Below are 57,671 nucleotides of genomic sequence, written 5' to 3'. Positions count from 1 at the left end.
CGGTATGGTGAACGCGGCTATCGCTATCTGCATCTGGATGCGGGACATGTCTGTCAGAATCTGTACCTGGCGGCAGGGACTTTGCACTGCGGCGTCTGCGCGATTGCCGCGTTTGACGATGAAAAAATCAATGCTTGCTTAGGACTGGACGGGGAACGGCAATTTGTCATCTATGCCGCGACAGTCGGGAAATAACAGATATAGTAAAGGTTGCGGGGGAACGGTGTTTAACCGCAAAGTACTCGAAGGACGCAAAGGGGACGCGAAGGGGTATAGGGAACGGATGAACCACAGAGGGCACGGAGTACACGGAGGGTTGCGGGGGAACGGTGTTTAACCGCAAAGTACTCGAAGGACGCAAAGGGGACGCCAAGGAGTTGGAAGGGAACGGATTGAACCACAGCGGGCACGGAGTACACGGAGGGGTGACGTGCTTTGCACCGTTCTCTGGTTCCCTCTGTGTACGCTGTGGTTCGTTCATTATTTTCACCCCGGCAGGCAGGAGTAATTTTTACCGGTATGGAACTAAAGGTCAGAAAGAATAATTCGATGGAGTAGTTTTCATGGCAAAGAAAAGCAATCGAGGTCGTTGGTTAGTCCTGGCTTTCGTTTTTCTGGCGCTGGCACTTTACGGCTATATGGAGAACCAGTCAACGCCGAAGCAAGAGGACGGTCAATCGCGCTATGAGACCGAAAAATCAGGGGCAGGCGCCGCTGCTGATTTTTCGCAGACAGCGCGCGCGATTCATGGCGCTGTTGACAGTGCGCTGTCTGCACAGGGGATTGGCGCCAGGATAGCCCGGTCTACAGACCGGGAAGTTCCCCGCCAGGAGATTGAAGGAACCATTCGCTGGCATTTCCGGGAAATAGTCGGACAGAGTTCCGGGGACGCGGCTGCGCTTGAGCGGGCGCTGGCGTCTGCGGCCGCTCCGGCCGGCGGGGCGCTGTTAACCGTTCAGCCTGATACTTATCAGGGCCAGCCGGTGCTCAGAATAGATGTTGGGATAAGAGATGAGCTGGGCGGTGAGCCGCTGACCATTGTCACCGACAGGCTGTATATTGCCGACAGGCAAAAAGCTGCGGACCAGGCGCCGGTGAACGTGCGGGGAGAATTAGCGCTGGTTATTGATGATTTTGGTTACAGCAGGGAACCGATAACCGCTTTTGCGGCGATTGACAAGCCGTTAACTTTTGCGGTACTGCCTTACCGTACTTACAGCAATGAAGCAGCAGCACGCGGTCTCAGCGCCGGTCATCAGATCATTCTGCACTTGCCGCTTGAGCCGCTTGCCGCAGCTGAGCAGTCGGAAAAAACAACGATTATGGTTGAGATGAGCGATGACGATATTCAGGCGGCCACTGTCCGGGCAGTGCAGGCGGTTCCCGGCATTATCGGCGTTAATAATCATCAGGGTTCCCGCAGTACGGCGGATCAGCGGGTAATGCGCAATGTGCTTGCCGTGCTGAAGGACAGACATTTATTTTTCATTGACAGCCGGACGAATAGTCAGTCGGTGGCTTATGCCACGGCGCAGGAGCTGGGAGTGCGGTCCGGAGAAAATAATATATTTGTGGACAATGAGGATGATGTCGCGGCAATTAAGCGGCAATTGCGCAGCGCCGGACAGATTGCGATCCGCAACGGTCGCGCGATTGCCATCGGCCATGCCCGGATGAATACGGCAGCTGCTGTGCGGCAAATGCTGCCGGAGTTTGAGGCGGCTGGGATTAAACTGGTATTTGCATCACAATTATTGAAATAGGGGGAGTTAGTTTGGGCAAATTTAACGTAGTAATGACCAGGGCGCTGCTGCCGGCCGCGCAGGAAAAGCTGGCCGAAAGCTGCATTATCCGGGTGCTGGGTCAGGAGGAACAGCCGGATTCGTCAAACTTTCGGGAATGGCTCAAAACTGCCGACGGGCTGGTGGTCAACAGCAGTATGCCTATTGATGAACGTTTGCTGGCTGCCGCCCCCAATTTGCGGGTGATTGTTCAGCCGGCAGTCGGTTACGACAACATTGATGTTGAGGCCTGCACCCGCCGGAGCATTCCGGTGGGAAACACACCGGGCGTACTGGTGGAAGCAACGGCCGATTTAACTTTCGGGTTGTTGCTGTGCGCAGCCCGGCGTATTCATGAAGGCTGGGATTTCGTTCTTAAGGGCAAATGGAGTGACGGCGGCAATCTGTCGTTTGGTTTTGATTTGGCGGGCAAGACCCTGGGCATTGTCGGCCTGGGGCGTATTGGCCTGGCGGTCGCCAGGCGGGCGCAGGTATTTGGCATGAAGGTCATCTATCATAATCGCCGCCGGCGTCCTGATGAGCAGGCGCTCGGCGTTGCCTACGCCGCCTTTGACGAGCTTCTGGTCCAGGCCGACTGCATTATTGTGCTCAGTCCGCTTTCGGCGCAAACCAAGGGGATGTTCAGCCGGGAGCAGTTTGCCAAAATGAAACCATCCGCTTATTTTGTCAATGCGGCCAGAGGCCCGATTGTTGATACCGACGCGCTGGTGGAAGCGCTGACGGCAGAGACCATTGCCTTTGCCGCAATGGATGTCACTGATCCGGAGCCCTTGCCGGCGGATCATCCGTTGCTCAAACTGCCGAATGTACTGATTACCCCCCATATCGGCAGCGCCACAACTGAAACCAGAACCGCCATGGCGCTGCTGACGGCGGATAATTTACTGGCCGGCCTGAACAAACAGCCTTTACCGGCTTGCGTAAATAACGAGGTCAACTACAAGTAAAAAAACAGGAACGGCGTTAACCGCAAAGGACGCAAAGTAGCGAAGGGACATGAGGGATATATATTGGGGAACGGCTTTGACCACAGAGGGCACGGAGTACGCAGAGGGTTACGGGGGAACGGTGTTTAACCGCAAAGTACTCGAAGGACGCGAAGGATTTTTAAATTGGGGTTTTTGTTTGAAATTCCGGTGCAATGATTTGCACCGTTCGGTTCCCTCTGTGACCTCTGTGTACTCTGTGGTTCCATATACGGGTTTGCGAGAAACGGTGCGAACCGCAAAGTACGCAAAGTACGCGAAGGGGACGCGAGGGATTATATTGGGGAACGGATTTGAACCACAGAGGGCACGGAGTACACGGAGGGTTTACGGGAGTGGGGGTTTTTGTCTGAAATTCCGGTGCAATGATTTGCCCCGTTCGGTTCCCTCTGCGACCTCTGTGTACTCTGTGGTTCCATATACGGGTTTGCGGGAGGTTTACGGGTAAAATGGTGTTAACCGCAAAGGACGCAAAGTACGCGAAGGGGACGCGAAAAATAGGCGCGAAATAATCGCGCCCTTTGTTTTTTTATTATGGCTTTATATGCCGGGAACGTTGCAAGCTGGTGTGTCCGGCTTTCTCCCGACGGCGCTGCCACCGGCTGTGATTTGCAAATCCCGCCGACCGCCGTCAATCAACATCATTGTTAACACCATTAATTCTATTTAATCGCGTCCCCTTTGCGTCCTTCGAGTACTTTGCGGTTAACATCGTCTTGCCCTTGTCCCTTTCCGGACCCTCTGTGGTTAGCCCGTTCTCCCTCCGGCCCAAACTCAGTCATGCAGGTCCAATAGCGTTTGGGCATCTGGCTCATCCGGCATTGGGGATTGTACCGCGCCTGGATCGCAATCGTATCATAAAACAGCTGCCACAGTTTACGGAAAGTCCGTTCCTCCTCATCCACTTCCGGCAGTTCCAGACTGCCGACTGGAATGACTGCCGACTGGTAGGGCTGATAAACCAGCCCCATGCCATGAGTTTTATCATGAATAAAAAAGCGTTCTTCCGGATAACGCTCACAAAAATGCCCGGCCAGCAGCGGCAGTACGAAATTTTTCGGTTCTATTTCACCGACAAGAACGTCATTGATAATGGAAAAACGTAGAAACCCTTTCAATAAATGGCTTTCTCTTTCCAGATGCTTAACCGCCTTAACTAGGGTATGAACCACCTCGTTTGTCAGCATATTTATTACCGGCGGGCCGTAACGGTAGCCCAGCCGCAGGAAGAGCAGGATGGTTATCTCTTTCCGGGCAAGGCTGGTTAAAAAGGCCCGCCGGACAAAGTTCAGCGCTGGATTCCCCATTTTTGCCGGAATTGAAGCCAGCACCCGGTTGGCTTTTCGGGCGTCGGTCACAATCGTCTTGCCTGAAAAGAGCAGCGGCTGGCAGGCAGCGGGCGAAAGGATGTCCAGCGGAATTTCTTTTTGCTCGTAACTTTCAAACACACAGCACAATAGTCCGTCGAAACTTCCGTCATAACAGTAAATTAGGTCTGGCTGGCAATGCATTTTCGCAGTTCCTCCTGTAGCGGAGGATAGTGCTGGGGCTGGGTAAAAAGAGAAAGCTGTTCTGCGGGCGAGGGAAAATTGGCCTGAAGCAGTTTGTGCGTTTTTTCCGACAGTAAAGAAGTTAGAGCGGCATTTGGCGCGATTTTTATATTGTTTGCTGTTTTTCCGCCGCAGGTGATAAAATACTGGGCCCGTTTAAGGACGACGCCCAGCTTTTTCAGTCCGTCGAAGTGGAGCGCCGTAGTACGGCGGGCAGCTATGATGCGTTTGGCGCTGGTTACGCCGATGCCTGGTACGCGCAGCAAATCACGGTAGGCAGCGCGGTTGACATCAACAGGGAAAAATTCCATATGATTAAGCGCCCAGTTGCATTTTGGATCGAGATAGGGGTTGAAGCTCTGGTGCTGCTGATCGAGAAGTTCGCTGGCCCTAAAACCGTAAAACCGCAGCAGCCAGTCGGCCTGATACAGGCGGTGTTCACGCCAGAGCGGCGGAGCCGTATCCAGAGCCGGCAGGAGGCTGCTGTCTGCTACCGGCAGGTAAGCGGAGAAAAAGACCCGTTTCAGTTTATATTTTTTGTAAAGGCCTTCGGTTAAGTTTAAAATTTGAAAATCGGTCTCCGGTGTAGCTCCAATGATCATTTGCGTACTCTGACCGGCGGGAGCAAACTTCGGGGCGCGGCGATATTTTACCAGGTCCCGCGAGTTCTCCTGAATACGGCTTTGAATATAGCCCATGGGGGTAAAAATGGAATGCTTGGTTTTATCCGGCGCTAAGAGCTGCAAACTGTCCTGCGAGGGAAATTCGATATTCACGCTCATCCGGTCGGCCAGCAGTCCCAGGCGGGTCAGCAAGGCACTGTCGGAGCCAGGGATGGCCTTGGCATGGATATAGCCGGAGAACCGGTATTCCTCGCGCAGAATGCGCAGCGTTTCAATCATTTGTTCACAGGTATAGTCGGGATTTTTCAGCACGCCGGAGCTTAGAAAAAGGCCTTCAATATAATTGCGCCGGTAAAAATGAATGGTCAGATCAGCCAGTTCCCGCGGGGTAAAGGCGGCGCGCGGCGTATCGTTGGAGGTACGGTTGACGCAGTATTGGCAATCATAGGCGCAGACATTGGTCATAAGTACTTTTAGCAGGGAAATGCACCGCCCGTCCGCGGAAAAGCTGTGACAAATGCCACAAGCGGCCGCGCTGCCAATGCCGCCGGACGCAGCTTTTTTATTTACCCCGCTGGAGGTGCAGGCCACATCATATTTTGCTGCGGCGGTTAAAATTTTCAGTTTCGCAAAAACATCCACCTGGATCAGCTCCTTGCTTGAGATAAAGCTTGGCTATGTTTTCTTTACCGCTGCGTATGCAGGCGGTTGATTATCTTTATTATATTATACGAACATATGTTTTGCAAACGTTTGTACTGTTAAAAAAGCAATGTTAGGTAAAAAATATTTACTGACACCACTACGCCGGACGCGAAAAATGTCGTATAATAGATGTTGGCAAAAAAGAGTACTAGCACACTTTGGAGGTAAATGGATGAAGTTTTCTAAACCTATTTATATTATTGGACATCGCAATCCGGATACTGATTCAATCTGTTCGGCCATTGGTTACGCTAATTTAAAAAGAGCGCTAGGAGAAAATGTTGTTCCGGCCAGAGCCGGTAAGATAAATGCCGAAACCAAATTTGTTCTGGAAAAATTCGGGGTGGCAGCGCCCAAGCTGATTACCGACTTACATCCGCGGGTCAGGGATGTCATGCTGGACAGCGCGATTGTGGTACAGCCGGACGATACCCTCCGCGAACTGGGCAAAGTGATGCGCCGGCATGAAGTAAAATCGGTGCCGGTCATTGATGAAAATACCGTCTTAGCGGGGATCGTTTCGGTTACTGATCTGGCTAAACGGTATTTTGACGAACTGGAAATGCAGGATTTATCCGAGGCGGGCGTTGAGCTGACCGCTCTCGTCCGGGTGCTGGACGGCACGGTGGTGCAAGGCGGCAGCCTGAACCGGAAGGTTACCGGCAAAGTAAGAATTGCCGCAGGCAGTACAAGCACAATCCAGCAGGTTATCGAGCCCGGTGATGTGGTGCTGGTTGGCGACCGGGGCAGCACTTTACTGGAATGCATTGCTCAAAATATCGCTTGCCTGGTAGTCACCGGCGCGGCTCAGGTTGGACCGGAAATTTTAGCTGAGGCGGCAAGCAGGGGGATTGCCGTAATCAGTGCGCCGCATGATACCTACACCTGCGCCCGGTTGATCAATCAGTGCATTCCGGTAAGCATGATTATGCAAAAAAAGGTCATTACATTTAAGCCTTCCGATTTGGTCAATGACACCAGAGAGATTATCGCCGACAACCATCACCGTACTTTTCCGGTAGTGGAAAATGGCAAACTGGTCGGTCTGATTGCCCGTGATCAGCTGATTGTCACGAACCGGGAAAAAATCATTCTGGTTGATCATAACGAACGGTCTCAGGCCGTTGAGGGCATTGAAGAAGCGCAAATTATAGAAATTATTGATCATCACCGCTTAGGGGGCCTGCAAACCGGCGAACCGATTTTTATCCGTCATGAGCCGGTAGGGTCGACCGGCACAATTGTTGCCAACATGCACTGGCATCGCGGGGTGGAGCTGCCGGCTGACATTGCCGGCTTACTGCTGGCGGCGATTGTATCTGACACCGTTCTATTTAAATCGCCTACGGCAACTGCTTATGACCGGGAGACCGCGGAGAAACTGGCGGCGATTGCCGGACTGGATATGCAGGAGTTCGGCCTGGCGCTGCTCAAGGCTGGCTCGGGCATTGGCGATATGCAGGCCGGAGAGATTGTACACAATGATTTAAAAGAGTTTCAGATTGGTGAATACCGGATGGCGATTGCCCAGATATCCGTGATGGATACCGCAGAGGTGCTGGCGGTTAAAGCCGATCTACTGACCGCAATGGACGCTATGCTGCTTAAGGAAAACTATGATATGGCCCTGCTGATGATTACCGATATCATTCAGGAAGGCACGCAGCTGATTTACGCCGGGCAGCCTACGGCATTAATCGCCGAAGCCTTTGGCGGCAGAGGGCAAGACAGCATGGTTTATCTGCCCGGCGTGATGTCCCGGAAAAAACAAGTAATTCCGCCAATGGTGGAAGCCGCCCGCAATTTTTAGACCTGCCCGATAGCCTGTTAACCACAGGCTATCATTTTTTTACGTCCCCGCTTTATGTCCTTCGCGTACATTGCGGCTAACCACCGTTCCCCCGTAAACCTCTTGCAAACCCGTCCCTGGAACCACAGAGGACACAGAGGTCACTGAGGGAACCAGAGAACGGCGCAAATCATTGCACCGGAAATTCATATAAAAACCTCTACTCCCGTTAATCCTCCGTGTACTCCGTGCCCTCTGTGGTTCAAATCCGTTCCCACTATAACCCCTCGCGTCCCCTCTTTATGTCCTTCGAGTACTTTGCGGTTAAACACCGTTTCCCCGTATTCTCTTATGCTTTTCTGGCCGGAGGAAAGGAAAATAGTACTTGTTGCCGAAAATATACATGTTATACTACTTTAAAACAGCGATATTGATGGAATTTCCATGAATATCTTACGGAGGCATTATGCAGAACATATTTGACGGATTAAATCCGGCGCAGGCTGAAGCTGCGGCGCATATTGACGGCCCTTTGCTGATTATGGCCGGAGCGGGTTCGGGCAAAACCAAAGTATTAACCTGCCGAATTGCCTATTTACTGGAGCAGGGTGTAGCGCCGTACAATATATTGGCCATTACGTTTACCAACAAGGCTGCGGCTGAAATGCGGGAGCGGGTTGAACGGATGGTGGGACTCCGGTCCAAGGATATCTGGCTGAGTACCTTCCATGCTTTTTGCGCCAAGTTTTTGCGGCTGGAAATCGACGCTGTCCCCGGTTACCAGCGTAATTTTGTCATTTATGATGCCGGTGACTGCCAGGCGGTAGTCAAAGCCTGCCTGAAAGAGCTGAATCTGGATGACAAGCAATTTGCGCCCAACAGCATTCAGTCGATGATTTCCAATGCCAAAAACGCCTTAACCGATGAATGGGAATTTGCCCGGACCGCCGATACGTTTTTTGCCGGGAAGGTCGCGGAGATTTACAAGCTGTATCAGGCTAAACTGCGTAATCATAATGCGCTGGATTTTGATGATTTACTGCTGTATACCGTGCGGCTGCTGGAAACCAATCCCGAGGTGTGCGAAAAGTATCAGAATAAATTTAAATATATTCTGATTGATGAATACCAGGATACCAACCATGCCCAGTATCTGCTGGCGCATTTGCTGGCGGCGAAGCACCGGAATCTTTGTGTGGTGGGCGACGCCGACCAAAGTATTTACGGCTGGCGCGGCGCTGATATCCGCAATATCATGGATTTTGAAAAAGATTACCCGGAAGCGAAAGTCGTTAAGCTGGAGCAAAACTACCGTTCAACCAAGACTATTTTAGCGGCGGCCAATGCCGTCATTGAACATAATGCCGACCGGAAGCCCAAAGAGCTGTGGACGGAGAATACGGCCGGCGAGCCAATCAGCTATTATCTGGCCAATGACGAGCGTGATGAAGCGCAGTATATCGCCAGCAATATCATTAAGCTCAATACCGTCTACAATACCGGTTACGGCGATATGGCCGTCCTGTACCGTACCAATGTGCAGTCCCGGGTCATTGAGGAAGCCTTTATGAAAAATGGCATTCCTTACACGATGGTGGGCGGACTGAGATTTTATGACCGCAAAGAAATTAAGGATATCCTGGCTTACCTGAGGGTCATCTTTAATCCGGCCGATACCGTCAGCCTGCTGCGCATCATTAATGTTCCGCGCCGGGGCATTGGCGATACCACCATCGGCCGGCTGAACGACTATGCGGGCGGCAACGGGCTGACGCTGTTTGACGTGGTGTCAAATCCGGAGCTGGTGCCCGGGTTGACGGCCCGGGCCAAACGGCCGCTGGAAGACCTGGCGGAGTTCATTTTTACGCTGATGAGCGAGCAGAATTCGCTGGCGGTCGCCGACCTGATCGACAAAGTAATGACCGCTTCGGGTTATCTGGCCGAACTGGAAAAGGAACAAACCCCGCAGAGTGAGGTACGGATTGAAAACTTGCGGGAATTATTAAGCGTGGCCAAAGAATTTGCCAATGGGGAACTGGAACATAATCTGGAGAATTTTTTAAGCCATGTGGCGTTGGTTTCCGATCTTGATACCGCTGAGACCAATGGCGAAAAGGTGACATTGATGACGCTGCATTCGGCCAAAGGACTGGAGTTTCCGGTGGCTTTTATGGCTGGGCTGGAAGAAGGGCTGTTTCCGCACGCCCGGACACTGATGAATGAATGCGAAATTGAAGAAGAACGCAGAATATGTTATGTGGGCATTACCAGGGCCCGGCGAAAATTATATCTCACCAATGCCCGGATGAGAACCATTTACGGCAAGACCATCATGTATCCGGCATCGCGGTTTTTAAGCGAAATTCCGCCGTCCGTTCTGGAACGGGTGGAAATGCGGCCCAGCCGTCCGGCTGCCTGGAGTTCCGGGTTTGGCGGCGGGACAGGGGCTGGGCGGCAAATGCCGGCGGCGGCCGGCCCGGCTGCTCCGGCGGCAAGAGCGGCGGTGCGTCCGACCGGGCAGCCTGTCGCCTGGAAGGTTGGCGATAAAGCCCAGCACAGCAAATGGGGCGTTGGTACAGTGGTTGATGTGCGGGGCCAGGGCGAGGATCAGGCGCTGAAAGTCGCCTTTCCCGGTCAGGGAATTAAAGAGCTGATGCTTAAATATGCCCCAATCGCCAAAGTTGAAGTATAAGCTTAAGGAGTGAATACTGTGTCCGGAGACATTCCTCAGACCATGCAAGCGGCAGCGGAAGCTGCGGAAGAGTTAAGGCGGAAACTTAACCATCACAATTATCAGTACTACGTTTTAGATCAGCCGGAGCTGGCCGATGATGAATACGACCGGCTGATGCAGCAATTAATCGCCATTGAAGCCGCCTTTCCCGCGTTGATTACCCCGCATTCCCCCACCCGGCGGGTGGGCGGCGCACCGGCGGAGGGGTTTGGGAGGATAGCTCATCTTACGCCGATGCTAAGTTTGGGAAATGCCTTTTCGCCAGACGGTTTGCTGGCTTTTCATCAGCGGGTGGTGAATGTTTTAGGCGCAACTGAGCCGGTGGAGTATGTTGTCGAACATAAAATTGACGGTTTGGCCATTAATCTGGTGTATGAGCAGGGGCTACTGGTTCGCGCCGCTACGCGGGGCGATGGGATTGAAGGCGAGGATGTAACGGCCAATATCAGAACCATCAAATCCATTCCTTTGCGCTTGCAGGGAGAGGCTGCCGCTGCTGCGGGGCTGCTGGAAGTGCGCGGTGAGGTTTATATGGCCAGAACGGAATTTGAACGCTTAAACAAACTGCGCGAACAGAATGGAGAGCCGCTGCTGGCCAATCCGCGCAATGCGGCCGCCGGTTCTTTGCGCCAGCTAGATCCGCAGGTTACCGCCGAACGGACTCTGGCGGTATTTATCTACGGAATGGGCGTGCATGAAGGGGTGGAACTTGCCACCCATGCGCAAACCTTAGCCTATTTACAAACCCTGGGGTTTAAAGTCAACCAGTGTTACCGGGTCTTTTCCGATATTGAGGAAATTGCCGGCTACTGCCAAAGCTGGGCGGCCAAGCGTTCAGACCTGCCTTATGAAATTGACGGTTTGGTGATCAAGGTCAATGATCTGGCCAGTCAGAAGCTGCTGGGCGCAACCGCGAAAGATCCCCGCTGGGCAATTGCTTTTAAATTTCCGGCTGAACAAAGCACCACGGTGATCAGGGACATTATGATCAGCGTTGGCCGGACCGGCGCGCTGACGCCCACTGCTCTTTTGGAGCCGGTCAGGCTGGCCGGCTCGACAGTGAGCCGGGCTACTTTGCATAATGAAGATTATATTCAACAAAAAGATATCCGGATCGGTGATACGGTAGTCATTCATAAAGCGGGTGATGTTATCCCGGAGGTGGTGGCTGTTGTGACGGCCAACCGGACCGGGGCGGAGCAGCCCTTTGTTATGCCGGCTTATTGTCCGGAATGCGGCAGTCCGGCAGTGAGGCTGGAAGAAGAGTCGGCCCGGAAATGCATTAATCCGGACTGTCCGGCCTTGTTGCGCGAGGGGCTGATTCATTTTGTATCCCGGGACGCAATGAATATCGACGGCTTGGGGCCGGCGCTGCTGACCAGTTTGCTGGCGGCCGGCTTAATTAAAGATGCCGCTGATCTATATCAGCTTACGGCTGATAAAATTCTGCAGATCGAACGAACCGGGGAAAAATCAGCCGCTAATCTGCTGAACTCAATTGAAAACAGCAAAACAGCAGGGCTGGCGAGGCTGTTGTTTGGTTTAGGCATTCGATATGTCGGAGTTAAGGCGGCTGCGGTGCTGGCCCGCCATTTTGGCGATATTCATGCTTTGGCCAGGGCGCAGGTGGAGGATTTACTCAGGTTAGAGGAGATCGGGGCCAAAATTGCTGAAAGTGTAGTGCGCTATTTTGCCGTTCCGGCCAATCTTGCACTGATTAAAAAGCTGCAGGCTCTCGGCGTTAAGACAACCCAGGATCGTGCGGCGTCTGATATTCCGCAGCCTCTGGCCGGATTGACCTTTGTGCTGACCGGAACGCTGACGGGAATGACCCGCAATGAGGCGGCGGCTAAAATTGAAGCGCTCGGCGGGAAAGTGGCCGGCTCGGTCAGCAAGAAAACCAGTTATGTGGTGGCCGGGGCTGAGGCGGGCAGTAAATTGGCCAAAGCCGGCCAGTTGGGCGTAAAGATTATTGACGAGGCGGAATTTAGCTTGCTGGTTAGTCCTGAGCTGTAGATTACCGGTTTCAGGACTGGACAAGCGTGGTATAATATGATTTATATGGGAATTGCAAGAATAGACTACAGGCCTATGACGATAGGCAAATGATTATCGTATGGATGGTGAAATCATGAAAATAACCCGTAAAGATGTAGAAAATGTTGCTTTACTGTCACGGCTGGAGTTTTCGGAAGCCGAGCTGGTAAAGTCTACTGAGCAGCTCAACGCCTTTCTAGACTATGCGGATGTTTTAACGCAGGTCAATGTTGAAGGAGTTGAACCGACCGCTCATGTATTGCCGCTTAGAAATGTCCTGCGGCCTGATGAAGTAAAACCGTCCCTGGCGCGTGAACTGGCGCTGACGAATGCGCCCTCGCAGGAAAACGGCTATTTTAAAGTGCCTAAGATTATGGAAGGCTAGGAGGAAAAACTATGGAGTTGTTTAAACAAACGGTCCATCAATTGCATTGCTTGCTGCAGGCCAAAGAAGTTTCGGCTGCTGAAATCACCAGTTCAGTCCTGGAACGGATGAATGCGGTTGAAGGCGATGTTCAGGCCTATATTACAAAAATGCAGGACACTGCACTCCAGCGCGCCAAAGCAGTTGACGCAAAAATCCAGCGCGGCGAGCCGGTATCGCCATTAGCCGGTATTCCCGGCGCGATTAAGGATAATATTTGTACGTCAGGGGTGAAAACCACCTGCGCCTCGAAGATACTGGCCGGCTTTACGCCGCCTTATAATGCCACAGTCATGGAAAAATTAGGTGAAGATGCGGTGATTGTCGGTAAAGCCAATCTTGATGAATTTGCCATGGGCGGTTCGACCGAGAATTCCGCTTTCCAGTCAACCCGCAATCCCTGGGATTTAACGGCGGTTCCCGGAGGTTCAAGCGGCGGTTCGGCCGCTGCGGTTGCCGCCGGTGAAGCGATCTGGGCGCTGGGCTCCGATACCGGCGGCTCGATCCGTCAGCCGGCCGCCTATTGCGGTCAGGTTGGCCTGAAACCGACCTATGGCCGCGTTTCCCGCTATGGCCTGGTGGCTTTTGCTTCATCCCTGGATCAAATCGGGCCAATCTCCCGTGATGTGACCGACTGCGCTTATGTCATGAATGCCATTGCCGGCTATGACGCCAAGGATTCAACCTCCATCAACGCGGCAGCGCCTGATTTTACCAAGGCTCTGGTACCGGGCATTAAGGGTTTGAAAATTGGCTTGCCCCGCGAATATTTTGTGCCAGGCATGGATCCTGAAGTGGAAAAATCCATTCGCCGGGCCATTGACCAACTCGTGGCGCTAGGCGCTGAGCTTACCGAAATTTCCATGCCCCATACCCAGTATGCCCTTTCGGCTTACTACCTGATAGCTCCGGCTGAGGCCAGCTCAAATCTGGCCCGCTATGACGGCGTGGGCTTTGGGCACCGGGCCGCCGGCGGCAGCGATATTATCGACATGTACAGGAAAACCAGGAGCGAGGCCTTTGGCCCTGAGGTTAAACGCCGGATTATGCTGGGCACCTATGCGTTAAGTTCAGGCTATTATGACGCTTACTATCTGAAGGCGCTGAAAATACGTACCCTGGTCAAGCAGGATTTTGACCGCGCTTTTGAAAAAGTGGATGTACTGATTACCCCGACCGCGCCCACCACGGCGTTTAAATTTGGCGAAAAAGCCGACGATCCCTTGTCGATGTATTTGCAGGATGTCTGCACCATTCCAGTTAACCTGGCCGGTGTACCGGCTATTTCCATTCCCTGTGGTTTTTCCGGAATCCTGCCGATCGGCCTGCAGATTATCGGCAAACCGCTGGCGGAAGAGACCATTATCCGCACCGCCTATACCTTTGAACAAAACAATGACTACCACAAGCGTTTTGCGCCGCTCGGGGAGGTTAAATAAATGGATTATGAAATTGTCATCGGGATTGAAGTACATAGTGAATTAAAGACCAATTCCAAGATCTTTTGCGGCTGCAGCACGCAGTTCGGCTCAGCTCAGAATACCAATGTCTGTCCGGTTTGCCTAGGGCTGCCGGGCGTATTGCCGGTCATCAACGAACGGGTGGTGGAGTTTGCCATCAAAGCAGGGCTGGCGCTCAATTGTTCGATTTTACCATTCAGCAAATTTGACCGGAAAAATTACTATTATCCCGACCTGCCGAAAAATTTTCAGACCTCACAGTATGACCTGCCGATTGCGGTGAATGGTTATCTTGATATTGACGTCAATGGCCAGACCAAGCGGATTGGCATTACCAGGGTTCATATGGAGGAAGACGCCGGCAAACTGGTGCATTCGGGCACCATTGCCAGCTCGGATTATGCCCTGGTGGACTATAACCGGACCGGAGTGCCGCTGATTGAAATTGTGTCCGAGCCGGACTTGCGCTCGCCGGAGGAAGCCAAGGCCTATGTGGAAAAAATCAAGTCCATTCTGGAATACATTGATGTGTCCGACTGCAAAATGGAAGAAGGCAGCCTGCGTTGCGACGCCAACATTTCACTCCGGCCGCGGGGTGAGGCTAAATTTGGCACCAAAACCGAAATTAAAAACATGAATTCGTTTAAAATGGTGCAGAAGGGTTTGGAATACGAGGTTGAGCGGCAGGCCGAGGTGCTGGAGGACGGCGGTCGGATTGTTCAGGAAACCCGGTCGTGGGACGACAGCAAAGGCATTACCGTTTCGATGCGCAGCAAGGAACAGGCCCATGACTACCGGTATTTCCCCGAGCCTGATCTGGTGCCGATCGTGGTTGACCCGGCGCAGGTTGAAGCCATCCGGGCCAGCCTGCCGGAATTGCCGGATGCCCGCAAACAGCGGCTGATGAAGGATTATGGTTTGTCGGGGTATGATGCCGGGGTGATTACCGCCAGCCGGTTGCTTGCCGATTATTATGATCAAATCGTCGCAGCCAAGGCTGACCCCAAAGCGGCAGCCAACTGGCTGATGGGCGAAGTAGCCAAGTTTCTCAATTCGGCGTGCTTAAGCATCACGGAATGCCCGGTTGGCCCGGAACGCTTAGCCGGCTTGATTGAGCTGATTGAGAAAGGCACCATTTCCAGTAAGATTGCCAAAACGGTTTTTGAGGAAATGTGGTCAAGCGATAAAGCGGCAGCGGTCATTGTAAAAGAAAAAGGCCTGGTGCAAATCACCGACAGCGGTGAGATTGAGGCTATTGTCGATACGGTCATTGCCGCCAATCCCCAGTCGGTGGCTGATTTTAAAGCCGGAAAAGACCGGGCATTAGGATTTTTGGTCGGTCAAATTATGAAACAAACCAAGGGCCGGGCCAATCCGGATATGGTAAATAAGCTGTTAAAACAAAAACTGCTTTAAAAGCTGCCTTTAATTACCGGCAGGATGCGAAAGATTCGCATCCTGTTTTTTGTATGAAAGAACAGCATCAGGCACATAATTCTATTGATACGCCTAAAAAGAGGTGTTTTTTTATGTTGCCGGATAAAGTACCGTGGAAGCTTAAAGAAGTGGTGTCGGTATATGTTTTGCGGCTGGTTTTGGGTATTTTGCTGGTGAGGTTTATTTATCCGCAGTTGTTTAGCGCCAGTTCCTTGGTCATTGAACTGACGGACCGGCTGCTGATGATCGCGCTGGTCTGGATCACGGTCAGTAAATACCGGCCCGATTTCGGCGAATTGGGGTTTTCCATTAAAAACTGGAGGAAAAATACCGCGCAAGGGATTGTGGCCGGCTGCCTGCTGTTTGGGGTTAGTATTTACAGCGAACGCCTGTATACCACTGTCTTGCTGCTGACCCCCAGCAATCACCCGCTGGTCCAGCAGGCGGAAAGTGCAGTATCGGTTGGACAACTGGCGGTTCCCTTATTCCTGGCCGGGGTGGCCGCACCGGTAGCTGAGGAAGTCTTATACCGGTTTTTTACTTTTTTACCGTTAAAGGAGCGGTGGGGATTGGCGGTCGGGGCGCTGCTCAGTTCGGCTATCTTTGCGCTGATGCATTTTAACGCTTATTGGCTGGCGGAGATCATTGTCGTCGGCGTCGGGCTGACCCTGCTGTATTATTGGACAGGTTCACTGCTTAGCGCCATTGTGGCCCATTCTTTCATCAATTCAACGAAAGTGCTGCTGGTTTTCTTCGGTATTCCCTTACTATAACCAGAAGGAGTTGAAGGACATGCCTAAATGCAAAAACTGCGGCAATTCTTACAGTTTTGGCTCAAGCGCCGCGCCGCCGGCCGTGCCCACGGCCAATGGCCCGTTATCAGGCATTATCGGCCAGTTTGATCAGCAGAGTCAGATGGTCAGTATGAATAGCTGGGGCGTCAGTAAAAACATGCGGCGGCAGGCAGCGGCCAATCCTCAGCAGTTTTTTGACACCTGCACCAAGTGCGGCGGACAAATGATTGACTGGAGCGATGGGCGGGAATAGAGGAGTTATGCTTGCTGCAGTCGAAACAGTATGGGGAATTTTACCACGGTTAAATCAATGAAAAGGGGTTTGATTTCATGACCAATTGGCAGGAACTTCCCGTAGATAAGTTACGCTTTAACTGTGATGAAGGTTTGCTGAACTTTGCGAGTACAGCCGATGTCGCGCCGCTGGAAGGCATGATTGGCCAGGAGCGGGCGGTAAAAGCAGTGGAATTTGGCTTATTTGCCAAAAACCAGGGCTATAATATTTTTGTATCCGGTTTGGTCGGCACCGGAAAAATCACCTATGCCCGGGCCGCGGTCAGTAAAGTGGCCAAACAGGAAAGTGTTCCTAACGATTGGTGTTATGTCAATAACTTTGATAATCCCAGCCAGCCGATTGCCCTGATTCTGCCGGCCGGAGTCGGCAGTTTACTGCGGCAGGACCTGCAGGAACTGGTGGAAACCTTAAAAAGCGATATTCCCAAAGTATTTAGCAGCGACGATTATGAACAGGCGAAAACAAGACTGGTCAAAAGCTTTCAGGATAAGCGTTCTTTAATGCTGGAATCGTTTAATCAATATGCCGAGGAACAGGGAATTCTGCCGCAATGGTCTTCGACCGGCTTTGCCGGCATTCCGGTAAATGACGGCAAGCCTTTAACGCCGGAAGGATATCAGGGCATGCCCAAAGAGCAGCGGGAGGAACTTGAACAGAAGCTGCGGGCTGTTCATGAAAAATCAACCGAGATATTACGGCGTATGCAGCATCTGGAGCGGGAAGTGCGGGAACAGGTAAAAGAGCTTGACCGGAAAATCGGCTTGTTTGCCGTCGGCCATTTTATTGATGAACTGAAAGAAAAGTATGCCGGTTATCAGGATATTGTAGAACATTTTGAGGCGGTCAAGCAGGATGTTGTGAAAAATATCAATGATTTTAAGCCGTCCCAGCTTGATGAGGAAAACAATCCGCTGATGTTATTTAAGCGCAACGTTCAGGATACCATTAAAAACAAATACACAATCAATTTATTGGTGGATAACCGGGATTGCGAGGGTGCGCCGGTCATTGCCGAAATCAATCCGACCTACTATAATTTGCTGGGGCGGGTGGAATATGAAAACCGGATGGGTGTGGTCGGAACCGACTATACCATGATTAAGCCCGGCGCTTTGCATAAGGCCAACGGCGGGTATTTAATTCTCAACGCCCGTGATGTGCTGACCAATATGGGCGCGTGGGAAGCGCTAAAGCGGGTGCTGAAGACCAGGGAGCTGTTCATTGAGAATTTAGGCGAGCAATTCGGTATGCTGGCCATGGCCTCGCTTAAGCCGCAGCCAATACCGCTCAATGTCAAAGTAATTCTGATTGGCAATCCAACGCTTTATTATCTCATGTTTAATCATGATGAGGATTTCCGGAAATTATTCAAGATTCATGCCGACTTTGACGTTCAAATGGACAATACTGCCGAAAACATTGCCAAACTGGCGGCTTTTATCAGTTCGACGGTCAACCGCGAACAGCTTAAGCATTTTGATCAGCCGGCCGTTGCCAAGGTTGTTGAATATTCCAGCCGGCTGGCCGGCAGCCAAAAGAAACTGACTACCCGGTTTAACGAAATTGTCGAGTTATTGTGTGAAGCCGATGCCTGGGCTACGACTGAAGGCAGCTCACTGATCAACGCCCGGCATATAGTAAAAGCGATTGAGGAAAAACGCAACCGCTCCAACAAATACGAGGAGCGGCTGCAGGAAATGTTTATAGAAGGGAAATTCCTGATTGATACCGAAAATACCAAAGTCGGCCAGGTTAACGGACTGGCGGTAATGGCGGTCGGGGAGTATATGTTTGGCAAGCCTTCCCGGATTACCGCCAATACTTATCTGGGCAAAAGCGGTATTGTCAATATTGAGCGGGAAACAAAAATGAGTGGTACCAGTCATACCAAAGGGGTTTTGATTTTGAGCGGTTATCTGGGTCAGAAATACGCGCAGCAACGGCCTTTAACGCTGACCGCCAGTCTGACCTTTGAACAACTGTATGACGGTGTGGACGGCGACAGCGCTTCCAGCACCGAACTGTACGCTATTTTATCCAGTCTGGCCGGTTTGCCGCTGAAACAATACATTGCCGTTACCGGATCCGTGAACCAAAAGGGCGAAATTCAGCCAATTGGCGGTGCAACCCAAAAAATCGAAGGGTTTTTTGCAGTCTGCAAGGCCAAGGGCTTAACCGGACAGCAGGGGGTAATGATTCCGCATCAGAATGTTGACGAGCTTACTTTAACTGACGAAGTAATTGAGGCGGTGCGTTCCGGTAAGTTTCATATTTATCCGGTGAAAACCATTGATGACGGCATTGAGATCCTCACCGGCGTTGCAGCCGGAACACTTAAGGATGACGGCAGCTATCCGGAAGGGACGGTCCATTGCCTGGTCAATCAAAAACTGGTCGAATATACCGATACACTATTGAAGCTGGGCAAAAGCGCCGAAGCCGAGAGCAAAGGCAAGCCTGACTTCCAATTCGAATGAGAGAAAGGTGCAAACTGAGTGACCCGAGAGATTCCAGTAATAAAAGGTCAAACGTATTGTTTGAATATTGTCAGCCTGGGCCATAGCGGCGAAGGGGTAGGGCGTTACCGGGATTTTACCGTATTTGTACCCGGCGCGCTGCCGGGAGAAGAGGTAAAGGTTAAGATTATTGAATGTAAAAAGAGCTATGCCAAAGGGCAATTAATTGCAGTTAAGCACAGTGCGGCCGAGCGTGTTCAGCCGCACTGCGGGCTTTACCGGCAATGCGGCGGCTGTCAGCTGCAGCATCTGGATTATCCGGCGCAGCTGTCGGCCAAGCGGCAACTGGTGGTTGACGCTGTGACCAGAATCGGCAAGATCGCCGGTGTGACGGTAAAACCGACGCTGGGCGCGGCCAATCCCTGGTATTATCGCAATAAGATGCAGTTCCCGGTGGGAATGGATCAGCAGGAAATTGTCATTGGCTGTTTTGCTCAGGGGACGCATGCCATTGTCAATACTGAGCACTGCCTGATTCAGCATCAGTCCAACAACCTGATTGCCCGTCAGGTCCGGCGGCTGCTTGGTGAGCTGGAGATTAGCATTTATGATGAAAAGACTGGCGCCGGCGCTGTTCGTCACGTATTGGGCCGGGTCGGCGCGGTCAGCGGTGAAGTGATGGTGGTACTGGTAACCGCCTGCGATACCCTGCCTAATAAGAATGCGCTGGTTGCCGGACTGAGGGATAATATCCCCGGTTTGGTCAGCATTGTGCAAAATGTCAACAGCAAAAAGACAAATGTAATTATGGGCAGCAAAACAGTAACCTTATGGGGGCAGGATACCATTACGGATAAGTTGGGGCCGTTTACCTTTCACATTTCGGCCCGTTCCTTTTTTCAAGTGAACACCGCGCAGGCTGAAATTTTATACAATACAGCAGTTGAATATGCCGCTTTAACCGGACGGGAGACAGTGATTGACGCCTATTGCGGAACAGGCACCATCAGCCTGTTCCTGGCCAGGCAGGCCCGCCGGGTGATTGGCATCGAAATCGTCGAGCCTGCCATCCGGGATGCCTGGCGTAATGCCGAGCTGAATGGCATTGACAACGCGGAGTTTATCGTTGGCGACGCTGTCGCCGTAATGCCGGAACTGTATACCCAGGGAGTCCGTCCCGACGTCATTGTCGTTGACCCGCCCCGGGCCGGCTGTGACAGGCCGGTGCTGGAAGCTTTTGCTCATATGCAACCCCAGAGGATTGTGTACGTATCCTGTAATCCGGCTTCCTTAGCCCGTGACCTGGCCGTGCTGACCGAGTATGATTATGAAGTCCGGGAGATTCAGCCGGTCGATATGTTTCCTCATACGTATCACGTGGAGACAGTCACACTCCTGCAAAGGAAAGACACCACAATATAGTGTATAAAGCTAGTGAATTAGCCACAACATGGTGCGTTGTGGCTAAATATTTGATATGTTTTCGCATACGTCTATGGTTGTAAAAGGATTTATCTTCTGTTCTCATAGACGTTTCACGTGGAGTGTTGCATTTGGCTGAAAAGAAAACACAGCCTTTAAAGCCAGGTGGGGACTGGGTTCAAAGGCTGTGGTGAAATGTGGAATATGTTTCCCTTGACGTGACTAGAAAACATCAGGCCGATTTATACCTGGCGTTTTCTATGTTAATCATTATCAAATCCGCCTCAAAGGGATGGTGAATATTTCGCGATAATCTTTCTGGTATACGAGGAGATTTAATTATGAAAAAAATATCCAAATATCTTTTGATCATCTTGGCACTCTGTCTCCTGGTAACGCCGGTACTCTCGCTCAAGGCGGACAACGTCATCGAGAGCGTAGAGACCCTCGGCTTCGTCGATATCGACGGCTCCAAGACTAACGCCATCGTTGTCAAGTACGGGGTCGATCTGACCGGCGCTGATATCGACCTGAGCACTTTTGAGATCAACGACTACGGCACGACGCTGAGCGAAGAAGACCTCAACGCGGGCAGCAATCCCGGCGTGGCCCTGAAGGCCTATGTAAATGACAAGCCTGAAACCTCCGCAGTAGGCGGTAGCGGCACCGGCAATTATGTGATCATCGAGGTCAACACCGATTATTCTGTCAGTCGCTTCGCCAGATCCTGGGAGATCACCATGGCTGCAGACGTCAAGCAGGTCAAACCCATCCATACTGCGAAAGACGTGATTGTCCCCAGCACCAAGAAGGTTGTAAACTACACAGTGGAGACTTACGTTGGATATAATCCCATGACGGGCCAGCCGAGAGATCCGGAATACTACAACTATGCAATTAAAGGCACTTACACCATTAAGGGCATCGAGGATTATGAGCTTCACACCATCGAAGACGGTACAGCTTTTAAGGCAACCTATTGCTTCGATGAGGCAAACGGCAAGTACTGGGATTTCGATCTGCCCTATGCGCTGTACGTCCCCAAAGACTATGATCCAAGCAAGAAATATGCTCTGGTCCTGCAAATCCATGACGCTGGTTCTATGAGTTCCAACCCGATGCTCCCCCTGACCGAGGCACAAGGTCCTAGCAATTATGCCTCTAAGGAGTTTCAACAGTTGGCAAAGGATCAGGGTTTGGGCGGCGCGATCATTGTCTGCCCGGCAATCGCTGAGTTCTTCAATATGGACAAGGAAAACCCAAAATACGCACTGCGCATGGCCCGTGATAACTGGACCCTGAGCTGCGGCGTCCCTGCAATCTGGCAGCTGATGGATTCCCTCACGAAGACTTACAACGTCGATTCGAACCGCATTTACGGCTCCGGCCAGTCCATGGGCGGCATGACCATTATGGCCATGGCCGCGCAGCGTGACAACTACTTTGCCGCCATCATGCCCATGAGCTGCATATGGGGCACCAACTTCAACAAGGATTACGCGTTTAACGGCTCTGCATATTACAATGCTCCAGCTGACGGCAAGATCATCTGGAACGTAGACGATGAAGGCAAACCCTGCGACTACAACAACTGGTTCTACATGTGCTCCGACGACAACATCCTCTATCTCAACACCGATGGCAATCCAGAATACATGATGCTCTTCAAAGACCTCTGCGCTGTGAAAGTGGAAGAGGCTCCGATGGTTCTGACGAAAAACACAACCGTGGCAGAGAGAAATGCGCTTGTGAAAGAGCTTGTTTCCCGTAAGAGCGATCTTGGTATTTATCAGGTCACACTGAGCGGTAACGTCGGCCATATGTCCGCATGGTTCTACGGTCATGGCACCTTTGCCTGTTACGAGTGGCTGATGAGCCAGACCCGCGAGACCGAGATGAATCGCCACAAGCTGGATCTCAACAAGCCGTATGTACTAGCGGAACAGCAGATCCAGACCAAAGACAGGGTCTACTCCACGGAGAAAGACGGCACTGTCATTTACTATCCGACCGGCAAGCTCGGCGCCGGCACCATCGGCTACAACTCCGCGTGCACTGCCTTGGGCAGCGACGTAAAACTGTATCCGGGCTGGAAGCCGGAAAAGTAAATAATAGTAACAAAGTTCCTTTTTTTTCCCCTTTGGAGGGTGGCAACTCTGAGCCCAACTGCCGCCTTTCATTCCTGTTTTTCTCACCGTATAATAAAAACGCAGCGAGATGTCCTTGGCGGTGAAGTTGTCAGAGGTACTGACGATGACAAAAGGGGAAGCACAATGGAATCCAAAACCGATGACCCAATAATGCGCCAAGCAATTATGGACGCAGTCGAACGTAATAAGCAAAAACTCGAAGAGATCAGACGCAGGTTTAAGAAGAATTTCAATATGAGTAAAGCTGGCGGAGAGTGAATTTTATAGAAACCGAACCGCCGTCTGTCACCGGGAGGATTTGAGTAAAAGGACTCGAAACTTACCACAGAGTTTGAGAAATAGGAAAGACCGGCTTGCAATCCCCGTTCTGTGCCAATAGAAAGGAGGAGGCTATGGAATTACTTTTTTTATTATCTTTTACTTTGCACAATATAGAAGAGGCCATATGGCTTCCCAGATGGTCTAAACATGCGGGAAAATATCATCCCCCAGTGTCCAACAGAGAATTCCATTTTGCATTGATAGTTGTAACCGCATTGGGTTATTTCATAACGTTTATGGCAATAACATTAGGACAATTTTATGGAATAGTTAAATATATTTATTTGGGTTTTATATTTATGATGTGTCTCAATTCTGTTTTTCCGCATTTTGTCGCAACGCTTGTTCTCCGGAAGTATGCACCAGGAACGTTAACAGGGCTATTGTTAAATTTACCAATTGGGTTAACTGTTATTATGAAAAGCCTAGAAGATGGTCTGCAATTAAAGTTTATTGTATTAGCAGGTGGACTTATCACTTTTCTGACGCTTATAAGTTTACCATATCTTTTTAGGCTCGGAAGTACTTTATCGGTTAGCAATCGAATTGGGGATTCTTGAAAGACCTCTTGCCTAAGAGACGCAATATCAGGTTTCGAGCGATAAGAAAGAAATCGATAAAGACTATCAGTTTAGTAAGTGGCTCCGGCAGGCGGTTGACGGCAAGATCATTAACCCGAGGCAGGAGGACTAACCAGTGGGCTGCATTAGAGAGGCTGAAAATTATTTGCGCTATTACCGGGATATTACGAAAAGCATTGAGCACGCCGACCGGATGATCGGGCATTAATGTGGCAGACCGAGCCGAAACCGCTGGGCGCCGTGGTCATGGACGTGACCGGAGTTCGGGCATCGCAGTCGCACGATACCTTAAACCAAATTTTTTCAACTACAAAAGTGGCAGGAGATGCGGGAGTTAACGCTCACCGAGATGGGGAAAGTCGAGGACGTCTTAAATGCGATTTGCCTGGACCCCGGCTGTGAACGGTATAAGGACGTACTGATTATGTGGTATGTAAAAAAGGTGGATAAAGAGGACATCGCGCGGGGCATTGGCTATAGTGAAAATTCCCGAGATTGTCTATGAAATAAAAACCGATGCCATCCGGAAGTTTGCCGTCGCATTGTTCGGCGTCACCGCATTGAAAGCGATATAAGCGTGAACAAATCGTGAACACTTTTTTGATTTTGACCGTGCTATAATGATACCATCGAAATACTTGAGACCGCCCCGTTTGGGGCGGTCTCACTATTCTGGTAAGCAAAGACAAAACGGGTGTCCTGAAGGATCGAGCATGGTTATCCACTGAGTGGGGTTATATTGTTTTTCGGCAACTTTAGCACCTAAGGATATAGCGTGACTGACAGCAACTTGTAGATTGCTTACTGTGAAATCGATATGGAGCATTTTTTGTTGTGTATCAACCGTTTCCGGCCATACAGGGGGGATATAGTCGTTCTCTTGTTGACATAATAAGCGAAGAGGATGGTCTGGAGAATGAACTGAAACACAATTTTTGCCTAATTCGGTCTTGTTCCATCCCAATAAATCAGCGTAAAAATCCCCCAGCTTTTGAGCGTCATCACAATCTATCATAATGTCATCGATACGGATTGAAAAAGTGTTATTAATACTTAGGGTTTGTTTGTTGTTCATTCCACATTCCTCTCATCTGCAGTTTTATACTTATAACCAAGATAGTTCGAAGTTATCGAGTAGTGTATCCATTTTTTTACTATCAGTATAAACCACGGAGAACAAATGTACAATGAGTTTAATAATTAAAATGATTTACACAAAGCCGAATTATCTATAATTCGGAGGCCGTCCCGTTTGGGGCGGTCTTACTTTTTATGGAGGTGGCCTCATGCCAACGGTAGTGTGTAGCCGGACGGACTGCTTGAACCACGGTTTGGAAGTCTGTATGGCAAATCGAGTGGAGTGGCGTCAAGGACAGTGCAGCGGCCATATCACGAGTTGGCAGGCGATGAAAGCCAACGCTCCGCCGGATGAGAGGAAGCACGGGGCAATTGTCCCGAAGCAGGGCCGGCCGATCCGGTGATAGGGTTTAAACCATTTCCTGGAAATGAATCGGGCGGTTCCTTCCTACGGGGCGGGGGGCCGCAGGAGTCAGCTATGCCACGATAAATTCCCGCGAAAAATAAAAAAAATTGTTCAACTTTTCAAACGCACAAATTCAGTGGTACTGAGAGTTTGCCAGAGTTTGAAAGAGAAAAAGATTATCTCTTTATTGGAACGTGTGCAGGATTTTGGTAATCCTGGCAGCCTAGCACCATACTGTTTTTTACACAGACGAGGCACTGCTTCAAAAGCCAGCCGGCGTCCACCATCGCCTTGCGAAAGTTCCAACCTTCGGTATCGGCATGACAAACATAAATGGCACCTCCCGGTGCCACTGCTTCCAGCATGTTTTGATACGCTTTCAAGAGAAACTTGTAAAAATCGCCATCGGCCATGCTATCGTTTTGAATTTTAAAACTGTCCGCCGTTTTGCCAACGTACGAAACGTATACGGCGGGTCCGTAAAGACCATGTTGCAGAGCTTGCCGTCCACAAGCAGCTGGACATCTTCCGCTTTGGCGGCATCGCCGCAAACAGGCGATGCTGGCCAAGTAACCAAAATATCTCCCGGCTTGGTTACCGGGGTTTTAATCTTCGCGGTTTCTCCCTCCGCGTCGAAGTCATCCTCAACCGCCTGCTTTTTCGGGGAGTTGCCCTCTTCGTCAGCCAAAGCCACGCGCATCAGTTCTTCAATTTCCAAATCGTCGTAACCGGTAATCTCAATGTCCATGCCAGCCTCCTGCAGTTCAGCGAGCAAGTCCTGCAGCTTCGGTATGTCCCATCGCCTGGAGTATCTTCAGACGTTGGTGTCCGCCGACCACCACATAGCCGCGCTTGTTTACGATGATCGGGTCAATATAGTCGAAGGTGAGAATGGATTTTTTGAGTTTCTCATATTCCTTGTCGACCGGTTTTAAGTCAATGCGCGGATTATAGGGTGCGGCGTTTAGTTTTCAATTGGCAGTTTGACAATCCAAGTCTTTACCTCCCAACCAAAAAAAAACGCCCGTATAAACGGACGTTTAAGAATTTCTGTATTGTAATGTTAAACACCATATTTTACAACTTTCAATGTATATGGAGGTGGATAGTGGTGAGCGAACATACGATAAATTTACTAAGTATCCCTATTTACCAGCAGATGGCCCGGATATTTTACGTCGACCGATGTATGGTCAAGTGGGCGGGAATGCTTCTGTCTGAGCACAACGAGCAGATGAAAGAGAAAGAAGTCAAAAGTAATGGGGCTCGTTGATTTTTCACGTTTTCCCCGCAGGAGCGTATTGTGCGTCGACGTAAAATCATTCTTTGCGTCCGTAGAGGCGGTTCGGCGGGGGCTTGATCCGTTAGAAGCCTATATTGCTGTCGTATCGGATGTAAGGAGAGCCGGTGCGGTTGTACTGGCCAGCAGCCCGAGGGTTAAATCAGAATACAATATCAAGACCGGAAACCGGTTCTTTGAAATTCCCAAGCGTTCTCCGATTATGGTAGTAGAGCCCAATATGGCGTTATATATTAATGTGAACCAGGCAATACAGAATATATTCCGTCGCTTCGTAACCGATGAAGATCTACATGTTTATAGCATTGATGAGTCCATATTGGATGTTACCGCATCGCACAATTTGTTTGGACCCGCAGAGGCGATTGCGGAGGCTATCTTAAAGACAGTGAAGGATGAGCTGGGGCTTATTGTGGCGGTAGGCATTGGCGATAATCCGCTTTTGGCAAAACTGGCACTGGATCATGAAGCGAAAAAGCGTCCGCCGTGGATTGCCAAATGGACCTATGAGATGGTGCCGGAAACGGTATGGAAAATACGGCCGCTGACTGCGTCATTACACGGCGGTTCCAGAGATTGATTATACGATGCTGCCAATTATCTTTATGCTGGTATATCAATACTTTTCCGACCTGGAAGAGTTTCCTATGGGCGTTAGTTGGCCTATCAACAGTATTTTCATTTGTGGCTGAACTATTGTTGTACATTTTGGATTTTACGTACTGATTAAATGGTTGTACTGGTATTCATTCCCTATTTACATCGTTATGGGTTTATTAGCAAGATGGATAGTTAGAATATTGATTGACATAGAAAGAAAAAGTTGCAAAAAATTGTAATAGTTGCTTTAGATTATATATTTAAGAAACGGTTATGTGAAAAAAATGTCCCCCCGAAAAAAGACAAAAATACGATGAGCTAAACGAGATTCTGGAATTAAGCCAAGAAATTGACCGCCTAGAAAAGAACAAAAATGGCAAAGAAATAAGCACCGGATTATTTCGGCGCTTATTGAATGAAAATTCACTGGGGAAGGGTGCAGCACATTTCAATACTTCCCTAACTTGCCAACAGCGTTTCCGAAGAAGCGAAGGTACACCCCTACTAAGCATTCAAAAAAGCAAGAAACTAATTTTTTCCTGCTTCTTCAGAGTGCCAAAAAACCGGCATTTTCAATGGTAAAATCTCGGTTTGCTCCGTAAAAAGATGAAAACAGGCAAGGCCTCCCTAAGGTTCATGGCAGTAAACTTCAACCTGACCCAGTCATTGGTATTTATCGGGAATGGAATTTGGGCATAACTAAAGACTACTACCCAATAAATCGGGGAGTAGCCGGAATATTTTGCTTCGATTTGAGGCAGTGAGGTTGCCGCGAAACACGAGGCATAGACTAATGCGCGGGCATACCTAAGGAGAAATGAAATGAGCGACTACACGCCGCGCCGCAAGCGATTAGCCCTTTCCGCTTTTACCACATCGGAGATGCATGTCCGGAATCCGCTCATGGCCGTATGGTGGGCGGCCTCTTTCGGGGGCTTCGGGCAGATAATGATCGGCAGTTATATCAAAGGCTTCGTGCTGGTAGCTATGGAAGTCCTCATCAATCTGATGACGAATTTAAATGTGGCGATATTATACTCGTTTACCGGGCGGATCGAGCTTGCCAAGGAAGTGCTGGATACCAGGTGGCTGATGGCCTATGCCCTCGCGTATTGCTATGGTCTGTGGGATGCCTACAACCATTCCGTAAGCCTCAATAAGCAGGCCGTGCTTGCTGAACGGGAAAAAGCGCCGATTGATGTGTTCACGGTGCTGCCGTACAGCATTAATTTCCTGGACAAAAGGTCGCCTTGGGTCAGCGTCTTCTGGAGCGTGGTGTTTCCGGGACTGGGGCATATGTTCGTCATGCGAATGGTCACCGGCCTTTTCCTGATAACCTTCTGGATGGTCAGCGCTTATTATTCGCGATTGTTCCAGGTTGTGCATTTTACTTTTTTAGGAGATTTAGGCCAGGCGCTGGCTGTAGCCGATCCACAATGGTTACTGTTCATGCCTTCGATTTACTGCTTTGCCGCCTACGATTCATACTCTTGCACGGTGGAACTGAATAAAAAGTTTGATGCGGAACAACGCGAATATCTCGCGAAAAGATACCAGCGATTGCTGCTTGAACTGCCCATGCCAATAACGGAGGGAGCGACCCAGATGCTGATAGCGGCCACTTTCAACCATTCGTCATTTGTTGAACTTGCCATAACCGAGCTGGAAGCAAAAGGTATTGCCAAAGAAAAGATGCTGGCGATACCTCTCGCTCAGAAGCAAAAAAACTTTGCAATTTTAGATACCATCTACCGGTCCGATGGAGTCAGTATCATCGATACTGCCTCGGTGTTCGGCACTATAGGCATGGTTCTGGGGACAATCTACGGGTTTGTCTGGTCCTGGGGGCCGATAATCTGGGCGCTGATCGGGCTGTTTGGCGGCGCGGCGGTCGGGCTCGCCGGCGACTACCTGCTGACGGGACGAAAGATGACCCGCCAGAGGAGAGACAAGGTTTCGGAACTTGTCTTACTGGTCAGCTGTGTCAATGGCGAAGCTAACATGGTGGAGCAGGTACTTCGGAACAATACCGCCTTCGGGGTTGGTACTGTGAAGGCGTAGGGCGGGTACATGTCAGTTGCGTGGTGATACGAGGTGATTTTGAACTACAAAAATGCAATATATTTCAACTATAGTTATAGGAAAAAGGTGGAATTAAGGCCGGGCACAGTAGTCCGGCTTTAGCTATCTTGGTATCAGTCATAGCAGAACATGAAGTAAAATGGCTGCGCACCCCGCGCCCCGACCTCCTCTAAGGAACAGGATTAGGGCGTCTACTGCTTGAGCAATATTTATAATTAAAGTTAAATAGATCAATCACTCCAATAAGCATATCAATGTACAGTTCTACTGCAAAGAAAACACAGCCCATGAAGCCAGGATCTGCCTGTCTTCATGGGCTATAGTAAAACATCATCCTCAGCTTATACCCCCGCATACACTTGCGCTAATGCATAATTTTCCGGTACTTTTATAAAATCAAGGGAATCCAAGGCAGTTTGTTGCTGCTTATTCAGTGTCACATTTAATTTGCTCCTTTCGTCCTGTGTACTGCTGATATCGTTTTCTATTTTGTGCGAAATCCAGTAACACAGACGAGAAATAAATACTTCAAAGAGGCCACCCCCATTTCTTAATAAAAGCCTAAAATTTGTTCGCCAATTATCTGCCTGTTTGTAGAAAGCAACTTACGCGAAAGCAAGCACTTGTCAGCATTCAATTTAACACTTCTTTACCCTATTTTCCCGTCTATAACAATTCTCAAAAACAAATTCAAGGCTATGATGGCGGAAACAACTTCTTAGTTCGTTGTAAGACCTCCGTCCACAGGAAAAATCCCTCCCGTAATCCAGCTTGCCTGATCTGATGCCAGAAAAACAGCCATATTGGCTATATCTTTTGGTTCCCCGATTGTTTGGGAATAAAAAGATACGCCAAACATAACGAAACAGGACTGTTTCCCTCAACACGTGGAGGAATAGGAACTAAATTCTGAAATGCCCCGTCAGCGTAATGCGGTGAACTCCTGATTCGTTCAAGGTGTGGACCTTCCGGCAAGGTTCCAAATTTAGGATGCTGTAGATATAGACCTACCAAGAGCTATGATAACAAGGATTATGAAAGGGAGTTAACAGCATTTTTCGTAACCGCCCTTTCATGCCATTCTCCCCAAAGCCAATCTCAGTTTAGATATAGTAACAGCTAACTTGAAATTAAACCACGCGAAGTTTTGATATTGACTTATATAATCATCTCCTCTTGGGTGGCATTTTACGTTAACCGCTCCCACCCCCTTTACCGGACGCAATTCGCAGGACCGAAAAAAAGGCTATGCTTAACATGAAAGCTAAGATACCAATAACAAGAGTAAAATCATCTGCACTGGCGATAAGGGGTCCGACGCTTGCACCGACAAATAAGATAAAAGTATACCAGGTGACAGCCATGTTCCGCATCTCGCCGGCTAACTGCCCGATCAGGGTAATGATGCTGGGAATCGTGATCAGCAACCCTGCAATAAAGATAATCAGAGCCATTTGCACCCCTGCCACTGAGCCAGACCAGACGCATAAAAGCAAACCACTCAGCATCAACGCGATTCCCAATGCCGCCAGTTGCTGAAAGGAGAGTTTTTGTGCCAGTTTAGGCACGAATAAGGAGCCGGCAATTCCCGCAATTCCCATGGTGCGAATATAAAAAGCCTCCTGGGAATTCAGCTGGAATTTCGAGAGCAAGTACCTGTCCAGTGACGAATACAATGCAACAAATGACAGCAATAGCGTAAATGCCGCGAAATAGGCTTTGGGCAAGTCAGGATGGCTTGTGAATTTTTTGAATGCGGGGAAGAGGTTTTCTTGCTTCACCTCACTCGGTGACGAATGCACCAATAAAAAATTATTCAGTAGAGCCAATGCCAAATAAGCGAACGCCAGCAGGCCGAAAACCCCCCGCCAGCCCCAATAATCATTCACGGCTGAAGAAAAAATCTGGCCGATAATGCCGGCTGTAATAAACCCTGTTGTGACACAGGACATGACGACAATCCTTTTTTCCGGAGGGTAATGATCGGATATATACGTTAATGCCGCTGGTGCAAACGCGGCAGCAATAAAGCCTTGCACAGCCCGAAACAAAATCAGCAGCTGCATTGAGGTTGCCATACCTGTGATCCAGGTCGTAATGGCCAGCCCAAACATGCCATAAACTAAAATTCGTTTGGAGCCATATTGAGGAATCAGTTTCCCAACGCATAAAAAACCAATCGCATAAAATAGAGAAAATCCTGTATTGGTGTAGGCCGTTAGATACAGGGGCGATTGCAGGTCTTGTGAAAGTACATTCAGCAACGGAATGAGTATGTACAAACTAGAAAGCACAAGCAGGCCACTCAAGGTTAAACATAAAGAGATCATTTAGCTCCTCTTTCTTAACAAAAAATTAATCTTTACGTTAACGTTAAATAAATCGCAAAAAAATTAATGCATTTCTTTTGAATATTCTTCCATAATGGCTTTAATTCGGGCTATATTTTCTTCGCTTTCTTTTTTGAAGGCAGTCAATTCTGTTATTTTTTTTTCAGTTGAGGAGACGTGGGCGCTTAATATTTCAATCACTTTGCGTTTTCCCTCTAAAATTCTTCCATCAGTAAAATAAAGATCGATGACTTGAGCGATTTCTTCCAGGGAAAGTCCCAACCCTTTTAATTGATGTATTTTTTTGAGACGTTCAATATCATTGTTGTCAAAATAGCGAGTTTGTCCCTGGCATCGGCCATCCCTGGTGCCCAACAGGCCTAGCTCCTCATAATAGCGAATCGTTCTTGTTGTCAAATTTGTCAATTTGGCAAGCTCACCAATCTTATAGTCACTCATTATTTATGCCCCTATCTAACGTTAACGTTAAATAGAACATAACATACTTTTTTATTTTGGTCAAGAAGGCGGGAAGGCCCGAGCAGGGCAAAAACGAGGGGAGATCGTTACCGGTATTGGGCATTTTTTCGCAATACATGAGCTTTATAAAAAGTATCCCGACTGGATATTGACGTTGAAAGAGAACAAAAGTTGTTAGAAGCGCACAAGCACATCATTCTCCAGTTTCCCTTATACTGGTACAGCTATCCACCTTTATTAAAAAAGTGGCTGGACGATGTTTTTGTTCACGGATGGGCATATGGCTCAAAAGGGAACAAGTTGAACGGCAAAAAGTTCGGCATAGCGATGTCCATAGGAGATAAAAAAGAAAATTACTCGCCCGCCGGTTCAATTTCTTTTACGGTGGATGAATTGATTACGCCATTCAAAGCCAGTATGATACACATCGGAGCCATTACGCTTCCGTACTTTACCGTTTTCGGTTCCTCGTTTCAGGCAAGCGATGAAGAAATCGATCAGAGTGTGAAAGACTATCTGGATTATATATTTCAATCCAGATAACCCGATTACGCACATTTAATAACAATGAACCATTATACTTCGTGCTTGTCCTGCGGTTCCTTAATTAAAGTATTTTGCCTGCCCCAATCACACATAGCTATGACTATCGGAATAAGACTTTCCCCTTTGGGAGTGAGAGAGTATTCAACTTTTGGAGGCACTTGAGGATATTCTTTTCGAGAAACAATTCCCTCTTGCTCCAATTCTTTTAATTGCGTACTTAACATTTTATGGGTAATTGTATCTATATTTTTTTTCAACATATTGTATCTTGCCGGAGCAGTACAGGCAAGGAGGTAAATGATTTTTAATTTCCATTTTCCGCTTACGATTGATAATGTATATTCAAAAGGTTCCTTGTTGCTTACAAAGCATATTTTTTCAGCCATCACTTAACTCTCCTTTTCGTAAGTATGCTACAAAAAAGTGCATTCTTTCTTTTTTGTATAAAATCATTATAATATAAAGTAAAGGATAATTCAACTTGCAGAAAAGGGGATATATTTATGATTATTGACGGACACTCTCATGTTACTTTTCCGATTCAGGAACATATAAAAGCTATGGATGCGGCGGGTATTGATAAAACCGTTTTATTCTCCACAACTTTTCATCCTGAAGCATCCAAAAATTTTGCCGACGTCCAATCCTCTATGGAGTTTTTAAACGACCTGTTAGCCGGAAAAAAAGGCTCTATGGTAGAGGTACGGCAAAAAGCCGTATCGGAGCTTATGGATGCAATTAAACAATACCCCAACCGTTATATCGGATTTGGCGCGGTTCCTGCGGGCCTTGAACTAAAACCCACGCTTCAATATGTTGCTGAAAATATTCAAAATAATCACTTAACAGGGATGGGCGAATTTACACTCGGAAGTGGACAAATACATCTTTTAAAAAATATTTTTCGTGCTTCACAAGAGTTTCACAATCTTCCGATCTGGATACACGCATTTTTTCCGCTGACATTTCAGGATATAAAAGAAATTTCGGAGTTAGCAAAAGATTATCCTGAAACTCCTGTCATTTTAGGACACTTGGGCGGGAGCAACTGGCTTGAAACAGTTGCACTTATAAAAGAAATTTCTAATTTGTATCTGGATACATCAGCATACTATTCGACATTTGTTTTAGCAAGCATTATCAATGAAGTGCCGGAGAAATGTTTCTTTGGGGTAGACCGCCCCTTTGGGGATTTACAGTTATCCAAAAACGCCGTTTTGCAATTCGCAAAGACGTCTGCTATTGCAAACGCGGTTTTAGGAGAAAATATAGCCCGGTTACTGAATATAGAGTAAATACCCATCAAAAGGAGAGTGATGATATGTCGAATATATTTAGCCCAATTCAAGTGAAAAGCATCCAGTTCACTAACCGGATTGTGATGGCCCCTATGGTACGTTTTGGCTTGCCAAGCAGGAATGGCATCATGGGTGAAAAAATGTTACAGGATTATTTAGGGCGGGCAGATAAGGGAATCGGTCTAATTATTAGCCAAGTTCTCTCCGTGTCGACTGAAGAAGAGATAGCGGGCGGAGCAGGTGCTTATTCTGAACAGCACATTGGTTATCTAAATAAAATAGCGGAAGCCTATCATAAGAACGGAACCAGATTTTTTGCGCAGCTTGGCTTACCCGGCTTTAGCTTTTATGATAATAATTCGGAGGATGTCAACAAGTTGACAAAACAAGAATTAGTCAAAATCAGAGATTTGTTTATCCGGGGTGCTGAGATTTGTAAAAAGGCTGGCCTTGATGGTATTGAATTGCATGGAGCACATACCTTTTTTCTGAATATGATTACCTCGCCCTATTCCAACAAACGGCAAGATACTTACGGCGGCGATTTAATCGGAAGATTGACTTTGGCAAAGGAAATTACGAAATCGATTAAAAGTTTCGCCGGCGATGATTTTATTGTGTCTTACCGAATGGGTTGGAACGATGATCTGAATACAGATGTCCAAATCGCTCAAGCTCTGGAGAATATGGGGATTGATATGTTGCATGTGTCTACTGGAATACCGGAGGATAGAAAACTGCAACTGCCTACGGATTTTGGATACAATGATGTAGTTTACACGGGAAGCCATGTTAAAAAGCATGTAAATATCCCCGTCATTGCTGTGAATGACGTTAAGACATTGGGCAGAGGAAATGTATTAATTGAAAATGACTGCTGTGATTTTGTTGCATATGGAAAGCCCTTTTTAGCCGATTCAGATTTTATAAAGCATTCGAGGAAAGACAGCAACTATAAGCCCTGCTTTGAATGCCGCGAATGTAAATGGTTCACAAATGGCGAAAAATGTCCGGCACAAATAATAGCCAAGGCTCATTCTTAATTAAAATTGTAAAGCGATTGGCGGGTAACAAAGGACTTTTTAGTAAAAGACCACCGCTATTCGGTCAGAAAATTTAGCAACAAAAAAGTGGAGCAAGAAAGATATTGGAGAACATTGGAGCCGTAATAATATCTATTATATTAATTATTGCTTGTAACTTTACTTGATAGTTTTTGTAAGTGTGAAAGGAAACGCCGGCTAGGTTGGTTTAATGACCATCTTAGCCGGCTTTATTTCTATTCAGGTTAGCAAAAATTACCAAGTCCATCACCATTTACATAAGAACATATGTTCTGGTATTATGTATATGGAGGTGGATAGTGATGAACGAACATACGATAGATTTACTGAGTATCCCTATTTACCAGCAGATGGCTCTGGTAGTTTATGTCGACCGATGTATGGTCAAGTGGGCGGGTATGCTTCTGTCTGAGCACAACGAGCAGATGAAAGAGAAAGAAGGCAAAAGTGATGGGGCTCGTTGATTTTTCACGTTTTCCCCGCAGGAGCGTATTGTGCGTCGACGTAAAATCATTCTTTGCGTCCGTAGAGGCGGTTCGGCGGGGGCTTGACCCGCTAGAAGCCTATATTGCTGTAGTATCGGATGTAAGGAGAGCCGGTGCGGTCGTACTGGCCAGCAGCCCGAGGGTTAAATCGGAATACAATATCAAGACCGGAAACCGGCTATTTGAGATTCCCAAGCGTTCTCCGATTATGGTAGTAGAGCCCAATATGGCGTCATATATCAATGTGAACCAGGCAATACAGAATATATTCCGTCGCTTCGTAACCGATGAAGATCTACATGTTTATAGCATTGATGAGTCCATATTGGATGTTACCGCATCGCACAATTTGTTTGGACCCGCAGAGGCGATTGCGGAGGCTATCTTAAAGACAGTGAAGGATGAGCTGGGGCTTATTGTGGCGGTAGGCATTGGCGATAATCCGCTTTTGGCAAAACTGGCACTGGATCATGAAGCGAAAAAGCGTCCGCCGTGGATTGCCAAATGGACCTATGAGATGGTGCCGGAAACGGTATGGAAAATACGGCCGCTGACTGCGTTTTGGGGCATATCCAGAGGATACGATGAGAAACTCAAGCGAATGGGTATTTATACGATAGAGGGGCTGGCTCACGCCAATCCAGTGCGGCTGCAGAAAACGCTAGGCGTAATAGGGTTGCAGTTATATTACCACGCCTGGGGCTTGGATGCCAGCATCATTAGCCAGAAGGAACGGCCGAAAAGTAAATCCTATAGTAAGAACCAGATATTAATGCGGGATTATGATGTAAAAGCAGAAATTCTAATGATCATTAAGGAAATGGTTGGAGATGTATGCACTAGGCTACGTAAGCACCAGGAAAAATGCCAGGAGGTCTATTTGGGGATAGGATACTCGGATAGGCATTTTAAGTTGGGTTTTACTGCACGAATTAAGCTGGTTCGCCCGGAAAACTCAACAGATATCATTAGTGAAGCGGCCCGCCAGGAGTTTATTAAGCTCTGGCAGGGCGAGCCGGTACGATCAGTAAATATTACTGCTGGGAAAATCGTGTCACAAGGACTTGCGCAGTTGGAACTGTTTTTTGCAGGAGAAGAAAAGACACATGCCATGGATAGAGTAGTAGATGATCTTCGGAAACGATTTGGCAAAAAAGCGATCTTTTATGCTGGGTCGATGACTGGCGGAACCTTCCTTGAACGGGCGGATTATGTGGGCGGACATAAAGGAAAAAGCGAATGATGTAAAGAGGCCGATTGCCCGCCTCTCATCAGCACGGTCATAATTTCGCATCACTTTGCAGTGTGTTTAAAATTTTCGTGATACGGATAAGGCAAGCTTTAGAAATTTATGAGCGATAGTCTAATATGACACACTATTGTCTTATTAGCTTGTGTATACTAAAAAACAGGAGGTGATAAGAGATGATCAATGCGAACCTTGTTCAAGTCGACCAGAAAAAAAGTATAAGCTGGATAACCCCTTACAATTATCTGGCAGTAGCAGCGTTCTAGCTCCATAGATCCTTGTTGCCTGCCGGAGATCAATCGAGGCCAATTAGTGCATTAAAGGAATAGTTAGCAGACAAAATACAAATATAAATCATAAAGGAGTAAAAAAATGATCACTAATAATATACTAATTAAACTAAAGGATAGGAATAGTGAGAATATTGGAAATACCAGGGATAAATTGCTCAGTATGAAGGATAGAATTGAATCTCTTCGTGATCTAACAGTCAAAGTGAACATACGCCAAGGTGCGTCATCCTATGACATCTTGCAGATCGCTCAGTATGATTCCATGGAGGATTTAGAGGCTTATATCGTTCATCCTATGCATATCGAAGTATCCAAATATATGGCAGCTGTGATAGAGAGCATTGCTGTCGTATGTTATGAATCATAAGAAACCAGCCAGGTTATAAACATAAGGAAATAGTAGTTAAGATAAACAGAAAATTTGTGAGGAAGAAGAGGGTAGTTATGATCAATATGAACTTAAATGAAGTGATTGAACGTTCCCTTCAAATAAGAAAATGCTACCATCAATTAGAACAGCAGTATCATGAAAAAGAATGGACAGTAGAAGAAGATGCGTTGGCTTTTCTGACAGATGCTGGATTGGTTGGTCGTCTGACAATGTCTCAGCAGGGACGTTGGCCAACAAATGGAGATTCCAGATCTGAACTGGAACATAAACTTGGCGAGTGTATATGGTGGCTGATAATTTTGTCTGACCGCATGAATCTTGATATCAATGAAGCCTTGGAGAATTTTTTATCAAAAACGGAGAAAAATTTACAAGGTTAACGATAAGAAATTCCAACGCTATTTAATCATGCACAGGAGTGTTGCGTTTGGCTGAAAAAGACCCAGCCCTTAAAGACTATTCAAATCAAAATTCATAAATTTTCAATGCTTGTCGTATTCGTTCCGTAATGATATTACGCATATATTCCGGTTCCACTACCTCCACCAAACTACCAAAGGATAGGATATAACTGTACAGCCATTCTCCTTCGGGAAATTCTACCTCTAAGGTAAGACTGCCGTCGTCGTTCGGGACAAGAAATGAGTCATCAAAATAATCATAAAGTCGATTAATAGCCTGAGCCTTAAAATGAAGCTTCACGCGAACAAGCGTCTGCCTGCTATGCCCCTCTTGCTCTTTCCGGCTTGGCAATACCTTTTTTTCAAATGTTTCTGCCAAGACCTTCAATCGCTTTAATCTCGATATCCGGAAAGTCCTGTATTCCTGACGCTGCCGGCAGAAGGCTATCAGATACCATGCATGATTTTTAAAAACAAGTTTTTCCGGTTCTGCCAGCCGGCTGCTGCGCTGGCCCTCTCCATTTACATAATCAAAGCTAATGACATTTCGTGCCAACATGGCCCGCTTTATCTCATTAAATTTATTTTGTTCCTTAAGTGAGCTTGCCCATGGCGAAAAATCGACTTCTACCCAGTCCTGATTAGGAAGATTTTTAAATAAGGCGCCCATTTTCTCCAGGGCAGCATCTAACGCCAAATGTTGCGTCGCCTGCAGGGTTTTAAATGCCAGCAGCATGTTTTCACTTTCCTGCCCGGAAAAAAACGCACGGTTTAACGTATAACTTGCAAGGAGATGGATGCCGCCGCCATTGCCTTTATTCATATAAACCGGTATACCTGCCAAAGAGAGCACATCAATGTCCCGGTAGATTGTCCGAGTGGAGACATGAAAACGCTCAGCAAGTTCCTTAGCGGTAATCGTACCCTTATTAAGCAATATGGTTGTAATTTCTAATAATCGCTTGGTTTTCAATATTATCACCCAACATAATATTACTACAGATAAGACCTGGTGTGTCCTATTTACAGCTATCATTCACTGGTCGTTCTGCATAGAAATGAAATTCGTTCCATAAGCGCAAGCCCTTAAAATGTTGGTAGTATTGTGCTACAGAAATTCGCAATAATGCAAGAAATGCTTTATTGCGAATTTCTTTCTTGCTTTAGAAAGAACCTGTTTTGATACTAATGGCAAATTAGTCGCTGGTGAAAAAGCGGTTCGAAGTTGCGCATAATTAATAGAAAGCGATTTGTGTGTAGCTTGAAGGATAAAATAAATTAATCCGGAAAAAGAAAGCTTACCAGAGCGAGTAAAGGCATTGTCAATGCAGTAATTTGTTGATTGGCGACCTGTAAAATCGACGATATAACTTGGCATGAATCCATAAAAGCACCTCGCATTAAAAATAGTAATCAATGCAAGGTTCCATTTTATGGATATTTTGTCAAGTGCTTTTTTGAATTTATTTTTCTTAAGTTGACGACATTGCCCGTTTGACGGGTCAGGACTATTTGGATAAACATGGTATAATGTGTTGTAGTTATCACATCGTGCAGATAAACAGGAATTTGCCAGTGGGATTATTATATAACAGGGGGAGCAACTATGAGTCGATCGATAAGAAATTCCGCAAAAGCTTTGATAATTAAAGACGGTAAGATGCTTGCAATAAAATTGCAGGAGAATGGTGAAGTATGGTATATCATGCCTGGCGGAGGGCAGGAAACGGAAGCGTTGCTTCCCGATGCCGCTTGTCGTGAGGTTGCCGAAGAATTGGGAATCCGTGTTACTCCGAAGGAATTGGTTTTTGCTGTTGAAGGCGTGTGTTGGCTGCGTTTGACGAGGAATAAAGGGATGGCTAGTACGATCGATTTATTGAATATGTCTGCGACCAGATTGCCGGTGTGGGAGACATCCGTTACAGAAAGATGTTCGGGGATTATATGATCTATGTAAACAATAAGCCTATTTTGCTCGTTTGCGATAATACCGCGTTTGTGAAGATGCTGCCGTGTTTGGCTGAAATCATGCGGGAAGCCGATACCGGATTCCCTTATGACGGAGCAAAGCAGCACTATGTACTGGACATCGACAATGCAAAACTCAGCAAGGAAGTAATTGCCATTCTTGAGCCGGTAACGCCATTGCCTAAACCGAAAAAGAAAGTTAAGTAAGATTCTCTCATTCTCTCAAGATCATATCCGGATGAGTTGACTGGGAATAATTTGCAGGTTAAAGGTTTTGGTAAACACATAAAACGGAAATGCCCAAGAAGGCAGGCGGTGTTCTGCTTTTTACATATGGTAGAAAGAGGTTTATGCGATGATAAAACAGGAAGTAACGGTAGAGGGTATACCGACAATTTTGTGGGGCGGTAAATCAGATAGGCTGTTTATTGCCATTCACGGCAACATGTCAAACAAGGCAGATGATGTAATGGTTATCTTTGCCGAGGAAGCAACAGCGCAAGGGTACCAAGTAATTAGTTTTGATTTGCCCGGACATGGTGACCGCAAGGGGGACCCGTATGCCTGTAAAGTTCAAAACTGCATGCATGACCTTACTATAATCATGCATTATGCCCTCAAACTATCAAAAAACATAAGCGTATTTGCGTGTAGTATGGGAGCGTATTTCAGCCTGCTTGCTTATAATAAGCTTCCGCTTGAAAAGTGTCTGTTCCTCTCTCCAGTGCTGAATATGGAAAGGATTATTAGAAATATCATGACCTGGTTTAACATAAGCGAGATAAGATTGAAAGAGGAAAAAGAAGTGCCTACGCCCATTGGGCAAACGCTTTATTGGGATTATTACTGTTATGTTAAAGCCCATCCAATCAATGACTGGAGTAGCCCAACCGCCATTCTGTATGGCTCTAACGATAGCTTATGCGAGTTTGAGGTGCTATCTGCGTTTGTCAGCCGATTTCACTGCGAGCTGAAAGTGCTGGAGCATGGCGAACATTATTTCCATACCAAAGAACAATTGCAAGTTTTCAGAGCTTGGTTAAAAGAACATTTCCTTATTTGACGAATAATATAACCTTCCGGCGGCAAGATGTCAACAGCAGTTTTTTTAAGTTACATGTTTTTTGATTTCATTAAGGAATTTCAGGCGTTTTTCAACAGCTTCTTTTTTTAGGTCGCCACAGTGAAGCCATTTTACATTTCTTAACCCCATCCCTTTCAGGTTGGATTTTATTAGAACACCTTTTATCGGGTTGCCGGCAAAAAATTCAATATACCATTTGGGCGAATTTGAGGTTGTTATGACGGTAGTTCTTTTGATATCGCCTAGAAGACCTTTAAGCCCGGTGCGGGTTTCAATATAGGCGAAATCCTTAAGCATTACCTTATCAAAGAAGCCCTTAAGTATGGCTGGTACATCAAACCACCAGATGGGAAAAATCACGATGAGCGCATCACTGGCTTTCAGTATTTTCTGGTATTTTCCAACCAGGGGGTCGCTGTATTTCCCTTGGGAATATAAGGCGAGCTCTTCTTGGGTAAAGACCGGATTGAACCCATCCTTATTCAAGTCGATAATCTGATAAGCTTTCCCCTTTTTTTCGAGTTCCGTCACAGCAGTATCGAAAACCATTTTGTTAAAGCTTCCGTGCCAAGGATGGGCAAATAGTATGGTAGTCATAATTTCCTCTTTCCTTTATGCTTAGTTGACACCTTATAAAGCCAGGCCTAAGCAAAATGCTTTGTGTAAAGCAGCCTGGTTTTCTAGGATTTCTTGATTGGCAGTGCTCACATTTATATTGTGTTTAAAATTCATATTCAGCATGTGTGCGATCATTTTTATGGTTTGTACAATGCTGCCGACACCGGCTTCCTCTTCGTCGGTAGCGCCGTATGTCGTCAACAAAACAATTTGCTTGCCAAACAGCTCGTCGCCGTTCAATGCATAAAGCCTGTCAAGAAAAGCTTTAAGCTGCGCCGTCATATTGAATACATACACAGGTGTTGCCATAATAAGCACGTCTGCTGCCCGCACAAGCGCATAGTTTTTGTCCATATCATCTTTTATGATGCAGGCGGCATTGCCATTCTTACAGCTGTTACATCCTTTGCACATGACAATCTTCTGTGAAGCAAGGATTATTTGGGTGATTTCTGCGGATTTATTTTTTTCTCTGACACCTTGCAGATACGCCTGCAGCAAAGAAGCGGTATTGCCATTCTTCTTGGGACTGCCTAAAACCGATACAATTTTCATAAATTCTCCTTTCGGTTCATTTCATAAAAGTATTGCGCATATGCGTTTATGACGCTAATAATAATATTTTGCTTTTTACTCTTAGATACTTACATTAAGCTTTTAAGGGCTTTCGCGGTAATTTCAAACTTGTTAATTACGTAGTTGCAATTCAACCTATATAGCGTGTATCGTCCTTGTTTTTCCTTATCGACAATTCCATAGCGGTGCATTAATTCCAGATGTCTCGAAATTACGGATCGGTCCTGTGTGAAATTTTCGGCGACTTCTTTCACGCTTGCGTTGTCAACAAAAGCCAAATATTTAATGATGTCAATGCGCGCAGGGTCAAAAAGTACTTTATAGAACTCAAAGTCCATGACATCATCAAGTGCTTTCATGCATGCAGCGTTTGCTTCGGTCTGAAATGTTTTATGCTTCATATGGATCACCCCTTAATAGCATTATATATGTGCATACATGCACGAGTCAAATGATTTTGTTTGGTGGTGAATAGTAAAACCAGTTAAATTATTGCGCTCCGCATAGAATTTTTAACGAGACTCTACGATCTTAAGCAAATCGCGGGCTTCGTTTTCCTTGAGCGGAAACAGAAGCCATTTGTCTAAAATGAGCAACCTTTACCTGTTTGTAGTTCTAATAACCTTGCGATAGGTCCCTTCAACGCGTGCAATGGCCAATTCACCTACAAATCCGCCAAACAGTGCTCAGTTTCAAACTCGTTTAATTTGCAATGCCGTTTTTTGTGAACTTATTGACAAGTAAACGATCGTTGACTATAATAATGGTAAACGATCGTTTACTGAGCGGGGAGAATTTTTAGATGGCCGACACAAAAGAAAATATTTTGCATACTGCGCTCCGCTTGTTTGCGCGGGATGGTTATGAAGCTGTTTCGGTTAGCGTTATTGCTGGGAAGCTTGGAATGACAAAAGGAGCTTTATATAAGCACTATAAGAATAAGCGGGATATATTTGATAACATTGTGGAGCGTATCTATCAGATAGATGTTGAAAGAGCGAAAGTGTATGAAGTGCCGGAGGAAATATTTGATAAATCACCATCGGCCTACCGCAATACTGCTGTGGATAAAATCAAGGTTTTCATCGAAGCGCAGTTTCGTTTTTGGACAGAGGACGAATTTTCCAGTAATTTCCGAAAAATGTTGACTTTGGAGCAATACAGAAACCCAGAAATAATGGAACTGTATCAAAAATGCCTTGTAAGCGGGCCGGTCAGCTATATGGAAGATTTATTCCGTGAAATGATGGAACAGGGTATTTGGAACCAAACCAACCCAAAACAGCTTGCGCTTGAGTTTTATGCGCCATTTTATTTGTTGGTAAGCATTTCAGATTCAATGCCTGACAAGAAAGAGGCCGCTAAGTTATTAGCGGCACACATTGAGCGGTTTATAGAAAAGAACTCCGCCCCACGGAAACAAAAGGCGTAAAACCAAAGGTATAATTTAGAAGATAAGGAGTATGACAATGGAAGAAATAACAATCCAAGAATTTGATTTTGCCCTCATCAATGAATTTTTCACAGAGCTTGAACGGCAGGGCCCCGGCAGCTCCGAAGAAACCATCAGGGCATTAGGTTTTATCGGCAATCTTTCAAACAAAGCAAAAATTGCCGATTTAGGCTGCGGCACAGGCTTTCAAACAATGGTTCTGGCCCAAAATACAGAAGCAACCATCACCGCTCTCGACATTTACGCCGGCTCGATTGATAAACTTAACGCAACAGCCGGAAAACTTGGTTTGCAGAACAGGGTAAAAGGTATTGTCGGTTCAATGGATAATTTGCCGTTTCAGAATGACGAATTTGATCTTATATGGTCTGAGGGGGCTATTGCCAATATAGGTTTTGAAAAAGGCTTGAATCACTGGAAAGGCTTCCTCAAAAAAGATGGTTATATTGCCGTAACATATGAGTCATGGTTTACCGATGAACGCCCCGCTGAAATTGAGAAGTGGTGGGTGGACGCAGTTCCTGAAATTGGCACAATAGGATATAATATTTCCATCATGCAAAAAACAGGTTATATTCCTGTTGCCGCATTTACGCTGCCTGAAAGTTGTTGGATAGACAATTATTTTATTCCGCAAAAAGCAAGGCAAGAGCAATTCTTGAAAAAGCATGCGGGAAATAAAACTGTTGAGGATATGATTTCATTTATGAGGCGTGAGGCAGACTTGTATTCAAAATACAAACAGTATTATGGATATGTATTTTATATTGGGAAAAAGATATAAAATAATAATGGTTTACTCCGCCTTTGTTTTTCTATCAGAGCACAGGTGATCTGCAATGACGCCGCAGCAGTATAAGGCGATCATGGGTATCGTCAATTGCAGAACGGCGTCATTGGGGGATATGTAGACGAATGCGCATCCCGAACATGACGTGGATGAATAATACACCGTTATAGATGAAGATTAGGAAATGAAAAAAATTTATTGAAGAGGTAATTGTAGCGGAGAGAAATGTATGGAAAATATCAACGATAGCATTTCCCGAAAAAGTTCTGACATAGTTCTTAAATCCGTTGATAAACATAGTGATCAGCTTATTTGGTTTCTTAATCATGATGAATGTTTAACTGAGGCTCTAGGTTCAAATAACTCTGTTAAGATATCCAAACAGAATTTTACGGAAACCAATAAAAAATGGGCTGCTGAGAGATGCGCAGGGATTGTGCTGGAAAGATTTAGAGATTTTGATCGATAATTTTATTAAGTATAAAGTTGATATGGACAATGAAAATTGGCAGGGTCATTGGGTTTGAAGCCTCTTGTGGGCATATACTTAGAGAATTATCAGGCTGCTTATGTGTCAATTTAAAAATGAGCTTTATCTCTTTAAATAAATCAGAAGTTATTAGAGGTGGATGATGGAACGAATACATCTTATCGATGATTTTTTGAATAATAAGGATGAACAACAATCGCTAAGGATGAGTGCGTACATGCGAAATCAGTTTCTATTTTTAGGCATACCTACGCCATTGCGAAAAAAGCTATGCAAAGAATATTTTAAGACAGCAAAAAAGGTAAAAATAGTAGACTGGGAATTTATAAAAATCTGTTGGGATAATCCATATCGTGAATTACAATATGTTGCGATCGATTACCTTGTAGCCATGCAGAATTTCTTGACCCCGCAAGACGTACCGAAAATTAAGGAATTAGCATTGAAAAAACCATGGTGGGATACCATTGACGGGCTTGACAAACTTATAGGAAATATTGCGTTCTTAAATCCGGAGGTAAATGATGTTCTGATCGATTGGAGCACAGATGAGAGCATGTGGCTCAGACGAATCGCCATAGACCACCAGCTTCTCAGGAAAGATAAAACAAATACAGAATTGTTAGAGAAAATTATCATCAATAATTTTGGAAGCCATGAGTTTTTTATCAATAAAGCGATTGGTTGGAGTTTGCGGGATTATTCTAAGACTAACCCTAAATGGGTAAGCTGTTTTATTGAAAAATATTATACACAACTGGCCCCGTTGAGCATAAAAGAGGCAAGTAAGTACATATGACAAATTTCAGTTCATTGATGAGTTTATAGCAAACCGTGAGAGCGCGTCAAGATAAACAAGCGACTTCGCCGTCCTTGACGTTCTCTCACGGTTTTGTTTTTGGGCAGGATTATAAAGTTGCTGCATCCCGTCTTTATATTTTACTATTTAAAAGGGGCCGTCGCAGTAAGGAAGCCCTAAAAACAACAAAAATCAGGCGTACTTTATGCGATATTGTGAGAGGAAAAAATGCCGTTGATGTGCAAGTGGTAAATGCGGCCATGATAAGCTATATAAAATCCAAGGATAAAAACATCGACAAGCTCTATCGCTATGCCGAGAATTTAAGAGTAAAAGCCAAGATTGCCCGGTATATGGAGGTGCTTTTATGAGAACCAAAAATCCCATGCAGTCTTAATGTATCTACCGACATAATATTAAGACTGTTTCCAGGTAAATAAATACTAAAAACAAAAGAGGTAACAATGGTTGTTACCTCTTAGTCACTGCTGGGAGTTCCCCATGATTAGCAATGAGTTTAACTACATTATAAATTAGTTGAAGCCTTTCAGGTGGACAGTCACGCAAAAGGTTTGCCAGATCAGATTTAAGATAATCTTGCGTTTGATAAGACGCGCCATTAATGAAATAGCCAGGGTCTGTATCCAGTAAGCCTGCTATACGCACCAGCATTTCCAGATTAATTTTAGTTTTACCATTTTCAACCTGACTAATATAGACCGGGGTAACATCCAACTTTTCCGCAAGTTTTTCTTGCGTGAAGCGTTTTTTGCGAATTCTTTTAATTCTTTGCCCAATAGCAATATAATCGATATTCATGTAAACATCACCTAGTTTACTATACAACAATAGGCAAATCTTTACATATAGTTATTGATTAATATTAACTGATAACTTAAATATAATTCATAGGTTAATATTATAAATATTAAAAAATAGAAAAGAATGAAATTAAGTAGCCGTAAGGGGATAATGGGTTTTACTGATGACTTATGAAGATATTGGAGTACGAAAGAATTAAATTAGTATTGCAGTAATGTCCAAAGTTTAATCCGGGAATTGGTGAAATTGCGTGAAGAAGGCAAGGATACAATGGAAATTTGCAGGAAAATTGATACGACACTGGATGATTTTATCTCGCTCAGAAAGAAACTGAAAAAATAGCAGGGGAGAGGATAAGGTGAATTATCCGTCTGACGAACAAATTGCAGAAATGATGCGTCAATTAACTCAAGCCCAAATTGACAATTTCCTGGGTCAGCATATTGGTACTTGGCGATGGTGGGTTCTTTTTATATTACTGATTGCTCACTGGTTTATTTGGTATAAATTAGTCGATAAGAAGAGGATCGTTGAACTTGTCTTGTTCGGGGTAATCATTATGGTATTTACAATTACATTAGACGAAATTGGTTTCGTGCTCTCCTTGTGGCGTTATCCGGTAGGAGTTATCCCAATACTGCCAAGGCTTACTTCGATTGATTATACGATGCTGCCCATTATCTTTATGCTGGTATACCAATACTTTCCGGCCTGGAAGAATTTCTTTTGGGCGTTAGTTGTCCTATCAACAGTATTTTCATTCGTGGCCGAACCTATTGTTGTCCACTTGGGATTTTACGTACTGATTAAATGGTTGTACTGGTATTCATTCCCTATTTACATCGTTATGGGTTTATTAGCAAGATGGATAGTTAGAATATTGATTGACATAGAAAGAAAAAGTTGCAAAATGTAATCTGCCCGGCGGGCCGGTATCGAAAATAGCAGCCGAATTAGGGATTAATGAGAATACGCTTCATGGGTGGTTAAAAAAGTATCGAGAAAAACCTGATGCCCCTTTTCCCGTAGCGGCAAGCTCAGTTCAGATGATGAGCGGCTGAGAAAACTAGAGCCGGAAAACCGTGACCTGCGGGAGGAAATTGATATCCTAAAACTGGCAGTGCTGGATTTGCCTGAATTTAAGGGGAAAAGTGTGATCGAAAAGGCCAAGGCTATTCAGGAGACGGTACAACGCGGGACAGAGCGAGAGAACCGCAGAATATGGCACGATAGGGTGAGTACGATAGGCTATGCTTGCAGATACACGCTAAAGGCAGAGTGTATCTACCGGCAGAAAATTCAATCCTCCGATATGGTTATAATGACAGCTTCATTTGACCATTATTTCTCAGCATTTCCTTCCATCCAACCCCTTGCTTCTATACATAATTATACCAGAAATATAAAAAAGCCCCTCTGCTAAATAGCAAATGGACTTCTTCAGTGGCCTTATAAAACAAGGATTTACAGCGCAAGGCAAAAAAACAACTGCAGGTGTTGAATCCATCTGGAGGTTTTTTATGGGATACATATCTATTTGCGCATTGCTTTGCGCAAATAGTTCGGCGGGATACCTAAAAATTTGAAAAAAGCATCATATAGGCTCTTTGCGCTGTTGAAGCCTACACTGTTTGCAATCTCGGGGATTGTTCCATCCGAGGTAGCCAGAAGCGTCATGGCCTCTTGTACGCGAATATTCAAAAGGCATTCATGCACGGTGTATCCGGTTAACACGTGGAAACCCATCTGCAGTTTATTCCGGTTCAGTTCGAACTGTTGGGTAAGGTCTGCTATAACCAGCGGTTTGTTATAATGTTTCTTTATGAAGGAAATGGCTTTTTTTAGGCGGTCGACTTCGGCGGGGGAAAGTGTCGATTTGGCCCATTGTACTTGATTGGCTTTGTCTTGCAGCAAGGCCATAGCCTCATAAACCTTTCCCGCCAAATAGGCTTGCCCATAACCGGCATTTAATGGAAATGCACCAAGCTGTTTGAACAGCACGGCAATTCTCGGGTCGGCAATTCCACCTGAGCGAATGGCCCCTGCCATATCAAACAGCTTTTCTTCAATGAACGTGGGCATTTGTTCCTGCAGAAACTGTTCTCTCACCACAAGCGCTTCCTTCCAGAATCTTGTGCCGGCAGGAAAAAAATGGGAAACTTTCAAATTCCCCAAATTGATATGGCAATTCAGCCCGCGTCCAGCTATCAGGTTTTTAACGCCTGTGCCGTCCAAAGTAACGGCATCCTCCCAATTATTGCTGATTTCTATGTAGGGTTCCTCCACCGAAAAAAGGCACACATGATCCGCAGCATAGCAAAAGTCAGTTTTGATGTAATAGAATCTTTTGGTATCCCCGTAGATCTTAACGCCGCCTTTTCCAATGTCAGGACCTGCCCGGCAGCTGTAGCCATTGCCACTGCGAGTTTTTTCCCAGCCCGGCCCCTCAAACAACTGCAAATAGTCTTCAATCGTGTTAATCTGAATCATACATCCCCCATATTATCACTTATTGGCACGAATGGTTTTGACTCTATGTTTGTAATAAATCCTGTATATATAATACTATTCTAAAGTTAGTCGCGTCAAGACATAACTAAAAAGCACAAATAAACTCCTTGTGCAGAGTAACCCCTATTGTTATAATACAGTTATCATTGATTATGATAATTAATATCAATAAAGTTTAAAAAATTGAGCAAACTCAGTTCCAATCACATCTGGACCATCGAAAAGTATGGGGACATCAGATGTTAACCACTTACATTGCATAGGGATCAGGTTAATCTGAATTGTAAAAATCTGTTATCAAATTTGCTCATTGATAGAATACTGGTTTTTTATTTTACTATTGATATTAATTATCATAATCAAAAAAATATTATTTATAAAAGCATTCCAATTCCTTTTGCGTAGGGTTATCAGCGCAATGACCTGACGGTCTTGGCTGAAAGTAGCTTTGACAATGTAATTCACCAGTAAAGGAGTCGACAGCATGAAGAAAAAATTGTCCCCTGCCAGAAAACGTCTGCTTTACGCCCTGATCGGCAGCAGCCTGTTCTGGCACACGCCGGCAATAACCTATGCCGAGGATACGGCGGAAACGGTCGCAACTGCTGATCAGGCCGATACCCAAGCGGCCTTTGCCGCGCCAACAACTGCCGGCCAGCGTGAATTCCCCCTGGAAAAGATTGAAGTGACCGCCAGCCGGGAAATGCTGCCCCCGCCCTATGCCGGCGGCCAAGCGGCCCGCGGCGCCAAGCTCGGCGTACTGGGCAACAAGGATTTCATGGACACGCCCTTCAACGTCACCAGTTATACCGCCCAAACGATGGCAGACCAGCAGGCTGACACGCTGTACGACGTGCTCATCAACGACCCGTCCGTCCGCTTCACCGCCCCTGCCGGTCAGACCGGTGAATACTACAAAATCCGTGGTCTGGATGTCAGTCGTGAACATCTCTATTTTAACGGCATGCAGGGTTTGGCGCCCCAATATCGTGTTCCGGTTGAATTTCTCGAACGGGCGGAAGTGCTCAAAGGGCCCAGTTCCTTTCTCTACGGCGGCGTGAGCACTTCGGTGGGCGGCGCCGTGAACCTGGTGCCCAAGCGCGCCGGGGAGGAGGACATCACCAACTTCACCACCGGCTATACCTCCTCGTCCCACTGGGGCGGCCATATCGACCTTGGTCGACGCTTCGGCGAAAATAAGGAATGGGGCATCCGCTTCAACGGGGTGTACGCGGACGGCGACACCGCAACCGACGGACAGTCCCGGGAACGTCTGGTGGGTGCCCTGGGAGTGGATTACCGCAAGGACAAATGGCGGCTGTCCCTGGATGCCTACGGCTCGCAGGACTATTTCGACAACGGCCTCATCTCCATGTATTACTTATCCACCAACGGCTATGTGAAAGCGCCGGACGGCTCGACCAATCTGTACAAAGGGACGTCGGGCGCCATACGGAATAACGCGGTCCTGTTTAAAGGCGAATATGACCTGCGGGACAATGTAATCGCCTATGCCGGCATCGGCAAACTATCTGACAACGCAACCGGCTACGTCAACGGCAATCATATTCTGAGCGTTCAGCCCGATGGCACGGCTATTGCCCGGACTGTTTTTAAGCAATACTTCTGGACCGACACCACTGCCTCCGAGTTTGGACTGCGCGGCGTTTACCAGACCGGTGCGGTAAAGCATCAGGTCGTTTTGGGGGCAAACTTCCTGGACAAGGACTATTCCGCGGCTTATAACATGGGCACCGGTCACTATCTAACGGACATTTATAATCCGGTCTCTTTGGCCGCCTATTATAACAGCATAGCGCAGCCGGGCAAGGGAAATAAGACCAAAGTCACCGATCTTTCCAGCTATCTTCTGGCCGATACGCTTTCCTTCGACGAGGACAAGGTTCAGTTAACGCTGGGAGTACGGCGGCAAAATGTAAAAACCACAAGCTATACGTACGCCAATACCACCGCCACGGGAGCACCGGCAACGACAACTGTCTACGACGCTCACGCCAACACGCCGATGGTCGGCCTGGTAGTCAAACCGTGGGGAGAATCGGTGTCCCTCTATGCCAATTATATTGAGGCGCTTTCCGAGGGCGTTCAAGTTTCCAATCTTTATGCTAATGAGGGGGAAGTGCTGGCGCCGTATAAAACCAAGCAGCATGAATTCGGCGTGAAGTGGGACAAGGGCGATTTCGCCAATACGCTGGCGTTTTTCCAAGTCGAAATGCCAAGCTATATGACTACTCCAAGCGCCGGGTCTGCCAAGTCTATCTATTCCTATGACGGACAACAGAAAAACCGCGGTATTGAATGGAATACCTTCGGCAACGTAGCGAAGCATCTCCGCCTGTTGGGCGGTATTGCCTATACCGCTGGCGAACTGGTCCGCTCCAATACCGTCGCCAATAACGGCAACACGCCGTTCGGCGTACCCAGATGGACGATGAATGCCGGCGTGGAGTGGGACACGCCGTGGAATCAGGATTTAACGCTGTCGCTGCGGGCGGTATACACCGGTTCCCAATATATTGATAATGCGAATACCCTCAAACTGCCGAGCTGGGTGCGCTATGACATCGGCGCGCGGTACAAAACCGTGATTAACAAGACCCCGGTCACCTACCGGCTCAGCGTGGAAAACCTGTTTGACAAACATTACTGGGAAGGTCTTATGTACGGCTTCGAGAGCTTTGCCACCTTAGGCGGCCCCCGCACCGTTAAGCTGTCGGCGACCATGCAGCTTTAAACGACAGAGATTCAACTCGCTAGGGTGTGTCTTCAAACTAGCGGAATGGTCAATGGCGAGTGATTTTTGTGCCAGACAAGGCAAAACTTCGCCGGAATAATGGTTCTTATTTCAAGAAGTTTTAACGAAGTATGGCGCAAAAAGCGCCGTCAGTGGCCGTTTTGACAGTTTGAAGACAGGCCCTAGCTCGCATTGAAAACAAAAGGAGTTTCCTATGACAAAAATGAATCTGAAACAATTTTTTAGCACAATTTTATTGAGCCTTGCCATGTTTGTCATTTATCTGATCGGTATTATGCCGGTGTTTGCCCACCAGCAGCTGAGTATTGTATTACACGCAGGCGTTACCGCGCTTATTTGCGGGCCCGCTTATGTGCTGATGATCGCTAAATCAAGGGCATCTGGAACACTGTTCACTACAAACGCTTTATTTGCCCTGTTCTATTTGGTAGTGGGAAACCTTCATTTATTTGTATTTATGCTGGCGGCGGGGCTGATTTGTGAGCTTGTCCTGCTGAAGGGCGGCTATCAATCCCAACGCCGCCAGGTAATCCCTTATATCCTGCTGTGGTCGGCAGTGGGGCTGAAAAACATCTTCATGTTTGGCCTGTTCCGCGATGCTGTTTTAAACACCTACTTGAAGACGGGCATGGATGAAACAACCGCAAAAATCGCCATCGATAATGCAGCCGCCACCATGTTGTCCGTTCCGCTGAACCTGGCGGGCGTGGCTGTTACCATTATCGGCGGTTTAGCAGGCTTTTGGCTTGGTAAAAAGGCAATGAAAAAATACTTTATCCCGGCGGGAGTCGCAGCGGACAATGCCCAATAAAAGCCGGTCAACCACGCTGGATGCAAGGATTATCCTGCTGGGGTTTGGCCTTAACGTTTTGGCGTTCCCCTTGTTTTACCAGACGGGCGAAATTCTGTGCTTGCTTGGACTTTCCGCCACGGCGCTGCTGTTGGAAAGGCATTTTCACCGTGCTGTTATGCTGTGTGGGCAATTTCTGGTGTTCTATCTTCTAGCTTTTTCCGGGGCGCAAATCGTTATACGAAACCCTGCGTCGTTATTTGGTATGGAGCTTACCCTGGTTGGAGTACTGGGGCAAAGGGTGATTCCGGTTCTGGGCTATGTGTATATCCTTTCACGCATCAGCAGCGGCGAGTTCATGTCGGTGCTGCTGCGCATAAAATTGCCCAAGTCTGTCGCCATTGGCATTGCCAGCCTGTTTCGGTTCATTCCGGCCCTTGGCGAAACCTTTGTAGCCATGCGCCGGGCCTCCTTGTTCCGAGGCGACGGCTTCCGGTTGCAGAGCATCCTGCTGCATCCGGCAAGAAGCAGCCAATACTACCTGTTGCCCTTTTTATCGCGCCTTTCGCGCATAGCCGACGACCTGGCCGCGGCCCTCGCCACAAGAGGCGTGGGGATGGGCGGCACCGCAACCTGTGTGCGGGATTTGGGGGCTAAGGCGAGGGATTACGCGGCGTTTGCGGTGTTGCTCTGGTTTTATGGCGCACTGCTGCTTTGGAGGTATTTATGAAGCTGGAAGGCATATCGTTTTGGTATGAGGGACAGAAAAAGGCCACTCTGCAAAACATCAACCTGGAAATACAAAAAGGGGAATTTGTGCTGCTGTGTGGTGGCAGCGGCTGCGGAAAAACCGCCTTGACCCGTGTTTTGAACGGGCTGTGCCCCGAGTTTTACCCCGGAAAGCTGGCGGGGAAATACACCTTCGGCGGTGAAAATATGACCAGCCTGCCCATCAGGGAAAAATCCCTGCGGATCGGCAGCGTTTTTCAGGACCCGGAGACCCAGTTTTTTACCACCAAAGGCCATGATGAAATTGTGTTGGGGGCAGAGCAGCGCGCCCTGCCGCCGGGCTTGATTCTGGAAAAGCTGGCTGAGCTGAACCGGCTGTTACAGCTGGAAGGTCTGTATGAAAAAAGCCTGTTCACCATGTCGGCGGGCGAGAAACAAAAAATTGCCGTCGCGTCGGTGTGCATGCTTTCGCCCGAGGTGCTGGTGCTGGACGAACCTTCTGCCAATTTGGACCCGGCAAGCATCCTGAAACTGGGGGAAATCCTGACAGAACTGAAAGGTCTGGGCGTCACCATCATTCTGTCGGAACATCGCTTTCACTATGTAAAGGAGAGCTTTGACCGGGCCATCTATATGGTCGACGGTGAGCTACACACCGCTTTTACCCGCGCGGAGATTTTGGCGCTGGGGGAGGAAACACTGCTGCGCATGGGCCTGCGTTCTTTTGAGGCGCCAATGCTGCAACTTAATTATGATTCGCCAACAGAGGACGGTATTTTTTGCGAAGGAAAGAACCTTTGCTTTGTATACAAGGGCAGCTCTATTTTCAACGGCCTGAACCTGAAAATACCCAATGCAAAGGTGACGGCTATTCTGGGCGAAAACGGCAGGGGCAAAACTACCCTTTTGCGCATTATCGCGGGCTTGCACAAACCCGCATCGGGAGAAATTTTCTTTGGCGGAAAGGCCCTTTCAAAAGGCGGACGAATCAGGCAGTCGTTCTTGCTGGAGCAAAATGGAAACAACCAGCTTTTTTCAAACCAGGTGGAGAAGGAATTTCTGATTGATGTGCCTGGGCAGAATAGCGAAAAAATATATGGGGTACTTGCCAAACTGGACCTGCTGCAAAAAAAGCATGCCCATCCGCTTTCTCTTTCGGGTGGGCAAAAACAGCGGCTTTTAGTTGGTATCAGTGCGCTTTCAGGTAAACAGCTGCTTTTGCTGGACGAACCCACCAGCGGGCTGGACGCCATGAATATGCACCGGATATCCACGCTGCTGCGGCATAATGCGGCAAAGGGGCAAACCATTGTGGTGGTCACCCATGATATCGAGTTTATCAATAAGACGGCGGACTTTATCATCCAACTTTGAGTCAGCCATTGTCAAGGGGAGAAATTGCATGAAACATAAAGAACCCAAAGCCAAAGCGGGCTTGTTCCGCCTGATGGAGCTGGCTGGAAGCCGCAAGGGGCAGCTCACCGGAGCCTGCGCGCTGAGTGTGCTGGCCGCGGCGGCCCGTCTGGTACCTTTTTTCACGATCTACGGCCTGCTGCGGCAAATCGTGCTGCACTACCACAATTTATCGGCCATTCCCATGTCTACCGTACTTTGGCTGGTAGGAACCACCGCCGTTGCGGCTGTGGCCTACGGGGGTTTCGGCTTTGCCAGCAGCAGCCTTTCCCACCGGGCCGCCTATAACATCCTGTACGAACTGCGGGTGCAGCTGATGGAAAAGCTATCCCGATTACCAGCGGGATATTTTACCGGCACCACGCAAGGGGCACTGAAAAAAGTGGTGCAGGACGATGTGGAGCAGATAGAAGAGTTCATCGCCCACAACATCGCCGATACAGTCTCCGCCATTGCCCTGCCTGTTTTCACCCTGGCCTACCTGTTTATCATGGACTGGCGGCTGGCCCTGTGCACCATTTTCCCCCTTGTCATCTGCATCGTGGTCCTGTCTGCCGGCCTGAAAAACCCCAAAGGCGCAAAAACGCAGCTGGATATGCACGAAACCAGAGAAGCCATGAACGGCACCATCGTGGAGTATGTGCACGGCATGCCGGTGATCAAAGTATTCAACCGCACGCTGTCGGCCTTTGGGCGCCTGGGCAAAAGCATCGACGATTTCTCCGCTGCTGTGAAGCGGGCCGCCTATTTCTTCGCGCCCCGCATGGGGGTGTATTTTGCCGCTATGGGAGCGCAACTGCTGCTCATTTTACCGGCAGGCCTGCTTATCGGACTGAATGCAAGCTCGTACACCGACTTTTTGCCTTTGTTGCTGCTGTTTTTCCTAGTGGGCGCGGGCCTCAAGGAACCGCTGGAAAATATGATGGCCTTGGCTCTCTCCACAAAAAACATTGCCATCGGCGTGGCCCGCATCGACAAAATATTGGCTGAAAAAGAAATAGCTGCCCCAACCAGCTCTGTGTTGCCGCAAAGCTGCGATATCACCTTTGATCATGTGCAGTTTTCCTATAACGAGGACGGCCTTATGGCAGTGAATGACATCAGCTTTGCTTTGCGCCAGAATACCATCACCGGCCTTGTAGGGCCGTCGGGAGGCGGCAAATCTACCGTGGCGCAATTACTGCTGCGCTTTTACGAGCCTCAGGCCGGCCGCATTACCATCGGCGGGGTGGATATCAAGGACATCGCCCCCGGAAAGCTGATGGAGAACGTAGGCTATGTGTTTCAGGACTCTGTGCTGTTCCGTGATACGGTGGAGGGCAATATCCGCATGGGCAACTCGGAGGCCACCCGGGCCGAGGTGGAGGCGGCAGCCAAGGCAGCGGCCATCCACGATGTTATCATGGCCTTGCCAATGGGGTACGATACCGTCATTGGAGAGGACAACGCCTATCTTTCCGGCGGGGAAAAACAGCGCATCGCCATCGCCCGGGTGTTCCTCAAAAAACCGCCCATCATCCTGTTGGATGAAGCCACCGCCTACGCCGACGCCGAGAATGAAAGCCTGATTCAGGAAGCCTTTGCGAAACTTGCCGAGGGCAAAACCGTGCTCATTATTGCCCACCGGCTGAAAACCATCGAAAATGCCGACCAGATTTTGGTGCTGGACAATGGCCGCCTCATGGCATCCGGAACCCACGGAAGCCTGCTGGCAAGCAGCGCCGCCTACCGCCGGATGGTGGACGCCAACGAACGGCGGGACACTTGGCGCATTCGGAAAACCCTGCGAAAGGAGGCGGCCTGTCATGCGTAGATTCAAAGCCTGGTTCCAAAAAATCACGCTGGGCCACCCCGGCCACTCGGCAAAGCTATGCCTGTGGATGTTCTTGGACAATTATGTTTCGGCCATTCCCTACGCCATTATGGTTATTGCGGTGTTCCTGCTGTTTCGTCCCATCATTATTCCGGGTGCGCCCATCCCTACAACGGGCCTATTGATTTTATGCGGCGCTTTGGCTGTTCAGGCTGTCATTTACTACTTTGTGGCCCGCAAAAGCTATATGATTTCCTGTGCCGGCTTTGCCGAGGTGGTGCGTAAAGCCCGTATGGCTATGGGCGAGCAGCTGCGCCGCCTGCCCATGGGATTTTACAACCGGCGGGACGCGGGCGATTTGACTACGGTTCTGCTGCGGGATTATGAGACGGTGGAAAGCAATAACGACACCCTGATGCCCAAAGTAGCGGTAATCGCCGCCCGGATGAGTATGGCCCTTATCGTGCTCACCGTGTTCGACTGGCGGATGACACTGGCCACTCTTGTGGTCATTCCACTGTCCATTCCCTTTGCGGTGGTCGCCTACCGGCGGCTAAACCGCAAAAACACCGATCTGCTGAATGCACAGCAGGACAACACTGCCCGCATTTTGGAGTATGTGGGCGGCATCCAGACCTTGAAGGCCTTCAACCAGACGGATGAGATGTACCGCAGCCTGCGGGCCTCCTGCGATGCTTTGCGCCAAAGGAGCATCGCCATGGAAAAGGCCAGCGCGCCGGTCGGCATGCTGGCCCGGGCGGTGTTGAACGCCGGCACCGCCGTGGTGATGGGCTTTGGCGTCTGGTTGATGTTGAACGGCAGCCTTGCCCCGCTCACCCTTGTGGTGTTTTTGCTGCTGGCGCTGAACCTGTATAACCCCATCATGAGTTTTATGATGATGCTGGTGAACATCACCCGGCTGAACCACTGTACCGACCGCATCAATGAGGTGATGAGCGAAACGCCCTTGCCTTATGCGGAGGGCGCCGGGAAGCCCTCCGGCGCTGCTATCTGCTTTAAGAATGTCAGCTTTGGTTATGGTAATAAAGAAGTCCTGCACAATATTTCTCTTGATATCCCGCAACACAGCCTCACCGCCTTGGTCGGCCCTTCCGGCAGCGGCAAAAGCACCATCACCCGGCTGATTGCGCGGTTTTGGGACGCCGGCTCAGGCAGCATCACCATCGGCGGGGTGCCGGTTACGTGCCTTTCTCCGGACGATGTGCTGAGCGATGTGAGTATGGTTTTCCAGGATGTGTACCTTTTTCACGACACCATCGAGGCCAACATCCGTATGGGCAGGGAGGGCGCCACCCGGGAGGAAGTGATCCAGGCTGCCAAACTGGCCGCCTGCCATGACTTCATCAACGCCCTGCCTAACGGCTACGATACCATGGTGGGCGAAGGCGGCAGCACCCTGTCCGGCGGGGAGAAGCAGCGCATCAGTATCGCCCGGGCGCTGCTCAAGAAC

The 57,671-nt window shown here is 47.7% G+C and carries 56 protein-coding genes and 1 pseudogene (2 of these 57 only partly in view); 42 read left to right on the top strand and 15 right to left on the bottom strand.

From position 1 onward, the window contains the following. The 3 genes from BLR06_RS05640 to BLR06_RS05630 form a co-directional block, all read left to right on the top strand. A protein-coding gene (locus tag BLR06_RS05640; RefSeq protein WP_092069399.1) for a SagB/ThcOx family dehydrogenase crosses the window boundary here: on the top strand, window positions 1-195 show its 3' end. Its footprint begins 540 nt before the window's first position; 195 of the gene's 735 nt are visible here — the last part of the coding sequence; its start codon lies beyond the left edge, outside the window; it ends in the stop codon at window positions 193-195. A 368-nt stretch (window positions 196-563) separates the two neighbouring features. Further along, the gene (locus BLR06_RS05635) at window positions 564-1,763 is read left to right on the top strand and encodes a divergent polysaccharide deacetylase family protein (protein ID WP_092069394.1); all 1,200 of its coding nucleotides are present in this window, start codon (window positions 564-566) and stop codon (window positions 1,761-1,763) included. Window positions 1,764-1,774: 11 nt separating this feature from the next. After that, complete coding sequence (locus BLR06_RS05630; RefSeq protein WP_092069391.1) at window positions 1,775-2,749, top strand: 2-hydroxyacid dehydrogenase; 975 nt, start codon at window positions 1,775-1,777, stop codon at window positions 2,747-2,749. Window positions 2,750-3,450: 701 nt separating this feature from the next. Here BLR06_RS05630 and BLR06_RS05625 read toward each other — a convergent pair. After that, window positions 3,451-4,299 (bottom strand): TIGR03915 family putative DNA repair protein, encoded by an 849-nt coding sequence (locus BLR06_RS05625; RefSeq protein ID WP_092069388.1) that lies wholly within the window; start codon window positions 4,297-4,299, stop codon window positions 3,451-3,453. Further along, a complete protein-coding gene (locus BLR06_RS05620) occupies window positions 4,278-5,603 on the bottom strand; it encodes a putative DNA modification/repair radical SAM protein (RefSeq protein WP_092069386.1) in 1,326 nt (441 codons plus the stop codon). The genes BLR06_RS05625 and BLR06_RS05620 overlap by 22 nt, the downstream gene beginning before the upstream one ends. 235 nt (window positions 5,604-5,838) lie before the next feature. Here BLR06_RS05620 and BLR06_RS05615 point away from each other — a divergent pair, with 235 nt between their 5' ends. The 14 genes from BLR06_RS05615 (at window position 5,839) to BLR06_RS05555 (ending at window position 24,071) form a co-directional block, all read left to right on the top strand. Next, window positions 5,839-7,476, top strand: a complete 1,638-nt coding sequence (locus BLR06_RS05615; protein WP_092069383.1) for a putative manganese-dependent inorganic diphosphatase — start codon at window positions 5,839-5,841, stop codon at window positions 7,474-7,476. A 445-nt stretch (window positions 7,477-7,921) separates the two neighbouring features. Continuing rightward, complete coding sequence (gene pcrA, locus BLR06_RS05610; RefSeq protein ID WP_092069380.1) at window positions 7,922-10,147, top strand: DNA helicase PcrA; 2,226 nt, start codon at window positions 7,922-7,924, stop codon at window positions 10,145-10,147. Between the two features lie 18 nt (window positions 10,148-10,165). After that, the gene (gene ligA, locus BLR06_RS05605) at window positions 10,166-12,205 is read left to right on the top strand and encodes an NAD-dependent DNA ligase LigA (RefSeq protein ID WP_245698030.1); all 2,040 of its coding nucleotides are present in this window, start codon (window positions 10,166-10,168) and stop codon (window positions 12,203-12,205) included. A 115-nt stretch (window positions 12,206-12,320) separates the two neighbouring features. Then, complete coding sequence (gene gatC / locus BLR06_RS05600) at window positions 12,321-12,611, top strand: Asp-tRNA(Asn)/Glu-tRNA(Gln) amidotransferase subunit GatC (protein ID WP_092069377.1); 291 nt, start codon at window positions 12,321-12,323, stop codon at window positions 12,609-12,611. An 11-nt stretch (window positions 12,612-12,622) separates the two neighbouring features. Beyond that, a complete protein-coding gene (gatA, locus tag BLR06_RS05595) occupies window positions 12,623-14,089 on the top strand; it encodes an Asp-tRNA(Asn)/Glu-tRNA(Gln) amidotransferase subunit GatA (protein ID WP_092069374.1) in 1,467 nt (488 codons plus the stop codon). Continuing rightward, on the top strand, window positions 14,090-15,526 hold the full coding sequence (gene gatB / locus BLR06_RS05590; RefSeq protein ID WP_092069372.1) for an Asp-tRNA(Asn)/Glu-tRNA(Gln) amidotransferase subunit GatB: 1,437 nt from the start codon (window positions 14,090-14,092) through the stop codon (window positions 15,524-15,526). It begins immediately after the preceding gene. A 113-nt stretch (window positions 15,527-15,639) separates the two neighbouring features. Beyond that, window positions 15,640-16,320, top strand: a complete 681-nt coding sequence (locus BLR06_RS05585; protein ID WP_092069370.1) for a CPBP family intramembrane glutamic endopeptidase — start codon at window positions 15,640-15,642, stop codon at window positions 16,318-16,320. Window positions 16,321-16,339: 19 nt separating this feature from the next. Further along, window positions 16,340-16,594 (top strand): hypothetical protein, encoded by a 255-nt coding sequence (locus BLR06_RS05580; RefSeq protein ID WP_092069368.1) that lies wholly within the window; start codon window positions 16,340-16,342, stop codon window positions 16,592-16,594. A 77-nt stretch (window positions 16,595-16,671) separates the two neighbouring features. Then, complete coding sequence (locus tag BLR06_RS05575; protein ID WP_092069366.1) at window positions 16,672-19,113, top strand: Lon protease family protein; 2,442 nt, start codon at window positions 16,672-16,674, stop codon at window positions 19,111-19,113. A gap of 18 nt (window positions 19,114-19,131) precedes the next feature. After that, window positions 19,132-20,514: a 23S rRNA (uracil(1939)-C(5))-methyltransferase RlmD gene (gene rlmD, locus BLR06_RS05570; RefSeq protein ID WP_092069363.1), complete on the top strand. Its 1,383-nt coding sequence runs from the start codon at window positions 19,132-19,134 to the stop codon at window positions 20,512-20,514. A 341-nt stretch (window positions 20,515-20,855) separates the two neighbouring features. After that, complete coding sequence (locus tag BLR06_RS05565; RefSeq protein WP_092069359.1) at window positions 20,856-22,622, top strand: alpha/beta hydrolase-fold protein; 1,767 nt, start codon at window positions 20,856-20,858, stop codon at window positions 22,620-22,622. Between the two features lie 165 nt (window positions 22,623-22,787). Further along, window positions 22,788-22,922, top strand: a complete 135-nt coding sequence (locus BLR06_RS20210; protein ID WP_255319470.1) for a hypothetical protein — start codon at window positions 22,788-22,790, stop codon at window positions 22,920-22,922. Between the two features lie 134 nt (window positions 22,923-23,056). Continuing rightward, window positions 23,057-23,545, top strand: a complete 489-nt coding sequence (locus BLR06_RS05560) for an HXXEE domain-containing protein (RefSeq protein WP_092069356.1) — start codon at window positions 23,057-23,059, stop codon at window positions 23,543-23,545. Window positions 23,546-23,891: 346 nt separating this feature from the next. Then, a complete protein-coding gene (locus BLR06_RS05555) occupies window positions 23,892-24,071 on the top strand; it encodes a hypothetical protein (RefSeq protein ID WP_092069353.1) in 180 nt (59 codons plus the stop codon). Window positions 24,072-24,233: 162 nt separating this feature from the next. Here the strand turns inward: BLR06_RS05555 and BLR06_RS05550 are convergent, their stop codons facing one another. From BLR06_RS05550 to BLR06_RS20335, 3 genes and pseudogenes are all read right to left on the bottom strand, one after another. Beyond that, window positions 24,234-24,641 carry a VOC family protein gene (locus BLR06_RS05550; protein WP_092069351.1) on the bottom strand — a complete coding sequence of 136 codons (408 nt, stop codon included), beginning with the start codon at window positions 24,639-24,641 and terminating at the stop codon, window positions 24,234-24,236. A 787-nt stretch (window positions 24,642-25,428) separates the two neighbouring features. Then, complete coding sequence (locus BLR06_RS05540) at window positions 25,429-25,797, bottom strand: hypothetical protein (protein ID WP_092069345.1); 369 nt, start codon at window positions 25,795-25,797, stop codon at window positions 25,429-25,431. A gap of 16 nt (window positions 25,798-25,813) precedes the next feature. Continuing rightward, a pseudogene (locus BLR06_RS20335) lies at window positions 25,814-26,005 on the bottom strand (ParB N-terminal domain-containing protein); the annotation flags it as partial. Between the two features lie 303 nt (window positions 26,006-26,308). Here BLR06_RS20335 and BLR06_RS05530 point away from each other — a divergent pair. Beyond that, window positions 26,309-26,929, top strand: a complete 621-nt coding sequence (locus BLR06_RS05530) for a Y-family DNA polymerase (protein WP_245698029.1) — start codon at window positions 26,309-26,311, stop codon at window positions 26,927-26,929. 842 nt (window positions 26,930-27,771) lie between these two features. Continuing rightward, window positions 27,772-29,010 carry a hypothetical protein gene (locus BLR06_RS19950; protein ID WP_092069342.1) on the top strand — a complete coding sequence of 413 codons (1,239 nt, stop codon included), beginning with the start codon at window positions 27,772-27,774 and terminating at the stop codon, window positions 29,008-29,010. Window positions 29,011-29,749: 739 nt separating this feature from the next. On the opposite strand, the gene BLR06_RS20205 is transcribed toward BLR06_RS19950, so the two are convergent. The 3 genes from BLR06_RS20205 to BLR06_RS05505 form a co-directional block, all read right to left on the bottom strand. Next, a complete protein-coding gene (locus BLR06_RS20205; RefSeq protein WP_092069339.1) occupies window positions 29,750-29,890 on the bottom strand; it encodes an SDR family oxidoreductase in 141 nt (46 codons plus the stop codon). A gap of 334 nt (window positions 29,891-30,224) precedes the next feature. Further along, window positions 30,225-31,361 carry an MFS transporter gene (locus BLR06_RS05510; RefSeq protein ID WP_092069335.1) on the bottom strand — a complete coding sequence of 379 codons (1,137 nt, stop codon included), beginning with the start codon at window positions 31,359-31,361 and terminating at the stop codon, window positions 30,225-30,227. Between the two features lie 63 nt (window positions 31,362-31,424). Then, window positions 31,425-31,820, bottom strand: a complete 396-nt coding sequence (locus BLR06_RS05505) for a MerR family transcriptional regulator (protein ID WP_092069332.1) — start codon at window positions 31,818-31,820, stop codon at window positions 31,425-31,427. Between the two features lie 192 nt (window positions 31,821-32,012). Between BLR06_RS05505 and BLR06_RS05500 the strand changes: the two genes are divergently transcribed. Further along, window positions 32,013-32,384, top strand: a complete 372-nt coding sequence (locus BLR06_RS05500) for an NAD(P)H-dependent oxidoreductase (protein ID WP_245698028.1) — start codon at window positions 32,013-32,015, stop codon at window positions 32,382-32,384. A 32-nt stretch (window positions 32,385-32,416) separates the two neighbouring features. Here the strand turns inward: BLR06_RS05500 and BLR06_RS05495 are convergent, their stop codons facing one another. Beyond that, window positions 32,417-32,773 carry a winged helix-turn-helix transcriptional regulator gene (locus BLR06_RS05495; RefSeq protein WP_092069328.1) on the bottom strand — a complete coding sequence of 119 codons (357 nt, stop codon included), beginning with the start codon at window positions 32,771-32,773 and terminating at the stop codon, window positions 32,417-32,419. 117 nt (window positions 32,774-32,890) lie between these two features. On the opposite strand from BLR06_RS05495, the gene BLR06_RS05490 reads away from it, so the two are divergent. The 6 genes from BLR06_RS05490 (at window position 32,891) to BLR06_RS05470 (ending at window position 37,547) form a co-directional block, all read left to right on the top strand. Further along, the gene (locus BLR06_RS05490; protein WP_092069325.1) at window positions 32,891-33,682 is read left to right on the top strand and encodes an amidohydrolase family protein; all 792 of its coding nucleotides are present in this window, start codon (window positions 32,891-32,893) and stop codon (window positions 33,680-33,682) included. 26 nt (window positions 33,683-33,708) lie between these two features. Further along, window positions 33,709-34,728, top strand: coding sequence for an NADH:flavin oxidoreductase (locus tag BLR06_RS05485; RefSeq protein WP_092069322.1), 1,020 nt, complete (start codon window positions 33,709-33,711; stop codon window positions 34,726-34,728). A gap of 323 nt (window positions 34,729-35,051) precedes the next feature. Next, window positions 35,052-35,213: a hypothetical protein gene (locus BLR06_RS19450; RefSeq protein WP_173812634.1), complete on the top strand. Its 162-nt coding sequence runs from the start codon at window positions 35,052-35,054 to the stop codon at window positions 35,211-35,213. Then, a complete protein-coding gene (locus BLR06_RS05480; protein ID WP_092069319.1) occupies window positions 35,200-36,477 on the top strand; it encodes a Y-family DNA polymerase in 1,278 nt (425 codons plus the stop codon). Before BLR06_RS19450 ends, BLR06_RS05480 begins: the two co-directional genes overlap by 14 nt. 378 nt (window positions 36,478-36,855) lie before the next feature. Beyond that, window positions 36,856-37,143, top strand: a complete 288-nt coding sequence (locus BLR06_RS05475) for a Dabb family protein (RefSeq protein WP_092069316.1) — start codon at window positions 36,856-36,858, stop codon at window positions 37,141-37,143. A gap of 77 nt (window positions 37,144-37,220) precedes the next feature. Continuing rightward, entirely contained in the window at window positions 37,221-37,547 is a 327-nt protein-coding gene (locus BLR06_RS05470) for a nucleoside triphosphate pyrophosphohydrolase family protein (protein ID WP_092069313.1), read from the top strand. Between the two features lie 85 nt (window positions 37,548-37,632). On the opposite strand, the gene BLR06_RS05465 is transcribed toward BLR06_RS05470, so the two are convergent. Continuing rightward, complete coding sequence (locus BLR06_RS05465) at window positions 37,633-38,541, bottom strand: helix-turn-helix transcriptional regulator (protein ID WP_245698027.1); 909 nt, start codon at window positions 38,539-38,541, stop codon at window positions 37,633-37,635. 633 nt (window positions 38,542-39,174) lie between these two features. On the opposite strand from BLR06_RS05465, the gene BLR06_RS19755 reads away from it, so the two are divergent. The 3 genes from BLR06_RS19755 to BLR06_RS05445 all read left to right on the top strand — a co-directional run bounded on the left by BLR06_RS19755 (window position 39,175) and on the right by BLR06_RS05445 (window position 40,599). Next, entirely contained in the window at window positions 39,175-39,516 is a 342-nt protein-coding gene (locus tag BLR06_RS19755; RefSeq protein ID WP_217636839.1) for an NUDIX domain-containing protein, read from the top strand. Continuing rightward, on the top strand, window positions 39,513-39,743 hold the full coding sequence (locus BLR06_RS05450) for a hypothetical protein (RefSeq protein ID WP_245698026.1): 231 nt from the start codon (window positions 39,513-39,515) through the stop codon (window positions 39,741-39,743). Before BLR06_RS19755 ends, BLR06_RS05450 begins: the two co-directional genes overlap by 4 nt. Window positions 39,744-39,891: 148 nt before the next feature. Further along, window positions 39,892-40,599 carry an alpha/beta hydrolase gene (locus BLR06_RS05445; RefSeq protein ID WP_092069304.1) on the top strand — a complete coding sequence of 236 codons (708 nt, stop codon included), beginning with the start codon at window positions 39,892-39,894 and terminating at the stop codon, window positions 40,597-40,599. Window positions 40,600-40,644: 45 nt separating this feature from the next. Here BLR06_RS05445 and BLR06_RS05440 read toward each other — a convergent pair whose 3' ends face one another. The 3 genes from BLR06_RS05440 to BLR06_RS05430 all read right to left on the bottom strand — a co-directional run bounded on the left by BLR06_RS05440 (window position 40,645) and on the right by BLR06_RS05430 (window position 42,215). Continuing rightward, entirely contained in the window at window positions 40,645-41,217 is a 573-nt protein-coding gene (locus BLR06_RS05440) for an NAD(P)H-dependent oxidoreductase (protein WP_092069301.1), read from the bottom strand. Window positions 41,218-41,250: 33 nt separating this feature from the next. Further along, a complete protein-coding gene (locus BLR06_RS05435) occupies window positions 41,251-41,793 on the bottom strand; it encodes a flavodoxin family protein (RefSeq protein WP_092069298.1) in 543 nt (180 codons plus the stop codon). Between the two features lie 89 nt (window positions 41,794-41,882). Then, window positions 41,883-42,215, bottom strand: coding sequence for an ArsR/SmtB family transcription factor (locus BLR06_RS05430; protein ID WP_092069295.1), 333 nt, complete (start codon window positions 42,213-42,215; stop codon window positions 41,883-41,885). A gap of 401 nt (window positions 42,216-42,616) precedes the next feature. Between BLR06_RS05430 and BLR06_RS05420 the strand changes: the two genes are divergently transcribed. The 5 genes from BLR06_RS05420 to BLR06_RS19445 all read left to right on the top strand — a co-directional run bounded on the left by BLR06_RS05420 (window position 42,617) and on the right by BLR06_RS19445 (window position 45,717). Next, a complete protein-coding gene (locus BLR06_RS05420; RefSeq protein WP_092069292.1) occupies window positions 42,617-43,246 on the top strand; it encodes a TetR/AcrR family transcriptional regulator in 630 nt (209 codons plus the stop codon). 37 nt (window positions 43,247-43,283) lie between these two features. Then, the gene (locus BLR06_RS05415; RefSeq protein WP_092069289.1) at window positions 43,284-44,051 is read left to right on the top strand and encodes a class I SAM-dependent methyltransferase; all 768 of its coding nucleotides are present in this window, start codon (window positions 43,284-43,286) and stop codon (window positions 44,049-44,051) included. Window positions 44,052-44,286: 235 nt separating this feature from the next. Further along, window positions 44,287-44,526: a hypothetical protein gene (locus tag BLR06_RS05410; RefSeq protein WP_092069286.1), complete on the top strand. Its 240-nt coding sequence runs from the start codon at window positions 44,287-44,289 to the stop codon at window positions 44,524-44,526. A gap of 160 nt (window positions 44,527-44,686) precedes the next feature. Then, window positions 44,687-45,346, top strand: a complete 660-nt coding sequence (locus tag BLR06_RS05405; protein WP_217636838.1) for a DNA alkylation repair protein — start codon at window positions 44,687-44,689, stop codon at window positions 45,344-45,346. Between the two features lie 35 nt (window positions 45,347-45,381). Beyond that, a complete protein-coding gene (locus BLR06_RS19445; protein WP_173812631.1) occupies window positions 45,382-45,717 on the top strand; it encodes a hypothetical protein in 336 nt (111 codons plus the stop codon). A gap of 100 nt (window positions 45,718-45,817) precedes the next feature. On the opposite strand, the gene BLR06_RS05395 is transcribed toward BLR06_RS19445, so the two are convergent. Then, complete coding sequence (locus tag BLR06_RS05395; protein WP_092069277.1) at window positions 45,818-46,165, bottom strand: helix-turn-helix domain-containing protein; 348 nt, start codon at window positions 46,163-46,165, stop codon at window positions 45,818-45,820. Between the two features lie 361 nt (window positions 46,166-46,526). Here BLR06_RS05395 and BLR06_RS05390 point away from each other — a divergent pair, with 361 nt between their 5' ends. Next, on the top strand, window positions 46,527-47,084 hold the full coding sequence (locus BLR06_RS05390; protein ID WP_092069274.1) for a CBO0543 family protein: 558 nt from the start codon (window positions 46,527-46,529) through the stop codon (window positions 47,082-47,084). A 1-nt stretch (window position 47,085) separates the two neighbouring features. Next, entirely contained in the window at window positions 47,086-47,229 is a 144-nt protein-coding gene (locus BLR06_RS20330; RefSeq protein WP_092069923.1) for a helix-turn-helix domain-containing protein, read from the top strand. 472 nt (window positions 47,230-47,701) lie between these two features. On the opposite strand, the gene BLR06_RS05375 is transcribed toward BLR06_RS20330, so the two are convergent. Further along, window positions 47,702-48,403 (bottom strand): helix-turn-helix domain-containing protein, encoded by a 702-nt coding sequence (locus tag BLR06_RS05375; protein WP_173812629.1) that lies wholly within the window; start codon window positions 48,401-48,403, stop codon window positions 47,702-47,704. Window positions 48,404-49,163: 760 nt separating this feature from the next. Between BLR06_RS05375 and BLR06_RS05365 the strand changes: the two genes are divergently transcribed. The 6 genes from BLR06_RS05365 to BLR06_RS05340 all read left to right on the top strand — a co-directional run. Further along, a complete protein-coding gene (locus tag BLR06_RS05365; RefSeq protein ID WP_092069262.1) occupies window positions 49,164-51,434 on the top strand; it encodes a TonB-dependent receptor in 2,271 nt (756 codons plus the stop codon). A 214-nt stretch (window positions 51,435-51,648) separates the two neighbouring features. Continuing rightward, on the top strand, window positions 51,649-52,266 hold the full coding sequence (locus BLR06_RS05360) for an MptD family putative ECF transporter S component (RefSeq protein ID WP_092069259.1): 618 nt from the start codon (window positions 51,649-51,651) through the stop codon (window positions 52,264-52,266). Then, the gene (locus tag BLR06_RS05355) at window positions 52,256-52,975 is read left to right on the top strand and encodes a CbiQ family ECF transporter T component (protein ID WP_092069256.1); all 720 of its coding nucleotides are present in this window, start codon (window positions 52,256-52,258) and stop codon (window positions 52,973-52,975) included. Before BLR06_RS05360 ends, BLR06_RS05355 begins: the two co-directional genes overlap by 11 nt. Then, entirely contained in the window at window positions 52,972-54,348 is a 1,377-nt protein-coding gene (locus BLR06_RS05350; protein WP_092069253.1) for an ABC transporter ATP-binding protein, read from the top strand. Before BLR06_RS05355 ends, BLR06_RS05350 begins: the two co-directional genes overlap by 4 nt. A 28-nt stretch (window positions 54,349-54,376) precedes the next feature. Next, complete coding sequence (locus tag BLR06_RS05345; RefSeq protein WP_092069250.1) at window positions 54,377-56,200, top strand: ABC transporter ATP-binding protein; 1,824 nt, start codon at window positions 54,377-54,379, stop codon at window positions 56,198-56,200. After that, a protein-coding gene (locus BLR06_RS05340) for an ABC transporter ATP-binding protein (protein ID WP_092069246.1) crosses the window boundary here: on the top strand, window positions 56,193-57,671 show its 5' portion. Its footprint extends 291 nt past the window's final position; 1,479 of the gene's 1,770 nt are visible here — the first part of the coding sequence; its start codon is at window positions 56,193-56,195; the stop codon falls past the right edge of the window. The genes BLR06_RS05345 and BLR06_RS05340 overlap by 8 nt, the downstream gene beginning before the upstream one ends.

The sequence above is a fragment of the Dendrosporobacter quercicolus genome (genome assembly GCF_900104455.1).
Classification (GTDB): domain Bacteria; phylum Bacillota; class Negativicutes; order DSM-1736; family Dendrosporobacteraceae; genus Dendrosporobacter; species Dendrosporobacter quercicolus.
Note: the sequence above shows the minus strand (reverse complement) of the source record. Positions and strands in the feature narration are given on the sequence as shown.

Bases quoted from the DNA above. Each gene is read 5' to 3' on its own strand.
- BLR06_RS05635 (WP_092069394.1), top strand. From the start codon at position 564: ATGGCAAAGAAAAGCAATCGAGGTCGTTGGTTAGTCCTGGCTTTCGTT.
- BLR06_RS05625 (WP_092069388.1), bottom strand. From the start codon at position 4,299: ATGCATTGCCAGCCAGACCTAATTTACTGTTATGACGGAAGTTTCGAC.
- BLR06_RS05615 (WP_092069383.1), top strand. From the start codon at position 5,839: ATGAAGTTTTCTAAACCTATTTATATTATTGGACATCGCAATCCGGAT.
- pcrA (WP_092069380.1), top strand. From the start codon at position 7,922: ATGCAGAACATATTTGACGGATTAAATCCGGCGCAGGCTGAAGCTGCG.
- gatC (WP_092069377.1), top strand. From the start codon at position 12,321: ATGAAAATAACCCGTAAAGATGTAGAAAATGTTGCTTTACTGTCACGG.
- gatA (WP_092069374.1), top strand. From the start codon at position 12,623: ATGGAGTTGTTTAAACAAACGGTCCATCAATTGCATTGCTTGCTGCAG.
- gatB (WP_092069372.1), top strand. From the start codon at position 14,090: ATGGATTATGAAATTGTCATCGGGATTGAAGTACATAGTGAATTAAAG.
- BLR06_RS05585 (WP_092069370.1), top strand. From the start codon at position 15,640: ATGTTGCCGGATAAAGTACCGTGGAAGCTTAAAGAAGTGGTGTCGGTA.
- BLR06_RS05580 (WP_092069368.1), top strand. From the start codon at position 16,340: ATGCCTAAATGCAAAAACTGCGGCAATTCTTACAGTTTTGGCTCAAGC.
- BLR06_RS05575 (WP_092069366.1), top strand. From the start codon at position 16,672: ATGACCAATTGGCAGGAACTTCCCGTAGATAAGTTACGCTTTAACTGT.
- BLR06_RS05565 (WP_092069359.1), top strand. From the start codon at position 20,856: ATGAAAAAAATATCCAAATATCTTTTGATCATCTTGGCACTCTGTCTC.
- BLR06_RS20210 (WP_255319470.1), top strand. From the start codon at position 22,788: ATGGAATCCAAAACCGATGACCCAATAATGCGCCAAGCAATTATGGAC.
- BLR06_RS05560 (WP_092069356.1), top strand. From the start codon at position 23,057: ATGGAATTACTTTTTTTATTATCTTTTACTTTGCACAATATAGAAGAG.
- BLR06_RS05555 (WP_092069353.1), top strand. From the start codon at position 23,892: ATGCGGGAGTTAACGCTCACCGAGATGGGGAAAGTCGAGGACGTCTTA.
- BLR06_RS05550 (WP_092069351.1), bottom strand. From the start codon at position 24,641: ATGAACAACAAACAAACCCTAAGTATTAATAACACTTTTTCAATCCGT.
- BLR06_RS05540 (WP_092069345.1), bottom strand. From the start codon at position 25,797: ATGGACATTGAGATTACCGGTTACGACGATTTGGAAATTGAAGAACTG.
- BLR06_RS05530 (WP_245698029.1), top strand. From the start codon at position 26,309: ATGGGGCTCGTTGATTTTTCACGTTTTCCCCGCAGGAGCGTATTGTGC.
- BLR06_RS19950 (WP_092069342.1), top strand. From the start codon at position 27,772: ATGAGCGACTACACGCCGCGCCGCAAGCGATTAGCCCTTTCCGCTTTT.
- BLR06_RS20205 (WP_092069339.1), bottom strand. From the start codon at position 29,890: ATGTTTGGCGTATCTTTTTATTCCCAAACAATCGGGGAACCAAAAGAT.
- BLR06_RS05510 (WP_092069335.1), bottom strand. From the start codon at position 31,361: ATGATCTCTTTATGTTTAACCTTGAGTGGCCTGCTTGTGCTTTCTAGT.
- BLR06_RS05505 (WP_092069332.1), bottom strand. From the start codon at position 31,820: ATGAGTGACTATAAGATTGGTGAGCTTGCCAAATTGACAAATTTGACA.
- BLR06_RS05495 (WP_092069328.1), bottom strand. From the start codon at position 32,773: ATGGCTGAAAAAATATGCTTTGTAAGCAACAAGGAACCTTTTGAATAT.
- BLR06_RS05490 (WP_092069325.1), top strand. From the start codon at position 32,891: ATGATTATTGACGGACACTCTCATGTTACTTTTCCGATTCAGGAACAT.
- BLR06_RS05485 (WP_092069322.1), top strand. From the start codon at position 33,709: ATGTCGAATATATTTAGCCCAATTCAAGTGAAAAGCATCCAGTTCACT.
- BLR06_RS19450 (WP_173812634.1), top strand. From the start codon at position 35,052: ATGAACGAACATACGATAGATTTACTGAGTATCCCTATTTACCAGCAG.
- BLR06_RS05480 (WP_092069319.1), top strand. From the start codon at position 35,200: ATGGGGCTCGTTGATTTTTCACGTTTTCCCCGCAGGAGCGTATTGTGC.
- BLR06_RS05475 (WP_092069316.1), top strand. From the start codon at position 36,856: ATGATCACTAATAATATACTAATTAAACTAAAGGATAGGAATAGTGAG.
- BLR06_RS05470 (WP_092069313.1), top strand. From the start codon at position 37,221: ATGATCAATATGAACTTAAATGAAGTGATTGAACGTTCCCTTCAAATA.
- BLR06_RS19755 (WP_217636839.1), top strand. From the start codon at position 39,175: ATGAGTCGATCGATAAGAAATTCCGCAAAAGCTTTGATAATTAAAGAC.
- BLR06_RS05450 (WP_245698026.1), top strand. From the start codon at position 39,513: ATGATCTATGTAAACAATAAGCCTATTTTGCTCGTTTGCGATAATACC.
- BLR06_RS05445 (WP_092069304.1), top strand. From the start codon at position 39,892: ATGATAAAACAGGAAGTAACGGTAGAGGGTATACCGACAATTTTGTGG.
- BLR06_RS05440 (WP_092069301.1), bottom strand. From the start codon at position 41,217: ATGACTACCATACTATTTGCCCATCCTTGGCACGGAAGCTTTAACAAA.
- BLR06_RS05435 (WP_092069298.1), bottom strand. From the start codon at position 41,793: ATGAAAATTGTATCGGTTTTAGGCAGTCCCAAGAAGAATGGCAATACC.
- BLR06_RS05430 (WP_092069295.1), bottom strand. From the start codon at position 42,215: ATGAAGCATAAAACATTTCAGACCGAAGCAAACGCTGCATGCATGAAA.
- BLR06_RS05420 (WP_092069292.1), top strand. From the start codon at position 42,617: ATGGCCGACACAAAAGAAAATATTTTGCATACTGCGCTCCGCTTGTTT.
- BLR06_RS05415 (WP_092069289.1), top strand. From the start codon at position 43,284: ATGGAAGAAATAACAATCCAAGAATTTGATTTTGCCCTCATCAATGAA.
- BLR06_RS05410 (WP_092069286.1), top strand. From the start codon at position 44,287: ATGGAAAATATCAACGATAGCATTTCCCGAAAAAGTTCTGACATAGTT.
- BLR06_RS05405 (WP_217636838.1), top strand. From the start codon at position 44,687: ATGATGGAACGAATACATCTTATCGATGATTTTTTGAATAATAAGGAT.
- BLR06_RS05395 (WP_092069277.1), bottom strand. From the start codon at position 46,165: ATGAATATCGATTATATTGCTATTGGGCAAAGAATTAAAAGAATTCGC.
- BLR06_RS05365 (WP_092069262.1), top strand. From the start codon at position 49,164: ATGAAGAAAAAATTGTCCCCTGCCAGAAAACGTCTGCTTTACGCCCTG.
- BLR06_RS05360 (WP_092069259.1), top strand. From the start codon at position 51,649: ATGACAAAAATGAATCTGAAACAATTTTTTAGCACAATTTTATTGAGC.
- BLR06_RS05355 (WP_092069256.1), top strand. From the start codon at position 52,256: ATGCCCAATAAAAGCCGGTCAACCACGCTGGATGCAAGGATTATCCTG.
- BLR06_RS05350 (WP_092069253.1), top strand. From the start codon at position 52,972: ATGAAGCTGGAAGGCATATCGTTTTGGTATGAGGGACAGAAAAAGGCC.
- BLR06_RS05345 (WP_092069250.1), top strand. From the start codon at position 54,377: ATGAAACATAAAGAACCCAAAGCCAAAGCGGGCTTGTTCCGCCTGATG.